The 55,037-nt window shown below is 37.2% G+C and carries 54 protein-coding genes and 4 pseudogenes; 47 read left to right on the top strand and 11 right to left on the bottom strand.

The annotated features are described in order from the left end of the window. Nucleotides 1-979 (top strand): annotated as a pseudogene (locus ED2_RS07020) (glycosyltransferase family protein); the annotation flags it as partial. A 266-nt stretch (nt 980-1,245) separates the two neighbouring features. Here the strand turns inward: ED2_RS07020 and ED2_RS07015 are convergent. Continuing rightward, a complete protein-coding gene (locus tag ED2_RS07015) occupies nt 1,246-2,415 on the bottom strand; it encodes a serine hydrolase domain-containing protein (protein ID WP_016177101.1) in 1,170 nt (389 codons plus the stop codon). Nucleotides 2,416-2,614: 199 nt separating this feature from the next. Here ED2_RS07015 and mltG point away from each other — a divergent pair, with 199 nt between their 5' ends. The 8 genes from mltG to ED2_RS06975 all read left to right on the top strand — a co-directional run bounded on the left by mltG (nt 2,615) and on the right by ED2_RS06975 (nt 9,415). Continuing rightward, a complete protein-coding gene (gene mltG, locus ED2_RS07010) occupies nt 2,615-3,787 on the top strand; it encodes an endolytic transglycosylase MltG (protein ID WP_016177102.1) in 1,173 nt (390 codons plus the stop codon). 138 nt (nt 3,788-3,925) lie between these two features. Continuing rightward, nucleotides 3,926-4,405: a transcription elongation factor GreA gene (gene greA, locus ED2_RS07005; RefSeq protein ID WP_005876368.1), complete on the top strand. Its 480-nt coding sequence runs from the start codon at nt 3,926-3,928 to the stop codon at nt 4,403-4,405. 282 nt (nt 4,406-4,687) lie between these two features. Continuing rightward, complete coding sequence (gene liaF / locus ED2_RS07000) at nt 4,688-5,419, top strand: cell wall-active antibiotics response protein LiaF (RefSeq protein WP_016177103.1); 732 nt, start codon at nt 4,688-4,690, stop codon at nt 5,417-5,419. Beyond that, nucleotides 5,416-6,483: a two-component system sensor histidine kinase LiaS gene (liaS, locus tag ED2_RS06995; protein ID WP_005876364.1), complete on the top strand. Its 1,068-nt coding sequence runs from the start codon at nt 5,416-5,418 to the stop codon at nt 6,481-6,483. Before liaF ends, liaS begins: the two co-directional genes overlap by 4 nt. 6 nt (nt 6,484-6,489) lie before the next feature. Continuing rightward, nucleotides 6,490-7,122, top strand: a complete 633-nt coding sequence (locus tag ED2_RS06990) for a response regulator transcription factor (RefSeq protein WP_005876362.1) — start codon at nt 6,490-6,492, stop codon at nt 7,120-7,122. A 245-nt stretch (nt 7,123-7,367) separates the two neighbouring features. Further along, nucleotides 7,368-8,033: a potassium channel family protein gene (locus tag ED2_RS06985; protein WP_005876360.1), complete on the top strand. Its 666-nt coding sequence runs from the start codon at nt 7,368-7,370 to the stop codon at nt 8,031-8,033. Nucleotides 8,034-8,045: 12 nt separating this feature from the next. Further along, a complete protein-coding gene (locus ED2_RS06980; protein ID WP_005876357.1) occupies nt 8,046-8,339 on the top strand; it encodes a HesB/YadR/YfhF family protein in 294 nt (97 codons plus the stop codon). Nucleotides 8,340-8,467: 128 nt separating this feature from the next. Beyond that, nucleotides 8,468-9,415 (top strand): phosphoglycerate dehydrogenase, encoded by a 948-nt coding sequence (locus ED2_RS06975; RefSeq protein WP_005876355.1) that lies wholly within the window; start codon nt 8,468-8,470, stop codon nt 9,413-9,415. Between the two features lie 62 nt (nt 9,416-9,477). Here the strand turns inward: ED2_RS06975 and ED2_RS16370 are convergent. Further along, a pseudogene (locus tag ED2_RS16370) lies at nt 9,478-9,597 on the bottom strand (DUF3788 family protein); the annotation flags it as partial. 147 nt (nt 9,598-9,744) lie between these two features. Further along, nucleotides 9,745-10,548, bottom strand: a complete 804-nt coding sequence (locus ED2_RS06970; protein ID WP_016177104.1) for a DUF1189 domain-containing protein — start codon at nt 10,546-10,548, stop codon at nt 9,745-9,747. A 271-nt stretch (nt 10,549-10,819) separates the two neighbouring features. On the opposite strand from ED2_RS06970, the gene ED2_RS06965 reads away from it, so the two are divergent. The 4 genes from ED2_RS06965 (at nt 10,820) to ED2_RS06950 (ending at nt 12,559) form a co-directional block, all read left to right on the top strand. Beyond that, nucleotides 10,820-11,011, top strand: a complete 192-nt coding sequence (locus tag ED2_RS06965; protein ID WP_025479872.1) for a hypothetical protein — start codon at nt 10,820-10,822, stop codon at nt 11,009-11,011. A gap of 45 nt (nt 11,012-11,056) precedes the next feature. Further along, on the top strand, nt 11,057-11,527 hold the full coding sequence (locus ED2_RS06960) for a GtrA family protein (RefSeq protein ID WP_016177105.1): 471 nt from the start codon (nt 11,057-11,059) through the stop codon (nt 11,525-11,527). A gap of 91 nt (nt 11,528-11,618) precedes the next feature. Further along, nucleotides 11,619-12,227 (top strand): superoxide dismutase, encoded by a 609-nt coding sequence (locus ED2_RS06955; RefSeq protein ID WP_005876347.1) that lies wholly within the window; start codon nt 11,619-11,621, stop codon nt 12,225-12,227. A gap of 131 nt (nt 12,228-12,358) precedes the next feature. Then, a complete protein-coding gene (locus tag ED2_RS06950; protein WP_002292860.1) occupies nt 12,359-12,559 on the top strand; it encodes a cold-shock protein in 201 nt (66 codons plus the stop codon). A 175-nt stretch (nt 12,560-12,734) separates the two neighbouring features. Here ED2_RS06950 and ED2_RS06945 read toward each other — a convergent pair whose 3' ends face one another. Beyond that, the gene (locus tag ED2_RS06945; RefSeq protein WP_005876344.1) at nt 12,735-14,078 is read right to left on the bottom strand and encodes a helix-turn-helix domain-containing protein; all 1,344 of its coding nucleotides are present in this window, start codon (nt 14,076-14,078) and stop codon (nt 12,735-12,737) included. Between the two features lie 653 nt (nt 14,079-14,731). Here ED2_RS06945 and ED2_RS06940 point away from each other — a divergent pair. The 6 genes from ED2_RS06940 to ED2_RS06915 all read left to right on the top strand — a co-directional run bounded on the left by ED2_RS06940 (nt 14,732) and on the right by ED2_RS06915 (nt 21,268). Further along, nucleotides 14,732-16,672 carry an adhesive domain-containing protein gene (locus tag ED2_RS06940; protein WP_058138065.1) on the top strand — a complete coding sequence of 647 codons (1,941 nt, stop codon included), beginning with the start codon at nt 14,732-14,734 and terminating at the stop codon, nt 16,670-16,672. A gap of 85 nt (nt 16,673-16,757) precedes the next feature. Beyond that, nucleotides 16,758-18,440 carry a hypothetical protein gene (locus ED2_RS06935; protein ID WP_016177108.1) on the top strand — a complete coding sequence of 561 codons (1,683 nt, stop codon included), beginning with the start codon at nt 16,758-16,760 and terminating at the stop codon, nt 18,438-18,440. A gap of 6 nt (nt 18,441-18,446) precedes the next feature. Beyond that, on the top strand, nt 18,447-18,686 hold the full coding sequence (locus tag ED2_RS06930; RefSeq protein WP_005876339.1) for a hypothetical protein: 240 nt from the start codon (nt 18,447-18,449) through the stop codon (nt 18,684-18,686). Between the two features lie 15 nt (nt 18,687-18,701). Next, nucleotides 18,702-19,022 carry a hypothetical protein gene (locus tag ED2_RS16025; protein WP_016177109.1) on the top strand — a complete coding sequence of 107 codons (321 nt, stop codon included), beginning with the start codon at nt 18,702-18,704 and terminating at the stop codon, nt 19,020-19,022. Between the two features lie 55 nt (nt 19,023-19,077). Continuing rightward, nucleotides 19,078-19,749, top strand: coding sequence for a glutamate ligase domain-containing protein (locus tag ED2_RS16020; RefSeq protein WP_016177110.1), 672 nt, complete (start codon nt 19,078-19,080; stop codon nt 19,747-19,749). A gap of 307 nt (nt 19,750-20,056) precedes the next feature. After that, nucleotides 20,057-21,268 carry an LCP family glycopolymer transferase gene (locus tag ED2_RS06915; protein ID WP_005876337.1) on the top strand — a complete coding sequence of 404 codons (1,212 nt, stop codon included), beginning with the start codon at nt 20,057-20,059 and terminating at the stop codon, nt 21,266-21,268. A gap of 66 nt (nt 21,269-21,334) precedes the next feature. Here the strand turns inward: ED2_RS06915 and ED2_RS06910 are convergent, their stop codons facing one another. Next, nucleotides 21,335-21,805 carry a TspO/MBR family protein gene (locus ED2_RS06910; protein WP_016177111.1) on the bottom strand — a complete coding sequence of 157 codons (471 nt, stop codon included), beginning with the start codon at nt 21,803-21,805 and terminating at the stop codon, nt 21,335-21,337. A gap of 528 nt (nt 21,806-22,333) precedes the next feature. Here ED2_RS06910 and ED2_RS06905 point away from each other — a divergent pair. The 3 genes from ED2_RS06905 to ED2_RS06895 all read left to right on the top strand — a co-directional run bounded on the left by ED2_RS06905 (nt 22,334) and on the right by ED2_RS06895 (nt 25,917). Continuing rightward, on the top strand, nt 22,334-24,151 hold the full coding sequence (locus ED2_RS06905; RefSeq protein WP_005876333.1) for a fibronectin type III domain-containing protein: 1,818 nt from the start codon (nt 22,334-22,336) through the stop codon (nt 24,149-24,151). Between the two features lie 78 nt (nt 24,152-24,229). After that, nucleotides 24,230-24,808 carry a lytic polysaccharide monooxygenase gene (locus ED2_RS06900; RefSeq protein ID WP_005876331.1) on the top strand — a complete coding sequence of 193 codons (579 nt, stop codon included), beginning with the start codon at nt 24,230-24,232 and terminating at the stop codon, nt 24,806-24,808. Nucleotides 24,809-25,227: 419 nt separating this feature from the next. Then, nucleotides 25,228-25,917 (top strand): YcjF family protein, encoded by a 690-nt coding sequence (locus ED2_RS06895; protein ID WP_005876329.1) that lies wholly within the window; start codon nt 25,228-25,230, stop codon nt 25,915-25,917. A 43-nt stretch (nt 25,918-25,960) separates the two neighbouring features. On the opposite strand, the pseudogene ED2_RS16365 reads toward ED2_RS06895, so the two are convergent. Then, nucleotides 25,961-26,071, bottom strand: a pseudogene (locus ED2_RS16365) (DUF3788 family protein); the annotation flags it as partial. 25 nt (nt 26,072-26,096) lie between these two features. Beyond that, nucleotides 26,097-27,473 carry a 23S rRNA (uracil(1939)-C(5))-methyltransferase RlmD gene (gene rlmD, locus ED2_RS06890; RefSeq protein ID WP_016177112.1) on the bottom strand — a complete coding sequence of 459 codons (1,377 nt, stop codon included), beginning with the start codon at nt 27,471-27,473 and terminating at the stop codon, nt 26,097-26,099. A gap of 108 nt (nt 27,474-27,581) precedes the next feature. Between rlmD and recX the strand changes: the two genes are divergently transcribed. From recX to ntdP, 3 genes are all read left to right on the top strand, one after another. Further along, nucleotides 27,582-28,379, top strand: coding sequence for a recombination regulator RecX (recX, locus tag ED2_RS06885; RefSeq protein WP_005876326.1), 798 nt, complete (start codon nt 27,582-27,584; stop codon nt 28,377-28,379). After that, nucleotides 28,372-29,556 (top strand): A/G-specific adenine glycosylase, encoded by a 1,185-nt coding sequence (gene mutY / locus ED2_RS06880; protein WP_005876324.1) that lies wholly within the window; start codon nt 28,372-28,374, stop codon nt 29,554-29,556. The genes recX and mutY overlap by 8 nt, the downstream gene beginning before the upstream one ends. Nucleotides 29,557-29,649: 93 nt before the next feature. Continuing rightward, nucleotides 29,650-30,183, top strand: coding sequence for a nucleoside tri-diphosphate phosphatase (gene ntdP, locus ED2_RS06875; RefSeq protein ID WP_005876322.1), 534 nt, complete (start codon nt 29,650-29,652; stop codon nt 30,181-30,183). 72 nt (nt 30,184-30,255) lie between these two features. Here the strand turns inward: ntdP and ED2_RS06870 are convergent, their stop codons facing one another. After that, entirely contained in the window at nt 30,256-30,690 is a 435-nt protein-coding gene (locus ED2_RS06870; RefSeq protein ID WP_005876320.1) for a GNAT family N-acetyltransferase, read from the bottom strand. Nucleotides 30,691-30,833: 143 nt separating this feature from the next. On the opposite strand from ED2_RS06870, the gene ED2_RS06865 reads away from it, so the two are divergent. From ED2_RS06865 to ED2_RS06850, 4 genes are all read left to right on the top strand, one after another. Beyond that, nucleotides 30,834-31,952, top strand: a complete 1,119-nt coding sequence (locus ED2_RS06865; RefSeq protein ID WP_025481369.1) for an AI-2E family transporter — start codon at nt 30,834-30,836, stop codon at nt 31,950-31,952. 160 nt (nt 31,953-32,112) lie between these two features. Next, entirely contained in the window at nt 32,113-33,489 is a 1,377-nt protein-coding gene (locus tag ED2_RS06860; protein WP_005876315.1) for a hemolysin family protein, read from the top strand. A 259-nt stretch (nt 33,490-33,748) separates the two neighbouring features. Further along, a complete protein-coding gene (locus ED2_RS06855; protein ID WP_005876313.1) occupies nt 33,749-35,329 on the top strand; it encodes a peptide chain release factor 3 in 1,581 nt (526 codons plus the stop codon). Nucleotides 35,330-35,458: 129 nt separating this feature from the next. Further along, nucleotides 35,459-35,647 (top strand): hypothetical protein, encoded by a 189-nt coding sequence (locus tag ED2_RS06850; RefSeq protein WP_005876311.1) that lies wholly within the window; start codon nt 35,459-35,461, stop codon nt 35,645-35,647. 99 nt (nt 35,648-35,746) lie between these two features. On the opposite strand, the gene ED2_RS06845 is transcribed toward ED2_RS06850, so the two are convergent. Beyond that, nucleotides 35,747-36,067, bottom strand: a complete 321-nt coding sequence (locus tag ED2_RS06845) for a DUF1827 family protein (protein WP_005876308.1) — start codon at nt 36,065-36,067, stop codon at nt 35,747-35,749. A 163-nt stretch (nt 36,068-36,230) separates the two neighbouring features. After that, nucleotides 36,231-38,459 (bottom strand): ATP-dependent Clp protease ATP-binding subunit, encoded by a 2,229-nt coding sequence (locus ED2_RS06840; protein WP_005876305.1) that lies wholly within the window; start codon nt 38,457-38,459, stop codon nt 36,231-36,233. Nucleotides 38,460-38,975: 516 nt separating this feature from the next. On the opposite strand from ED2_RS06840, the gene ED2_RS06835 reads away from it, so the two are divergent. The 7 genes and pseudogenes from ED2_RS06835 to ED2_RS06810 all read left to right on the top strand — a co-directional run bounded on the left by ED2_RS06835 (nt 38,976) and on the right by ED2_RS06810 (nt 44,918). After that, nucleotides 38,976-39,242 carry a phosphocarrier protein HPr gene (locus ED2_RS06835; protein ID WP_002287602.1) on the top strand — a complete coding sequence of 89 codons (267 nt, stop codon included), beginning with the start codon at nt 38,976-38,978 and terminating at the stop codon, nt 39,240-39,242. Then, nucleotides 39,242-40,969, top strand: a complete 1,728-nt coding sequence (gene ptsP, locus ED2_RS06830) for a phosphoenolpyruvate--protein phosphotransferase (RefSeq protein WP_005876303.1) — start codon at nt 39,242-39,244, stop codon at nt 40,967-40,969. The genes ED2_RS06835 and ptsP overlap by 1 nt, the downstream gene beginning before the upstream one ends. Nucleotides 40,970-40,979: 10 nt before the next feature. Beyond that, a pseudogene (locus ED2_RS16360) lies at nt 40,980-41,106 on the top strand (DUF3788 family protein); the annotation flags it as partial. A 248-nt stretch (nt 41,107-41,354) separates the two neighbouring features. Next, nucleotides 41,355-42,359, top strand: a complete 1,005-nt coding sequence (locus ED2_RS06825; RefSeq protein WP_016177114.1) for an LTA glycolipid anchor biosynthesis glycosyltransferase, IagA/BgsA family — start codon at nt 41,355-41,357, stop codon at nt 42,357-42,359. A 44-nt stretch (nt 42,360-42,403) separates the two neighbouring features. After that, on the top strand, nt 42,404-43,627 hold the full coding sequence (locus tag ED2_RS06820; protein ID WP_016177115.1) for a glycosyltransferase family 4 protein: 1,224 nt from the start codon (nt 42,404-42,406) through the stop codon (nt 43,625-43,627). 87 nt (nt 43,628-43,714) lie between these two features. Further along, entirely contained in the window at nt 43,715-44,602 is an 888-nt protein-coding gene (locus ED2_RS06815; RefSeq protein ID WP_060789730.1) for an NAD(P)-dependent oxidoreductase, read from the top strand. Nucleotides 44,603-44,687: 85 nt separating this feature from the next. After that, on the top strand, nt 44,688-44,918 hold the full coding sequence (locus ED2_RS06810; protein ID WP_005876296.1) for a YkuJ family protein: 231 nt from the start codon (nt 44,688-44,690) through the stop codon (nt 44,916-44,918). A gap of 168 nt (nt 44,919-45,086) precedes the next feature. Here ED2_RS06810 and ED2_RS06805 read toward each other — a convergent pair whose 3' ends face one another. After that, the gene (locus ED2_RS06805; RefSeq protein WP_016177117.1) at nt 45,087-46,019 is read right to left on the bottom strand and encodes a GIY-YIG nuclease family protein; all 933 of its coding nucleotides are present in this window, start codon (nt 46,017-46,019) and stop codon (nt 45,087-45,089) included. Between the two features lie 299 nt (nt 46,020-46,318). Here ED2_RS06805 and fabT point away from each other — a divergent pair, with 299 nt between their 5' ends. From fabT to ED2_RS06750, 11 genes are all read left to right on the top strand, one after another. Then, on the top strand, nt 46,319-46,759 hold the full coding sequence (gene fabT, locus ED2_RS06800; protein ID WP_005876292.1) for a fatty acid biosynthesis transcriptional regulator FabT: 441 nt from the start codon (nt 46,319-46,321) through the stop codon (nt 46,757-46,759). A gap of 9 nt (nt 46,760-46,768) precedes the next feature. Then, nucleotides 46,769-47,731 (top strand): beta-ketoacyl-ACP synthase III, encoded by a 963-nt coding sequence (locus ED2_RS06795; protein ID WP_005876290.1) that lies wholly within the window; start codon nt 46,769-46,771, stop codon nt 47,729-47,731. Nucleotides 47,732-47,779: 48 nt separating this feature from the next. After that, nucleotides 47,780-48,004, top strand: coding sequence for an acyl carrier protein (locus ED2_RS06790; RefSeq protein WP_005876288.1), 225 nt, complete (start codon nt 47,780-47,782; stop codon nt 48,002-48,004). A 106-nt stretch (nt 48,005-48,110) separates the two neighbouring features. After that, nucleotides 48,111-49,046, top strand: coding sequence for an ACP S-malonyltransferase (gene fabD / locus ED2_RS06785; RefSeq protein WP_016177118.1), 936 nt, complete (start codon nt 48,111-48,113; stop codon nt 49,044-49,046). Continuing rightward, entirely contained in the window at nt 49,037-49,774 is a 738-nt protein-coding gene (gene fabG / locus ED2_RS06780) for a 3-oxoacyl-[acyl-carrier-protein] reductase (protein WP_005876283.1), read from the top strand. Before fabD ends, fabG begins: the two co-directional genes overlap by 10 nt. A 19-nt stretch (nt 49,775-49,793) precedes the next feature. After that, nucleotides 49,794-51,029: a beta-ketoacyl-ACP synthase II gene (gene fabF / locus ED2_RS06775; protein ID WP_005876281.1), complete on the top strand. Its 1,236-nt coding sequence runs from the start codon at nt 49,794-49,796 to the stop codon at nt 51,027-51,029. Between the two features lie 2 nt (nt 51,030-51,031). Beyond that, nucleotides 51,032-51,514, top strand: a complete 483-nt coding sequence (gene accB, locus ED2_RS06770; RefSeq protein ID WP_025479869.1) for an acetyl-CoA carboxylase biotin carboxyl carrier protein — start codon at nt 51,032-51,034, stop codon at nt 51,512-51,514. Nucleotides 51,515-51,537: 23 nt separating this feature from the next. Beyond that, a complete protein-coding gene (gene fabZ, locus ED2_RS06765; RefSeq protein ID WP_005876277.1) occupies nt 51,538-51,957 on the top strand; it encodes a 3-hydroxyacyl-ACP dehydratase FabZ in 420 nt (139 codons plus the stop codon). Nucleotides 51,958-51,964: 7 nt separating this feature from the next. Beyond that, a complete protein-coding gene (locus tag ED2_RS06760) occupies nt 51,965-53,344 on the top strand; it encodes an acetyl-CoA carboxylase biotin carboxylase subunit (RefSeq protein ID WP_005876275.1) in 1,380 nt (459 codons plus the stop codon). After that, the gene (accD, locus tag ED2_RS06755) at nt 53,345-54,214 is read left to right on the top strand and encodes an acetyl-CoA carboxylase, carboxyltransferase subunit beta (RefSeq protein WP_005876272.1); all 870 of its coding nucleotides are present in this window, start codon (nt 53,345-53,347) and stop codon (nt 54,212-54,214) included. After that, nucleotides 54,207-54,992, top strand: a complete 786-nt coding sequence (locus ED2_RS06750) for an acetyl-CoA carboxylase carboxyl transferase subunit alpha (RefSeq protein ID WP_005876270.1) — start codon at nt 54,207-54,209, stop codon at nt 54,990-54,992. The genes accD and ED2_RS06750 overlap by 8 nt, the downstream gene beginning before the upstream one ends. The last annotated feature ends 45 nt before the right edge of the window (nt 54,993-55,037 follow it).

The following is a 55,037-nucleotide window of genomic DNA, read 5'->3' as shown; positions in this document are numbered from 1 at the left end:
CGTTATTAAATTAATAAAAGCTGCTATAGTTACTTTACTTCTTTCACTAGCGTTTATAGGTCCTATGATTGAGCAGACATTGTATCAAGATCTGAATAGACCTTATGTGGATATATTACAAAAAAGAGCAATTTATCTGGGTAAAGAGTTTTTGATTGGAAGTATAGATTCAGAATTACTATCATTTGGTATTGGCTTAACTTTGCTTATTTGTTTAATTATACTAACATTTAACTTTAAAAAATTAGGAATCTTATCTAAAATCACTTATATAATGGGTATAATATCTATTCTACTGTGTACAAAAATATTTCCATGGTTTGCCTTACAAAATACTCCTTTAAATATTATTCAAGCTCCTTGGCGTTTTATGATATTTTCAACATTGTTCATATCTTTTTCAGTATCTCTATTTATTTCTCCACAGTTGGAAAAATTTTCTTATACAAGGAGAAGAAATTTTATACTATTATTAATATTAGCTATTTCAATTTTAAATTATTCATCAGTAGTTAACATGGTGAAAGAAATGAATTTTCAAGGAACTTATTCTAATGAACAAATGGAAAATAAACTTGAAGAATTTGAGAATTTTGATTATGTACCTATAGGCTATAAAAAAGATCAATTGCTTTTGAAAAACCATCAAGTTACAGAAGATGGTCAAGTTATTTATAGTAGCTTTTCTCCAAATAAAGATGAAATTACATTTACGTTTAAATCTTCAAAAGGCAAAACAATAGTTTTACCTGTATTCGGGTATAAAGGATTAACGGTTACTGTTAATTCAAAAAATGCTACAGTACTAAAACAAGGAGGTCCTTTTGTTACAGTAAAAAGTGAAAGTGGAATAAATAAAGTAACAATCAGGTATTCATACACATTTTTTTCTAAAATCTCATTATTTATTTCTATAATCACGCTAATTGTTCTTCTTTTTTATTGCATAAAATTAAAAATAAGAACAAGCCATGAATGATTTGCTAGCACATATTTTAGCAATCTAAAGATACTATTTTAGATTTAATAGGCCCTTTGTCAAATAATGTTGGTAAAGAGAAATCTTAGAATAATTTGGACAGAACAGAAAGAAGAACACCTCTTTCTGTTCTGTTTATTTGGAATTAAAGTCTGTAGCAAAAATTGATTTTTAGATTTGTCCCACACTCTTTCCTACGTTTAGTCGAGTACTTTTTTTAAGCAAATGCTATTCAAAGAAGTAGTATTTGCTATCTTTTCATCATATCAGCTATTTGCCAACTTAGTAGTTCCTTCCATCAGGTCATAGATTTGGTTTCTTAGATCAGCAGTAGGCAGTTTGATAGTTTTGTCAGCTTTTACATTGCTTTCCATGATGATAGCATTCTGTGAATCTTTGCTAAATATAGCAGATGTATCAAAAGAGTCGATATTTCCTTGCGACAGGATATAATTATCTCCGCTATATACCCCACCACTATATGGATGTCCATTCGCATTTTCACGCCATAATGAGAAGAGTATATCTTTGGAAACTAGTTTTCCAGATAAAACTTGTGTAAACAGCGCATTTAAATCATAGACGGACATACTAATATTACCAGTCCCTAATTCGTTATGGATCTCTGTTTCAGATTCTGTCAGTGGTTTAAAGTAATCATCCTCTTTAGACATTTGATAGGATAGTGCATGATTGGATGAATTTTTGACTTGGTCATAAAATTTTGTATGCTGTAATCCTAAAGGTTCGATGATATCATCGGTCAATAATTTTTCATACGGTTGATTTGTTAATTTGATCAAAATTCCAGTCAATATGGTAAAGTTCAATGAATCATAATGAGAGGTCTGATAATCTGTAAATTTTAAGTGCTGAATCGCAAATTGAACGACTTCTTCATCATTCATCGGTATGGTTGGAGAAGCAGTTCGGTGCAAGCCTGAGCGCATATACAGCAAGTCACGGATGGTAATCTGCTGGCTGCCAGCAATTTGTGGATAGAATTGAGCCAGCTTAGTATCTAAAGAAAGGTGCCCACGCTCGACTTGTTTTAAAATCAAAAGAGTAGTCAATGCTTTTTGAACCGAACCAATCTGATAATAAAGAGAAGGATCATTTGGTTGTTGCGTGAGTTTATTCGCATAGCCATAGCCCTTTTCCATGATGACGCGATTATTTTTCTTTACGTAAATCGAACCAATATAATCATTGTTTCTTAATAGTTGATCGATTTTTTCAACGAGCTGTTGTTCATTGGTAGTCAGTATCAACTTTTTTTGAGCCGATTGAGCATGTGCAATCGTCTGAGAGTGTTCATTATTGTAGAATTGCCATCCAAGAACAGTTCCTGTAGAGAATGCGCTAAGGCTAAACAACACGACAGCGAGCATTAAAAATGAATGTTTTCTTTTTTTAACATGTTTTCCTTTTTTCATAATAGTTTAGTCTCCTTTCTTTTTTACAGAAAGAATAAAGCTAAAATAGCTTGTATCTTGATAACATTTATTTTAATCTTATAGTAATGGATTTACTACTTACATTTTTGATAGAATATTTAAATAAAATCATTCACGCCAATTCAAATATCATGTATAATGAATAAAGTTACGAACTTGATAGTAAGGAGGAGTTGTTTTGTCAGAAAACAAACAACGTCCAGTGGAGAAAAAAAAGAATCTTTCTTCTGATACTACTGAAGTGATTACTCAGAGAAAGAATTTACGTAAAAAAGAGGATAAGATCGTAAGCAAGATCATTATGGTGATTGTGCTTACATTATTGATCGTTGGAGGCGTTCTTGGCTTTACAGTGTACCGTTATGTCGACAGCGGATTAAAGCCGTTGGATGCATCAGATGACCAATTGGTGCAAGTAGAGATCCCAAGTGGCTCTTCAAATAAGCAAATCGGTGAAATCTTAGAGAAGGATAATATCATTAAGAGCGGTATCGTATTTAACTATTATACGAAATTCAAAAATATGACTGGATTCCAAGCTGGATATTACCAAATGGCACCTAATATGACTTTAGATGAAATTGGTAAAGAATTACAAGAAGGTGGTACTTCTGAACCGACAGAAGTAGCGGATGGGAAGGTAGTTGTTCCAGAAGGGTATGATATCAATCAAATTGCTTCTCGAGTAGCTAAAGTAACTGGGAAAAACGAACAAGAATTTTTAGATTTGATGAAAGATGATACGTTCTTCAAAGAGTTACAGCAAAAATTCCCTGATTTATTGGCAAGTGCTAGTACGGCTGAAAATGTCAAATATCGTTTAGAAGGCTATTTGTTCCCAGCTACCTATGACTATTACAAAAAGATGTCACTTAAAGACCTAGTGATCCAAATGGTCAATAAAACAAATACAGTGTTACAACCTTATTTTTCAACAATCAAACAGCAAAATCATACGGTACAAGAAGTATTGACTTTGGCATCATTGGTTGAAAAAGAAGGGGTCAAAGAAAGCGATCGTAAAAATATTGCTCAAGTATTTTATAATCGGATTGCTGCAAACATGCCTTTACAGTCTGATATTTCTGTGTTGTATGCATTAGGTGAACACAAAGAATTGGTGACATATGAGGATACTGCGGTGGATTCCCCTTATAATCTATATACCAATACGGGATATGGACCTGGGCCTTTCGATAACCCTAGTGAAGCTTCGATTAAAGCTGTTTTGGAACCGACAAAAAATGATTACTATTATTTTGTAGCGGATATCAAAACTGGGGATGTCTACTTTGCAAAAACTTATGAAGAACATTTGGAATTAGTTGATAAATATGTCAATAATTCGTAAAATAGGAGATATCACTAGGGATTCATTTTAATAAAAAAACATTTACATTTTAGGAAAAGCGTGGTAATCTTTTTTGGATTATATCCTCAAAAGATTACCTTTTGCGGTATTCCAAAAGATAAGAAGGAGACGTTATACATGGTTGAGAAAGTTTACCCTATGACTCTAGAAGGCAAAGCCAAACTAGAAGAAGAATTAGAAGAATTAAAAACAGTTAAACGCGGTGAGATCATTGAACGTATCAAGATTGCCCGCAGCTTTGGTGATCTATCTGAAAACTCAGAATACGAATCTGCGAAAGATGAACAAGCATTTGTCGAAGGACGAATCACAACAATCGAAACAATGATCCGTTTTGCACAAATCATTGATAATGACGGTGTAGATGCGGACGAAGTATCGATTGGTAAAACAGTTACTTTTATTGAATTGCCTGATGGTGATGAAGAAGAGTATACGATTGTAGGAAGTGCAGAAGCAGATCCATTTTCTGGGAAAATCTCTAATGATTCTCCAATTGCTCAAGCATTGATCGGTAAGTTGGTTAATGACGAAGTGACCATCGCAACTCCTGGTGGCGATATGTTGGTTAAAATCACTAAAGTAGAACAAGCATAAATCAACTGGTTGTTTGAGTAAAAAAGAGGCAGAAAAAGTTCCTCAAGAAATAAGAGGAAATCCACAAAAACAATTTTATTGATTTTTGAGAATTTCGTTTTATTTTTCGAAGCGGTTGCTTTCGTTTCCGCTGTGTATTCGAATTGCTAGGGTGGGATAAAAGTGATTTTACTTTTGTCTTACCCTTTTTTTGCAGCAATGATTTACATCTTAAGCCCTATGGTATCTTTGACAAAAACTAGGTATGATGGAATGAGAATGACTATGAAAGGGGGAAAAAAGATGAATAGTTCTTGGCGTTTTTTTATCATTGTCGAAACGCTGCTATTGCTTTTTGCTATTTGGCAAATCGTCAATAATGTCGCCTTACTTCTTTTGGTACTTTTTGGTATCTTAAATATATATGTAGCATTAAAAAAGCATCCACGATCTGGATTTCAAAATTTTCAATTAGTTATGGGAGGATTGATCATCTTCTTTAGCTTAGTGAATAGTCCGGCGTTATGGATGATGGCTGTGTTTGCTGTTTTGTTCATCGGGCTAAAAGGTGTAGAGATATCAGGTATCGACTTTACTAAAAATGCATTCTGGCGTAAAAAACAGATGGTCATGGTCCAAACAGATCAGTTAAAATCTCATAACAATGAGCGAAAGAAGCAGCAATTATTTGGTAATCAAAGAATTGGAAATGATGTGTATGAGTGGGATGACATCAATATTACACTGATATCTGGAGATACGATCATCGATTTGGGAAATACTTTATTACCCAAGGATGACAATATTGTGATCGTCCGAAAGGGTATCGGTAGAACACGTATCTTAGTTCCTGTAGGTATCGCAGTGAGTTTAGAACATGCTACTTTAGCTGGAAACGTTTTATTTGAAGAAGAACATTTTTCATTGAAAAATGAATCCATCAAAATCTATAGTAACGATTATGATGAAAATCCGCGACGTTTAAAGATCATCACGAATTCACTTTTGGGAGATGTTGAGGTGATACGAGTATGATCAGCAAATTGTCGAAACCAATGTTTGCTGTTTATTCAGCAATAGTTTCTTTCTTGATCATCTTATTCTCTTTATTTACTTATTTTTATGCGAGTAACCAAACAGATTGGTGGCGAGAGTTATTAAGTGCTAGGCTCTTGTATATTCCTTTGATCTTTCACTTATTTGCCATTGCTTTAGGTGTAGGACTTCTCGTTTTTTTGATCGTATCGGTTATTCAAAAAGCGAGATATGGAAAAATCGAGGAAAAATTACGGACTCTATCGGCTGGTAATTATGAATCGCCTATTTTGAATCAGCCAATACCAAGACCAGTCGATGATATCTATTTACATGACATTGATCAGGAGATCACTAAAATCAAAGAGAAAATGATCGAAGTGTCAAGTGAACTCCAAATTATGACAAGCAGACCGCAATATGTGGATGGACAAACGAGAGAAGAAATCTTAGAATTAGAGAGACATCGATTAGCTCGAGAATTGCATGATTCTGTTTCTCAACAACTTTTTGCGGCAATGATGATGATGTCTGCACTAACTGAACAAGCAGAAAAAACAGACACATCTGAAAAATTTCGTAAACAACTGCAAATGGTAGCGGATATCATCAATGCCTCACAATCAGAAATGCGTGCGTTGTTGCTCCATCTTCGTCCAGTGAACCTTGAAGAAAAGAGTTTGAAACAAGGAATCGAGCAACTGTTGAAAGAATTGCAAAATAAAATCCAGATTTCCTTGAAATGGGACATTGAAGACGTAAAATTGACAAGTTCTATCGAGGATCATTTGTTCCGTATCGTACAAGAGTTATTGTCTAATACGCTACGACATGCGAAGGCGAACGAATTAGAAGTTTATTTGCATAAGATTAATAATAATCTATTGTTGCGGGTGATCGATGATGGAGCAGGATTCAATATGAATGAATCTAAAACTGGCAGTTATGGATTAAATAATATCAGAGAACGGGTTGCAGGTATCGGTGGAACAGTGAAGATCATTAGTTTTAAAGGTCAAGGTACTATCATTGAAATCAAAGTTCCTTTAATGAAGGAGGGGTAAGAAAAGATGATCAAAGTTTTACTTGTAGATGATCACGAAATGGTTCGTTTAGGCGTTTCTTCTTATTTATCGATCCAAGACGACATCGAAGTGATTGGCGAAGCAGAAAACGGGCGTGAAGGCTACGAAAAAGCAATGGAATTACGACCTGATGTGATCTTGATGGATCTTGTCATGGAAGAAATGGACGGCATCAAATCAACTAAAGCTATTTTAAAGGATTGGCCACAAGCAAAGATCATTATCGTAACCAGTTTTATTGATGATGAAAAGGTTTATCCCGCAATCGAGGCAGGTGCGGCAGGCTACTTATTGAAGACATCAACGGCTCATGAAATAGCAGATGCGATCCGAGCAACACAGCGTGGAGAACGTGTGTTGGAACCTGAAGTAACAAACAAAATGATGGAGAAAATGAGTAGACGAAATGAGCCAGTCCTTCATGAAGATTTAACGAATCGGGAAAATGAAATCTTGATGTTGATCTCTGAAGGGAAAAGTAATCAGGAAATTGCAGATGAATTATTTATCACCCTTAAAACTGTTAAAACCCATGTTTCGAATATCTTGGCAAAATTAGAAGTCGAAGACCGAACGCAAGCTGCAATCTATGCGTTCAAACATGGATTAGTGAAATAACAGAAATTTTATTCGTTTTAATGGGATTTTCTAAAAGAATCAAATTTTTATAAAAAATGCTATAGAACTTACACAGTGAATCAAGAAGAAAAAATCTCGAAATCAATTTTTTATATTTTGAGCTTTTTTCTTCTTGATTTTTTCTATAAGAAACTAATTTTGAAAGATAGAAATGTCTTAGTCACTTGCTTTCGTTTTTAGAAAGCCTTTGCTATACTTAGATAAAAAGATAAGGGAGGAAACCAGTGAAACAAAACTTTGCAATTGTAGGTCTCGGTCGTTTTGGTGGTAGTATCTGCCGGACGTTAGTCGAAGCGGGTCAAGAAGTATTAGCCATCGACAGCAGTGAAGATCGAGTAAATGAATATATGAATATTGCTACGCACGCCGTAGTAGCAAATGCGCAAGATGAAATGACGTTACGTTCTTTAGGAATCAGAAACTTTGATCATGTGATCATAGCGATCGGTGAGGATATCCAAGCAAGTATTTTGGTTACATTAATGGTAAAAGAAATGGGTGTGCCTAATATTTTGGCAAAAGCACAAAATGAGTATCATGCTCGTGTTCTGGAAAAAATAGGTGCGGATCGCGTTGTCCATCCTGAGCGTGATATGGGGATTCGAATTGCTCATAACTTAGTATCGAAGAATATACTTGATTATTTAGAGTTGTCCGATCAGTTTTCGCTTGCGGAAATTCGAGTATCTAATCCTAAATTTTTCAATAAAACGTTAGCGGAATTAAATTTTAGACAGCGTTATGATTTAACTGTAGTTGCAATCCGACGTTCAGATCGAACAGTCGTAGTCTCACCTGCTGCTGATGAATATGTGTTGGAAAATGATAATTTGTTAGTGATCGGTGAGACGGAAGATGTAGATATTTTGGATGACAAAATGAATCAATAAGGGGATGCTTAAATGGAATTGACAGTGACAGAAAATGCACGTAAGTGGTTTGAATCAGAAGTAGCGTTACCTAAAGATTATGGTATACGTTTCTTTGGGAAGGTTTATGGGAAAACAGAAGTGCATGAAGGCTTTTCCATTGGTATGTCTGTAGAGTTGCCAGAACATCCTGTAAAAAAAGAAGTGATCGATGGGATCCTATTTTTTATTGACGAAGCCGATGAATGGTTTTTTAAAGGATATGATCTAGAAGTAGATTATGATGAAACTTTAGATGAACCAGTGTATCATTTCAAAGAACAATAAAGAGAAAAGGAGTATTTTCGGCGAGCAATCGGTCGAAAGACTCCTTTTCTCTAGTTCTAAAGAAAACAGATTGTTTCATACTTTATTGTACTTAAGCTAAACTAAAGAAAAGAAGGGTGGTTAACGATATGGGAGAAAAAATTATTTACTTAGATCGAGAATTTAGAGAAGAATTTATAGATAAGATCAAATCGATTGCTCCAAACTATACGATCAAAACTGATTTGACAGAAGAAGAGCTTCCTGATGTGGAAATCAGTCTGGGTTGGAATCGAAACTACCAAGAGAAATTGCTTGCTTCTGATCATCTAAAATGGGTTCAGTCGATTTCTGCTGGTGTGGATACTTTACCATTAGATAAATTTGCTGAGAAAGAGATATTGGTATCTAATGGTAGTGGTATCCATAGCGAATCGATTGCAGAACATATCATGGGAATCATCCTTGGTTATTCAAGAGGGCTATTTCAGGCGCAACGGGCACAAGTCGCAAAAAAATGGTTAGGATCGAACGTGCACTATCAGCCTTTAGAAAATCAAAAGGTACTGATTATTGGTACGGGGAAAATTGGGAAAATGGTTGCAAAAAAAGCAACTGGATTTGATATGGAGTGTTACGGTATCAATACTTCTGGACATCCTGTAGATGGTTTTAAACAAACCTATCCATTGGAAGAGTTGTCTGAAATAGTTTCTGAAATGACTATCGTTGTAAATATTCTACCTTTGACGGAAGAGACAAAAGGATTATTTAATGGAGAGTTATTTAAAAAGTTCAATCGACAGGCAGTATTGATCAATGTAGGACGAGGTGCGTCCTTAAAAACGGATGAGTTGGTGGTTGCTCTAAATGAAGGGAGATTAGCATTTGCTGCTCTGGATGTCTTTGAGGAAGAACCTTTACCTTACGATAGTCCGTTGTGGGAAATGGACAATGTCTTACTTACTTCACATATTGCAGGATTGACGCCTGATTTCCAAAATAAATTGATGAAGATCTTTTTAGATAACCTACAAAGCTACATGACAAATCACGAGTTGAAGGTTAATCAGGTTGAACTAAACAAAGGATATTGAGAAAAATCTAGGTTTAGAAAAAAATGTGGGATAAATCTGAAAATCATTTTTGCTACAGACTGTCGAATAAACGGCGGGAGCAGAAGCAACTCCTTCGGAAATAAGCCGAAATTCACAAAAATTTGAAAAGCAATTTTCGTTCATTTCTTCTTATTTCTCGAAGTTAAACACTTCTGTCCCAGTCTCTCTCAAATAAACGGCGTCTAAAAGTCAGATTTTTCGGGAATTTCCAAAAAAAAAGCGTGGGACAAAAGTAAGAAACACTTTTGTTCCAGCTTCTTTTTTCTCCACTTTCTCAAACCTAAACGACTTTAGTCTCGACCTCTTTTTTACATCATTTGAATCTTGGGCCAACCTTTGACGGCTTGGGCAAAAATAAATAATCCGGCAATCGCGATAAATGCACTTGTATCAAATGATGGCAAGAAGATCATTAGGATCGTAGCCAACAAGGTAGGAAGTGAAATCGCATAGATCATTGTTTTCAAACAATCAAGAAACGTTGCTCTTGTTAAACGAAGTCGTGCATAGATGTATGCAGCAAAATTAGCAAAAAATAATGTGATGATCAGGTTCAAGAAGCTCGGATAGATTGAAATCAAGAAAGTCACGGCTTTTATCCAAAATGGAATCGATGCTTCACTTAAGGTATCGCGTAATTGTTTCCCTGTTAGATTTTTTATAGCATCATTCGTGTATTCAAGTTCGAATTGATTACTGCTTAGTAAAGCAGTTGTTGTTCCCGTATTTGGGAAAGCGACCACAAGCTCATTTTCAAGCATGCCGACACTTAGAAAGTTACCCATCAAGTCAGAAGTGACATCTTTTTCTGAGCGTCTACCTTCTGGGTCAAATGTGAATATGATCGAATTGGTTTGGTAAATGAACCCTTCTTTATCTTTTGTGTCGATTTTGCCATCTTTGATCGTAAAATCTGGAATTCTAGTTGCGATTTTCTGCCCATCCGCTTTGATATTATTCAAGACTTGAAAAATCTGAAAGGAGATAGGCAACGCCATAATGATACTGAGCACCAATAAATAGAGGATCGATTTACCGAATGGTGTATTTCTGGCATTTTTAAGCTCTTTGAATTGTGTGAAAGAGCTAATGATTAATTGTTTAGTTGTCATAACTACTCCTTTAATAATAGTGTCGTCATTAGCAATTCTAGCGAAGTCAGAAAGGAAATACAAGGGGCATATAGGAAAACACAAAATTGATGGGTCATTTTTAGCAAACATGATATGCTGATAGAGTAAAGGTTGATGTAGGAAAAGATGAAAGACCACTAGCGCTCAACTAAAATTTTTTGGGTTGTTTTATCAAATGGTGTGATTACTTTAGTAGAATTTATTGGTGTGGTTTTTTCAGGTAGATTATCATTGATTTCTGATGCTTTCCATGATTTTTGAGATACGTCAGCAAGTATGCTATCTTACTATAACTCAAAAAATAGCTTCAAAACAAAGAAATCCTAAAAAATATCTGGCTATCCAAGATCCAAAAAAAATGCATGTAACGATTCAAGCGGAAACGAATGCAAAAGATAAGAAACGATTGATTTTAAGAAATGAAGATGAAATATCTTTCTAAATAAGGTATGATGAAGCAGAAATGAATAGTAAGGTAGGTTGACCAATGAATCTTTATCATCAAGCAAAACATTTTTTAGAACGAAAAGGGTATTGGGAGATTTTTATTTACCTCTTTTTTGGTGGTTTGGCAACAGTTGTTAACTTTGTCAGTTTCTATATTGCACTACAACTGTTTGAGTTAAGTATGCCTGTTTCTAATACGATCTCTTGGATTTGTTCCGTTTTATTTGCATTTGTCACAAATAAAATCTGGGTGTTCCATTCAAAATCTCCAAGCTTTCTTCATTTAATCATCGAGTTTGGAAAATTTATTTTTTATCGAGTAGTATCGTATGGAATGGATATGGGTGCCATGCTACTCATGATCCAAGTGATGCATGTCAATGATTATGTGGCAAAAATCATTACACAGGTCATCGTAGTATTAGCAAATTATATTTTCAGTAAATTATTTATCTTTAAAGAGACAGAAATTATTGAAAAAGAACTTCCTGAAATTCAGAACAAGAAATAGCTATAAGCATAATTTTTGTAGAAATCCCTTCTCTTTGTTACTCTTTGTAGTGTAAAGACTATGAACAAACACATTGAGGAGGAATTTTTTTATGACTTACACATTACCAGATCTACCTTATGCATTTGATGCACTGGAACCATATATCGATGAAGAAACGATGCACTTGCATCATGACAAACACCATAATACTTATGTTACAAATTTAAACGCAGCTATTGAAAAGTATCCAGAATTAGGCGAAAAATCAGTGGAAGAATTGCTTTCTGATATGGACGCGATTCCTACTGATATTAAGACAGCGGTACAAAACAATGGTGGTGGACATGCAAACCATTCATTTTTCTGGAAAATCATGGCACCTAATGCAGGTGGCGAACCAACAGGCGAAATCAAAGAAGCGATTGATGAAGCTTTTGGTGATTTCGCAACATTCAAAGAAGAGTTCAAGAAAGCGGCTGCCGGACGCTTTGGATCAGGTTGGGCATGGTTAGTATTGGAAGATGGTAAATTGGCAATCACTTCTACAGCAAACCAAGATTCTCCATTGATGACAGGCCAAACACCTATCTTAGGATTAGATGTGTGGGAACATGCATATTACTTGAAATATAAAAATGTACGCCCTGACTATATTGCTGCTTTTTGGAATGTTGTCAACTGGGATGAAGTAAACAAACAATTTGCAGCTGCAAAATAAATGATAGCTGTTTTGTATACTCCAAAATCGAATTGAAAAATAAATTTAGCAAAGCTTGCGAGCGTTTTCTAAATTGGGTATAATAGGCTTGCAAGGTATCTTGCAAGAACTTTTTTGGAGGCTATACATTTATGGAACATGGAACAGTAAAATGGTTCAACAATGAAAAAGGATTTGGGTTTATTACAGTAGATGGCGGAGACGATGTATTTGTACATTTTTCAGCAATCCAAGGTGACGGCTTCAAGAGCTTAGAAGAAGGTCAAGAAGTTGAATTTACGATTGTTGAAGGCGCTCGTGGTCCACAAGCTGCTGAAGTGACTAAATTATAATAATTTGTTGAAGAAAAGCCCGCGGTTGCGGACTGATCAAAGCAATAAAAAGAAGATGGTTCAACCATCTTCTTTTTTGATTTTTTAAAGTAAAAAATCATTGATTATGTCAGGGGTACCATTGCAATAGTGACTTTTTTTTTACAAAATTTGAAAAAATAGTTTTTGGAAGAACTCAACCATTTACTATTTTTTGGATCTTTTGACTTAATAGATAGATCTGCTCGCTAGACATTTCAGTAGAAATCGTCAAAGAGGGGATGAACTCTTCATAATTCACTGTTTTTAACGGAATTTCTGTTGTGCGGATGATCAAGTCGGGCTTGTATAAGAAATCATTTGTAAAGAGAACATTTAAATAGATACGTAATTGTTCTTGTAGCATTTCCATATAAGTCAATTCAATACTTAATGGAAAATCACTTTCAAATTTGATTTTTATTTCTTTATCAAAATAAGTAGGAGAAGCTACAATCATAAACGCTTCTGCTAAATTGCATGGATGGACCCAGTCCAATCGCTGATTATTCTTTTTAAAGCGTTGCGAAAGACGAATGATTTCACGATTGAATGCGGGATAATTTTTTTCAATAAAGGTTGAGATATCATGCTTGATAATCGAAAAATCGGGAAATAGATAACCAGTCATTCCATTGGCAAACAAGGTACTGTTCAAGAGCATCTTTTTGCTGTTGATTTGTGAAGATTTAAACCCAATGGAATAAAGATAACTATAAAAAGTATTTTGAAACTGTTTGATAGGTGTATCCCATTTTAAATGGACTTTGACGGCTTTATCCAAAAAATGATTTCTAAGATAAAAGGAGGTACGTGTTTGTAACCAGAGAAATAAAAATTTGATTTCAGTGGTAGCAAGATTTAATCTTCGAAAGGAAATAGTCAATTCAGACGTAAGTCCATCAAATGCTGACCATAATTCATCAGTAAATGCGGGTAATTTCGCTTTTTGTATTCGCTTTTCTTGATCAACTCTTATTTTAGTGACTGCCACGATAAAACACCATTCCATCATTTTTATTTTATTCGGTCTTTGGTTGATCAATTGGAAGGATTTTTCGATGATCAAAAAAACTTGATGAAAATCGACTCCCTTAAAGGGCCATTCTACCCCACGATAGGTTTGCCATAAGATTAAATAAATGAGGTAGCGAATCTGTGTTTCTTCTCCTTTAATAAAAATGTGACCTTTTGCGGTTTTTATTTGAATACGATATTTTTCCAATAGCTGATTGATCCGAGTGATGTGCCTTCTTAAAAAAGACTCACTAATATTCCTTGATTTTGAAAATTCTGTAAGATCAACTTGAGATTGAAGGCAAAGTGTCTGCACTAATTGAAAGACAGAAGATTGATTTAAAATAGCTAAAATCAATTTCTGGTAGTCGATACTGTTCCCAGAATAACTATAATTTCTGGTCTCCTTATTGAAGTGCCCCTTCGAAAGTTCTTGGATATGCTCACAATGATTCAATATGGAACGCTTATCGGAGTGAGTCAACGCAGAGAGTTCCTCCAAATTCCAGCTTTTTTTTTGATATATATATATTTTCTAAAATCGTTAATTGTGTTTGAGTATTTTTGTCTAAAATAGAAAAAAATTTCATTTATCTATCCTCCGTTTATTACAAATAGCGATAATATGTGTGTACATATATTGTCAATATTTGTATTTTTTTTACACAAAAAATGATAAAAATATCTTTATTTTAAGGAGATTTAGCCTAAATATTGATTGAAATTTATTTGAATAGAGGTTATTTTTTATATTTGCTTCAAAATGATAACCCTTTCATAAAAGAACAGAGATTTTATGAATTTATGCTAATTTTATAATAATGGGAACATTACACTTAATAAAAGAAGCAAACTGATATAAAAAATATAACATACATATAAAAAAGTAGTAAAAATAGACTCTCGAAAAGACAAGTTATTTAAATAAATGCTGAAACTTAATAATAGATTTCTAATTTATCAGTTGTTAAACTCCGAGTAACTTAAGTTAACGGATCATTTTCTTTCAAAAAGATATCTTTTTGGGTCAAAAAATCTATTGAGGAGTGTTGCACAGAGGGGAATCGTAGCTTCAATTATTGGCTTAGTGGGGGATGGAACAGATAAAAGAGGGCTAAGCACCCAGGGGGTTACAAAATGAAAAAAGATTATAAGAAGAGTATGGATCAAAAAGCACGGGCGAAGCGTCGCTCAAAAAAATACTTACTAGTAGGAACATCTATTGCTGCGGGTCTCATGTTGGGAACGGCCCCGATCACGATTGCAACACCATTATTTACGATAGGTTCGCAACAGGTATATGCTGATTTGGTTAGCGGACAGCTTTTTAATAATCTTGGTACGACGAATACAAGCGGAACGAGCGTTGGGGCACCTTACGTGGTAGATGGCTCAACTAGAAATGTTGATTTTGTAATTTCGGCTAATAATGGATTAGACGTGAGTCTGCTTACTGGAACTAGACGTGCTGTTTTAGCTATTCCTGAAGAGATGCAAGGTCTAGTTGCGATAAATGGTAGCGGTACCTTTAGTACGGATATCTTGTTGCCAGGAGATGAATTAGCTCCATTACTAACAGTTGTAAATGGAGCGGTTTCAGCATTGGTAGGTTCTGTAGAAAATATCGTCAATCTCAATCCATTAGCTTCAGTGAATTTGAGTGAAGTGTATGAACAATTAGCATTATTAGAAAATTTGAGTACGCTGAGTTCGGCAGAAGTTGCTCTTGCTTTGCAACAAACAGAAAATGGCGATTATATTTATGGGGAACTTGATGGTACGTTAGAAATTGTTATTCGAGAAGGACTTAGTGAGATTTTGACAGGGATCAATAATGCTGTCCAAGAGCTTAAAGCAACATCGAATTCACCATTTGGAGGAGATTTAGCAGCAGCGACGATCAACGGGGCTTTAGGCTTAACGATTAAACCTGCCTTTAATTTGGCCTTTGCAGGCGCACTAGGTTTGGTTGATACAGGTTCTTCTTTAATTGGTACTTTTGCTGATGCAAGTGTTTTAGGGGAAACGACAGTAACGATACCTACGACAATCACAGATCCGAATGCTACTGATTTAACTGCTGCCGGTGTTGATCTGTCCGTACCTTATGAAGCTGGATTTGTTGGGAATATTGTGAAATCAGATGTGCTAGCCATTGATATAGCATCAAATTATGATGGCTATTCACCTGTCTATTATTCAGTAAGGGCAGTAACAGCACCATATAATGTTTCAGTAACAGGTAATTCCACTGAGGGATACGAGGTCACTGGGATGGCAGATCCAAACGCAATCGTCCGAATCTATGATGATACTGGAAATTTGATTGCAGAAGGTCAAGCAGATGAAACTGGTAGCTTTACAATTTCAATTTCTCAAGAGGATGTTGCGCCATTAGATGAGATTCAATTGATTGCATATGATAATAATGATAATCCAAGTCTACCAACAGTTGCCGTAATTCCAGATGATGAAGAAGCCGATGCTGATGCCGACGCCGACGCCGATGCAGATGCTGACGCGGATGCAGATGCTGATGCCGATGCTGATGCAGATGCTGATGCAGATGCCGATGCTGATGCGGATGCTGACGCTGATGCAGATGCAGATGCTGATGCCGACGCTGATGCCGATGCCGATGCCGATGCCGATGCTGATGCGGATGCCGATGCTGATGCGGATGCTGACGCTGATGCGGATGCTGACGCTGATGCCGATGCGGATGCCGATGCGGATGCTTATGCTGATGCCGATTCTGACGCTGATGCCGATGCGGATACGGATTCTGACGCTGATGCGGATGCCGACTCTGATGATAGTCAAGATACGACCATCATTACTGTGGTAACAAATAATTTTGGTGGGTCAGGACCAACAGCAACACCAAAACTACCAGTACAATATAGTAGTTCAGGGGTTTCTAAACCTTCATCTATGACTAGCGGAAGTAGTACACCAAAAATGTATCCTAAGACATCAGATACGATTGGTTCATCTGCTTCTTGGTTAGGCGGACTAGTATCGCTGATCTCAGGTTTAGGGATTTGGAAAATGAAAAAAAGTAAGAAAAAACAATAACTAAAAAAGGCTATGGCTATAGATGATACTATTTCCTATAGTGATTCGATGCCATAGCCTTTTTATTATTAATAGAGGTGGGAATATGCTTGTTCAGATGAATACACATACGAATCTATCAATGATCAAAAAGATACTTGAAACGGTAGATAAAACTATTCCAACAAAATTACTGATTGTTTCTGTCGGAGACTTTAAAGAGCGGGGACAAATCTACGAATTTTATGGAAATAATCTAAAAGTAATCTGGAATAATTTATTGACAGCTTATAGAATCAATCAATTTGAAAAGACACCGTATTTAAGATTGGACATAGTTACAAACGAAGAGTCAGCAGATTATCACCAAGTAAATGAACGATTGAAAAAAATCAAACGAAACAATTATGTCGATTTCAACTTGCGGATTGACGGTCTAAGAAAGAGAAGTTTCCTCAAAGAAGAATTAGTGGCAAATGCCATTATTAAACCTAGTAAAACACATAAAGTTGGTAAAAATCTTCCTGACTTGCATATCGACCCGCAAAATTATCGAGGATATATCAAACGTAAATACGGTCGAGAAGAGACGGATCTCAGTTATTTGGAACGTTCGAAGTTCTACTTTTTTGAAACGACATCTTTCTACTTAGAGCAAGGAAATATTTATCCGCTGAAAAACTATGGGAATGGGAATCGGGTCCGAGAGGTAACTTATGACAATCTTGAAGAAACAACGAGATTGGTGATTGAACAAGGAAGTATGTATCTAAAAAAACAATTAACAAAATCTGGACAATTCATTTACGGATACTATCCTTGCTACAATCAACTGCTAAAAGGATACAATTCTGTCCGTCATTTTTCTTCTCTATATGCTTTAGCAGAAGCAGCAGAATATTCCTATGACCCCAATATGCTTCAAAACATCAAAAATGGCTTGCTCTGGGGTATCGATAATCTAACCTCTGAAGTTGACGGTTACTTGCTAATCAAAGATTATTTGAATAAAGAAATCGAGTATAAATTAGGCGCACAAGCAACGGCTATCTTAGCAATTGCTAAATATATCGAAGTGACAGGCGACCAGCAACTCTATAAATATTTAAGTCGATTGATCGAGACAGTATCAAAAAAATTTATTACTTTAAATAGTAAGACCATTCATGTACTTGATGCCGATTTGAATTTAAAAGAGGAGTTTCGGATCATCTACTATGATGGTGAAATCCTATTTTCTTTACTCCGAGCTTATGGGATTTTCCATGATTTCGCGATTTTTGAAATTTGTGAAGGGCTGATGGAACGATTTGTCACAGATGGTTATCAAAAATACCATGATCATTGGCTGAGCTATGCAACAAATGAAATGATAAACTATCAAGAAAAAGACACATATTATGAATTTGGTATCAAAAATGCAATGGTAAATATCGATTTTATTGATAAGCGGGACACTGCGTATCCAACGATGCTTGAATTACTAGTGGCAGCTTCCAAAATGATGAAAAAATTGGAAACAAGTGAATCAAGAGAAAGACTGTTTAAAACAGAAGAGGAGTTTATAGCTATACAAGACCGAATCAACACAGTCATGGAGAAACGTGTATTACATGAAATCACAACAGGAGTGATGTTTCCTGAGTTTGCCCAGTTTTTCAAAAAACCAGAAATGATCAACTATGGCTTTTTTGCCCGTCATGATCGCTTTCGGATGAGAATCGATGATGCGGAACATTTTTTATCTGGATTGATCAATTATTTGATTAATTATAAAGAGAAGGAGTGAATAAAAATGGTTGGGTATATTCGTTTTGCAGCATTAGCGTTGATAGGTTTTTCATATGTGGGATTCCGATTAAAAAAGAAAAAAGATCATCAGAAGAATCAGATGGAGACTGATTTAAGTCAATATGAAAAAAATGAAGATGGACTCTATCCATGGGAAGTCGATCAAGACAATTCCCCAGAAAGAATTGAAAAGACAGCTACAAGATATGTCAATCAAGCAAGACCTCGACGTGGCAGATGGTAAAGGTGGGATGAGGACATGTGGACAATTCAGAATATTTTAAATGGAATAGATGGAAAGTTTTTTAAGATATATGATCATTTAGATCAACCAGTCACAGATTTTGAATATTTTTCAGGACATTTAAAACGCAATCAAGATTATTCAACAACCGCGTTTGTTTCTATTTCGTCAGAAAGAAGAAATTATGTTAATCGTAAAAGTATAGCCTGGAGAGATGGAAATGACCAAATCAAAGGGCGGGAGAATGAGTTTGCTTTACTCATAACAGAAACACCGATTGAGGATCCTTTGGTTAAGACACCACAATTTATTGTAGAAGACAGCTGCTGCACGTAAGCATACAAGTGAAATCTTTACCTACTCGACAACGGACCCCACTAGAGATGTTTTTGTGATCAGTACTACGCAAAAAAGAGACTATTGCAATTTAAATATCTCATTTTTCGGCAAAAAAATTTCTTTAAATCTATCGGTTGCTTCATTAGGAATGGTCTCGAATACATTAGCCACCTTGTTGACTATTTGGAAAATCAAAGGAGATATCCATCCTTACCTCGCGGCTTTTGAAACATTTAAACCGCTGACGAAAATATTAGAGAAAACCTGTTATAGATCTGATAGTGGTCCCAATTTTACATTTATTGATGATACACATAATGCATCTTTACCGGCAATGAAAAATACAATTGCTTATTTCAATGAAATCAGCCCTTTTTACCAAGGAACGAAATTATTGATCCTTGGTCAAATTGCAGATTTAGGGGAGGCGTCTAAAGAAGTCCATGAATCCTTAAAAGGACAGATGGAACAATCTACAGCAGATTATATTTTTGGCTATGGTGAACAGTTCAAGGAAATTTTCAGTGCAGAGCATCAACAATACGAAAATTTTCAATGGTTTGCTAGTTTATCTGAGATGAGTCAGCGAATTGAAACATTACTAAATGAAGATAGTTTACTCTTTGCAAAAGGATCTGTTACTGGAAGTGATTTTCAACAAATCGATAAATATATCCGAAAGATCGCAAATAAACGGAATTTGAAGAGTGAAGTCAGTGTTTAATAGGTTAAAAAAGAAGAGACAATGTCCAGGTTAAAGACAACGTTTCTTTTTTTTGACTGAAAAAAAGTATAAATATAATCTATCTATTTTAACCGAAATATGTAAAAGCGCTTTGAAAGACTAGAATTGCTACTTTTCTCTAAACAAATGCTATGGTATGATAGTTTAAGAATTTTGAAAAAATACATATAAATCAGTTATCCTTGTAATTATTATTTAAAGTTTTATTATGATTAACTAAGTGAATTGCTGAATTATTAGTTATGTGAGAAAATATTTTAACGAAAATGTGAGACAGAGGTGTATTATGAAGCGGTGGCAAAAAGTTATTTTAGCTTTTTTAGGCGTTCTTGTTATTCTGATTGGCGGGATCTCAGCTTATGGAATCAAGTTCATGGGAGAAGCAAGTAAAACAGTAGATCAAATATCTAAAAAATCAAGTCGAGTATCAACTAAGCGTGATAATAAAGTCAATATCGATGATAAGGAACCTTTTTCTGTGCTACTTTTAGGGCTAGATACAGGTGGACTTGGTCGGACAGAACAAGGTCGTTCGGATACGATGATGGTGGTTACCGTCAATCCACAACAAAAAAAATCAACGATCATCAGTCTAGATCGCGATATTTATACGAATATCGTTGGTTATGGCACCGTGGATAAGTTAAATCATGCCTATGCGTTTGGTGGCGTTGATATGGCAATGAATTCGATCGAGCAATTATTAGATATTCCCATCGATCATTATGTAACGATCAATCTAGACGGTATGGAAGATTTGATCAATGCGGTTGGGGGAATCGAAGTAAACAACAAAATCGACTTCACTCTAGATGGAGTACATGTACCGGTTGGTAAACAAACATTAGATGGAGAAAAAGGACTAGCGTATTCTCGGATGCGTCATGAAGATCCTAAAGGGGATGTTGGTCGACAAGCACGACAACGTGAAGTAGTTACCAAGATCGTGAACAAAGTGCTAAGTTTAGAAGGCGTAAGCAATTATCGTAAAATATTAAAAGCTGTTGAAAAAAATGTCACTACCGATTTAGACTGGGATGACATGTTGGATGTAGCCACAAATTATACCTCTGCTTTTGAAACGATCAAACAAGATCAATTGCAAGGAAAAGATGCAATGATCGATAATATTTATTATCAGATACTAGGTCAAAATGATCTGTTAGCTATCCAAAATGAATTGAAAAAACAGTTAGAGATCAAGACAAGTGATACATTGCCAAACTTAAAGAATGATAACGCGTCTTACATGTTCTATGATGACTCAGATGGTTCGGATGGAGAAAACACGGATGCTGGAACTACCAACAGCAGTTCAAGCTATTATTCTCAAGACACGAGTCAGTATGACAATCAATACAATAATGATACGACCCAAAATGGGTACCAAGATAATGGCCAGAATTACGATCAAAACTATGATCAGAACTACGATCAGAACTATAATCAAAATTATGACCAGAACTACGATCAAAATTACGACCAAAATGGCTATTAAAAAAAGAAGCACTCGCGTTTGTTCAACTCCCGCGAGTGTTTCTTTTTATGCAAAAAATGAAGGCTATCAATTCAAAAAGTAGATAGAATAATTCAATAAGGTAGCAAATAGCACCCATAAATAGTATGGAACAAGTAGCCACATCACTAAACGAAAATGTAGCCATAAATGATAGAGTAAGATCGTTAAGACAATGACTAGGATAGTAATATCAACAGCGGCAATAAAATTACTTTGCAAATTAAAGAATAAAGCAGACCAAAGAAAGTTACAGATAAATTGGATAACGAATAGTGTAAGAAGTTTACGCTTTAATTTTCTCTCATCCATTTGCGTTATAAAGTATAGTGCCATACCCATTAAGATATAGAGTACTGTCCACATCGGTCCGAAGATCCAACTTGGTGGCGCGAACGGAGGCAAGTCTAATGAATAATAGTAACTTCCAGGATTGCCACTAAGTAGCCCTGATATAAATCCTAGGATAACGATTCCCACTGTACATAACCAAAAACGAAAATCTTTTAATATAACCATTTTATTATCTCCCTTCTATGATTTAAGTTTACCATGAACATTTCAGACATACTCAAATTTACTCTGAGGATCCAAAAGGTAAAAGTAATCATTCGGTTAGCTATTATTTTAGTTGAAGGCTAGATAGAAGTATTTGACGTTTTGAAAATCAGCCATTTAGTCCTATTTAGAATGAGTGTAGGACAAAAGTAAGAAACACTTTTGTCTCATTCTTTAAAAACGAATAAACGGTGGGAGCAGAAGCAACGCCTTCGGAAATAAGCCGAAATTCACAAAAATTTGAAAAGCAATTTCCGTTAAATTCTTCTTATTTCTCGGAGTTAAACACTTCTGTCCCAGCCTCATTTGTACTACTCTTTCTTAGTTTTAAACTGATTTTTAGCAACAATCATGCTAAAGTTAGAATTTGACTTTAATAAATTAAATAACGTTAATATTGTTTTATTTGTTATTTTCTAAATGTTATCATTTATATGTAATCGTTTACATAAATATTTTTAATAACAAAAATATGATAGGAGTGGGGAAATGGAGAAAAAGTTTAAAAGATTATTTGTAGGAGCGGCGCTTTGTAGTTTGCTGATTGCACCGTTATTGTTAGATGCAGAGGAAACATTGGCAACAGAACAAAGTAGTAAACAACAAGCAGATTTTGGGGTTGGTCAAGGTATTCAGTGGGGAGATCAAGTGGTCGCTCCTTTTGTGGACATGACTGCTTATAGCTCAAAAGAAGATCTTTCAAGCAACGGTGCGCTAGATCTTGCAGCAGTTGCAAAGAAGACAGGGCAAAAATTCTTTAATTTAGGATTCATGCAGGCAAAAGGAGTTAAAAATGACAGAATTGACTGGGCTTGGGGTGGCTTTAGTGGACTAAGCGAGAGTGACAATGATCAATGGCAATATGAAGGAATCAAAAAATCAATTCGTGAATTGAGAGGAATCGGTGGTGATGTGGCGATTTCTTTTGGTGGATTGAATTCTGGTGCTTTTTGGGAAACGACACAAGATATTTCTATTTTAGCTAATTCATACACCGAAATCATCCAAGGCTATGGCCTTACTCGAGTCGATTTCGATGTGGAAGCGGCAGCAATGGGCTATCAAGAAAATTTAGCAAATGCAAAAGCAATCAGACAAGTCCAAGAAAAAACGGGTGTAGAAGTGACATTGACTTTACCAGTTATGGATACTGGGCTGATTTCGACAGGATTGTCTGTACTACAAGCCTATTTAGAGGCAGGAGTAGAGCTAACTACAGTTAATTTGATGACGATGTGTTATGGCAGTGTCGTTCCTGACTACGCACAAGGTTCTTTAGATGCAGTAGACAATACGATGGTTCAATTGAAGGATTATTACAAGCGTTTCACCAACACGACGTTAACAGATGAACAAGCATATGCAAGACTAGGCACAACGCCTTCGATTGGATTTGAAAGCAAAGCACATCCGTATTTTACAACAGCAATGCTCAATAAGGTTATCCAACATGCAAAAGAAAAGAAAATCGGTATGGTTTCTTACTGGTCAATGAACCGAGATGCAATGGTGGATGGTGGGCAAGGTAAAGTCAAAAATCAATATGAATTTTTAACGGTCGCTCAACAATTTGGCAAAGATACTCCATCACCAGAAGATTTTGAAAAACCATCTACACCAACTGATTTACATGGAGTGGCTTCCTCTGATTCGATCTCATTGTCATGGACTGCATCCACAGACAACGTTCAAGTATCTCATTATAATATTTACGAAGAAAATCGTTTGGCGGGAACAAGTAAAGTACCGAATTTCCTTCATAAAGGACTAAAACCAGCTACGACTTATTCTTATACGGTAGAAGCAGTGGACACAGCGGGGAATAAGTCAGAACGTTCTGCTATTTTGTCGCTTAAAACTAATGATGAAACGGAAGGCCAGCTACCAGTACCTTCTGTGCCACTTCAATTGACAGCTAAAAATATTCTACAGAATAAATTAACGTTAACATGGGTGAAAAATACACCGAATGAACAAGTGATGCACTATGCTATTTATCGTGACGGCATTCGTATAGGTGTCAGTGAAACGAATGAATTTGAAGATACTAATTTAGATGCTAGTACAACTTACACTTATCAAGTCAAAGCAATCAACCAATCTGGATCATCTGATTTCAGTCAAGCAATCACTGTTAAAACATTGGATGAAGATAGCCAAGGAAATACTTGGACAACTAATCAAGCCTACAGTATTGGAAGTATCGTAACTTATGGTGGATCTAGTTATCGCTGCTTACAAGCACATACATCAATTGCTGGTTGGACACCAGATATCGTACCAGCTTTATGGGAAAAAATCAGTTAAAAATCATAAAAGCATAATGTTTGTCATTAATAAGGAAAGCGATTACAATGAACCCATCAACTAATAGGAGGTTCATTCATGAAGAAGCTTAATGTCTTATTGTTTGTCGGTGTAGTCATGTTAGGATTGTTTGGATTCGGTACTTCTGGGTTTGCACATGGATATGTCACTTCCCCTGGAAGCCGTGCTTATTTTGGTACGGCAGCAGCGGGTAATTTGAATCAAAATGTTGGGCGTGCACAGTGGGAGCCACAAAGTATCGAAGCACCTAAAAATACATTTATTGATGGAAAATTAGCAAGTGCTGGAGTCACTGGGTTTGAACCATTGGATGAGCAAACGGCAACAAGATGGCATAAAAGTGTGATCAATCCTGGTAATTTGACTATTTCATGGAACCTAACTGCGCAACATCGAACAAGCACATGGGATTACTATATAACAAAAACAGGTTGGAATCCTAATACACCATTGAAAATCAGCGATTTTGAATTGATTGCGCAAATTGATGATAAAGCAACTGTACCACCTAAAATCGTCAATCAAACAATCACTGTTCCGCAAGATCGCAAAGGCTACCATGTGATTTTAGCTGTGTGGAATATCAGTGATACCACCAATGCTTTTTATCAAGCAATTGATGTAAATATCCAATAATAAGTAAATATCAATTAGGTTGGATAGCAGTGCTACCCCTAAATGAATAGGTCAAAATGCACGTAACTTCAAATTTTTGCGAGTCTTCATTTATTTTTCATGGAGTTTCTACTGTTCCAATAGTTTATTCAATCCTATAGAGTGAGGGAAAAGTGAGTGTACTTTTCTCTCGCTTTTTTTTGTGAGTCAATGATTTTGGTTCAGTAACAGGTTATTGTATCATGGAACTACACGGACATCAGGAAAATGTCTCGCTTAAAGAAACAAATAGGAAATCACTATGTGTGTATGTTGAAGCTTTGGATGTATCAAAATAGCTAATTGCCCTTTTTGGTCACCTTTGGCATATACAGAGAATGAGTGTTCTTCCCTTCAATCCATAAAGAAGAATGTTTTCAGTAATAAGGAGGAATCAATCGATGAGATTGTTAAATAAAAAAACAAAAGTTAGTAAAGAAAAGAGTAAAGAACAGGAAGTTGAGCCATTACTTTCAGAGAAATTAGACCAAGAAGAATTTGACTCTTTTTTCTCTGAAGTACTTAAAAAAATCCCACAAAAGACATCAAAGGTTATTTTGAATACGTACGAAAAATCAAAAAAAGTGGCCGAAACGATTCTGGAGAAAAATCAAGTGAAATTTGACCATGTGTTCGAAGATTTTTTAAAAGGGGTAGATCCAATCACTCGAAAAAAAAGCCATCGTATCATTCATGCTGCTTCATTGACAGCAGCGATCATCGGATGTTCTCCTATTCCATTTTCAGATGCTTTTTTATTGGTTCCGGTTCAGTTGACAATGATGGCTCGTTTGCATAAGCTATTCGGCCAGCCATGGTCTGAAAGTCTTGGAAAAAGTTTGTCAAAAGAATTAGTGGTGGTTAGCCTAGGCAGAAGTGCGGTGGGAAATCTCGTGAAATTTGTGCCAGCTGTTGGAACAGTTACAGGAGCTGCTATCAACGCGACTGTTGCTAGTGCAATTACAGAATCACTAGGTTGGGTCACTGTGAAAATGTTGAATGATGGAGAGGATATCTTTGAACAAGTCATGTCATTCAAAGGACAGTTCCAAACCTTATTTCGGGCGTTGAAGACTGTCAGCAAAAAATAAACGAACGTGGGACAAATCTAAAAATCAGTTTTGTTACAGACTCTTGAATAAACGGCGGGAGCAGAAGCAACTCCTTCGGAAATAAGCCGAAATTCACAAAAATTTGAAAAATAATTTTCGTTAATTTCTTCTTATTTCTCGGAGTTAAACACTTCTATCTCGATCTTTTTCGATTAAGTCTATTTTTTTGTTAGCTTTACAACAACTTCACAACGGGCAGTTTGAGGGAACATATCAACAGATTGTAGATACTCGACCTGAAATTTTTTGCTTAATTCAACAAGGTCACGTGCCAGTGTTGAGACGTTGCAGGAAATATAGACAAGTTTAGTTGGCGGATAGGCTAAGATTGCTTGGATCAATTGAGGATCAAGTCCAGTTCTTGGCGGATCAACGATGATACCATCTGGCTTAAATCCTTCTTTTAGCCATTTGGGTAATAATTCTTCGGCTGTTCCTACTTCATAGCGTGTATTCTGATAGCCCAAACGTTCTGCGTTTTTTCTGGCATCAGCGATAGCTTGAGGAACTGTATCCATTCCACGGATCTCTTTCGCCTGTTTTGCTACACTTAACCCGATCGTTCCTACTCCACAATAGGCATCAACGATCGTTTCGTTTGGTTGGATAGCTAATGCTTTGATTCCTTCGCCATAGAGAATTTCTGTTTGCTGTGGGTTCAATTGAAAGAAAGCACGAGGAGAAAGATCAAATGTCACTTCGCTGATATGCTCTTCAATTGCCTCTTTCCCCCATAAATGAAGGGTCTCATCACCCATCACTAGGGAAGTTTTATTTGGTTGTACATTTTGCATGATCGAAACAACTTCTGGTAATCTTTGATTGATCTCACGAATGAGTACATTTTTTTGAGGGAATTTCCGACTTCGAGTAATAAAGACCACTTGCAACTCGCCTGTTTTGATTCCGACTCGGACCATGATCGTTCGGAAGATGCCGCTGTTGCTCCTTTCATCATAAATAGGAAGATTATGCTTATTCAAAAGGGTCACTACCGTATTCATTACCTTTTGTGTTCTTGGTTCTTGGACTAAGCAATCAGTCAATGGCACAAGTTCGTGCGAATTTGCTTGGTACAGTCCTGCTTCTATTTTTTGTGTTTTTTTATTTTTTCTTAGCTGAAATTGTGCCTTGTTACGATAGTGCCAAGGATCAGACATTCCAATCGTAGGACGCAGTTGATAGGAACGGTATCCTTCTGGTTTGAATTTTTCAAGAGATTGCAAAAGTAAGTCTTTTTTGAAGTCGAGTTGGGCATGGTAAGCCAAATGCTGTAACTGACAACCACCGCATTCATAATAGACTGGACATGGAGCAACTACCCGATCCTTACTTTCTTTTTTGATTTTAACAAGCTGTCCTTCTGCATAACGAGGTGTAGCCTTTGTGATTTTCACAAGTACTTCTTCTTTGGGAAGGGCGTAAGGAACAAAGATGATCAATCGTTTAAAGTAACCGATACCTTCACCGTTGATGCCTAAACGCTTGATTTTCAAAGGGATGGTCTGGCCATTTTTGACAATAGTTTCTGTCATAAGTATCTTCCTTTTTTCTAATAGTGTGGCTTTATTCTAACATATAAAAAGAAAAGATGGGGATTTTCTATGGTATCATAGGAATATATGTTCGAAGGGAGAGAGTCGATGATAACTGTTACTAGAATCAGCAAGGGCAAGGGTCCTTTTTATCAAGTTGATTTATCTGAAGGAGATGCATTGCGAGTATCGGAAGATATTTTAGTTCGCTATCGCTTATTGAAGGGTCAAGAGTTGACTGATGAAACGCTACAAGAGATAAGAAAGAGTAGCGGATTTGATTTTGGCTTTCAGCAAGCCCTCAATTACTTGAGTTATCAACTGCGTTCTGAAAAAGAAATCAGAACATATTTAAAAGATAAAGAAATCAATCTTGAAGACCGCAATAAAATCGTTGAACGGTTAAAAGAATTGGATTTGATCAATGACTTGGTTTATGGAGAAAGTTTTGTACGGACCAATGTGAGGTTAAGTGATAAAGGGCCCAAGAAATTAGCACAACAATTACAACAAAAGGGTTTGAAGCCAGAGATAATCGAACAGGCGTTGTTTCAATATCCTGATACAGATCAACAAACGATTGCTATGCAAGTAGCGGAAAAACTGTATCATAAAAATCATGGGAAAAGCCACAAGGAACTTATAAGAAAGATCCAACAAAATCTTTTAACAAAGGGATTTACACAAGAAGCCATCCAACAAGCAATAGCAAATCTGCCGCAAGAAGTAGATCAGGAGCAAGAATATGATCTTTTAGTAATACAGGGAGAAAAATTGTGGCGTAAAAATTTACGATTTGAACCGAAAAAAAGAAAAATGAAAATCAAACAAAGTTTATATCAAAAAGGATTTGATCTAGAGATGATCCAACGTTTTATTACGGAAAAGGAAGAAGAATGTGAATAAAGAATGGGAAAAATGGACAAGTGAGCAGAAAAAAGAATTCCAAAGGATTTTTATCGAATGGTACGAAAAAGAAAAGCGTAACCTTCCTTGGCGTTACAACCAAGACCCTTACCGAATTTGGATTTCTGAAATCATGCTTCAACAAACGCGTGTCGATACAGTGATTGATTATTTCTATCGTTTCATGGAGTGGTTTCCCACAATCGAATCGCTAGCAAATGCTCCAGAAGAAAAACTGCTTAAAGCTTGGGAAGGACTTGGCTACTATTCGAGAGTCCGAAACATCCAAACTGCGGCAAAACAAATCATGACTGAATATGGCGGGGAAATGCCTCGCACGCCGGAAGAAATAAGTAAATTGAAGGGGATCGGTCCATACACGACTGGTGCAATTTCGAGTATAGCTTTTGGTTTGCCTGAGCCAGCAATCGACGGAAATGTCATGAGGGTAGTCAGTCGGCTATTTTGTATTGAAGAAGATATTGCAAAAGCATCGAGTAGAAAAACCTTTGATGAAGCAATGCGAAGTATCATTGATGAGAATCATCCAGGTGAGTTCAATCAAGCATTGATGGATCTAGGATCAGCTATTTGTACACCCACCTCACCACTTTGTGAGGAATGTCCTATCCAGGCTTTTTGTCTGGCAAAACAGGAAGGAAAGCAACCGCAGTATCCAGTAAAAACAAAAAAGGAAAAACCAAAAGACATTTATTATATTTGTGCAGCTATCCAGAATGAAGCGGGTGCCTATTATTTTGAAGAAAGGCATACACAAAAATTACTAGCAAAAATGTGGACATTTCCGATGCTGGAAGTGACAAAAGAAACATACCATCTTTTAAAAGAAGAGTGGGCGCAATCATATGAACCTGACTTATTTGCGGAGTCGCTGGTGGCGGAAGAAGAAGGGCATATACTACCCTTTGCTTTTTCTGATGAGCTGATTTGGCAAAAGCGTCATTTGGGAGAAGTAACCCATCTTTTCAGTCATTTGAAATGGCATGTGCTTCTTTTCTATGGTCGTATACCCGCACATTCAGAAAATGTACTAAGTGAAACGAAAAACGCACGCTGGTTAAATCCCAATGGCTTTAATGACGTTGCTTTTCCGAAAGTTCAAGTCAAATTGTTGGAACAACTTGAGAAAAATCGAAACAATAGTAATCCTTTCTAGGCAAAGCACTTTTTTATTGATATAATAATTACGATGTCGGTGTAATGAACACCCAAACACAAAGCATGAGATGCTGCGTAAGGAAGGGTTGCTATGGGAGTCCCAAAAGAAGGCGAGTTTGTAACGATCCAAAGTTATAAACATGACGGCAAATTGCATCGAACGTGGCGTGATACCATGGTATTAAAAACAAGTGAGCATTCAATGATCGGTGTTAATGATCACACTCTTGTAACAGAGTCTGATGGCCGGCGTTGGGTAACTCGAGAACCAGCAATCGTTTATTTTCACAAAAAATACTGGTTCAATGTAATAGCAATGATTCGAGAAAAGGGGGTTTCCTATTATTGTAATCTAGCTTCACCTTTTTTGCTGGACGATGAGGCACTAAAGTATATTGATTATGATTTAGATATCAAAGTTTTTCCTGATGGTGAAAAACGATTACTAGATGTCGATGAATATGAGATGCATAGCCAAATGATGAATTATCCAAATGATATCGACTTTATCCTAAAAGAAAATGTGAAGATCTTGGTTGACTGGATCAATAATGGTGATGGCCCTTTCTCCGAAGGCTATATTGATATTTGGTATAACCGTTACAAGCAATTGTCGCGCAAGTAGAAAGAAAAACAGTAAGGCAAAGATCATGTCTTTGTGCTTACTGTTTTTTTCGTGATTTTTATACTTAGTTGGTCAAAATTCTTTTTTCATATGGACATGCGGCATGCCAGCATCTTCAAAAGGTTCACCATATGCTTGAAAGCCTAATTTTTCATAAAAGGCTTCCGCTGTTGCTTGAGCGCCAAGTAAGATCGTGTTGTAACCTCGCTTTTTTGAAAATACTTCGGCTTCTTCGACCAAAATCTTGCCTAGTCCTTGGTGACGATACTCTGCTAAGATCGCCATGCGTTGTAACTTCATTTTCCCATTCTCCAATGGAAGCAGTCGGACCGTGCCACAAGGTTTTTTTTCATCTGAATAAAGAACGAAATGGACACAATGGGCCTCATCTTTGTCTATTTCTCTTGTTAGAGGGACACCTTGCTCGACGACGAACACTTGATTTCTGATGCGAACCGCATCGAGATAGATAGTACTCAAGGTATCTTTTGTTTGCACTACTTTCATCTTGTAGCCACCTTTCATTTTTTCTAGTATACTTTAAAGAAAAATAATTGAAAAGTAGATAAAAAAATCAAATTTTAGTAAGAATAAAAGAAATTTTTACCAATATGCTATATACTGGTAAAAAAGACGAAAGGGGAAAAACATTGTTTGAAAAATTAAAACAATCAAAACTAATGTTTTGGTCTTGTGAACTACTCATATTAGCTACATTGATTTTCGTTTCTTCAAAAATCAATTTTATTTTTCAACCGATCGGGACATTCTTTTCAACGCTATTCGCACCAGTTTTGACTGCTGGATTTCTGTATTATCTACTAAATCCGATTGTAAAACTGTTGATGAAAGCAAAAATCAAACGTGTCTGGGCAGTGGCGATCGTATTACTTTTATTAGTAGCAGCAATCATCTGGATTTTGCTGAGTGTCATCCCAAGTTTGATCCAGCAAATTTCTTCATTAGCTTCTAACATACCTGATTTTCTCAAACAGGTTGAAAGTTGGTTGATCCAAGTATCTGATTTACCGATCTTCAAGGAAGTAAATATCAATAAATATTTTGAACAACTAGATATTTCCTATGGAACGATCATCCAACAATTTTTAAGCGGAGTATCAACTAGCCTTGGTTCAATCGTTGGAACAATTGCTTCTGCTACGATCGTGATCATTACAGTCCCATTTGTTTTGTTCTATATGCTGAAGGATAGTGAAAAATTAGTACCAAATATCCAACAGTTCTTTCCAGAAAAAAGAAGAGAACAAATCATGGAATTGCTTGGGCAATTAAATAAAACATTAGCGAACTATATCAGTGGACAGGCAATTGAGTGTTTGTTCGTTGGAACATTTACGTTTTTAGGGTACATGATTCTTGGTGTAGATTATGCGTTTCTTTTCGGAGTGATTGCAGGGCTAACAAATTTAATTCCATATTTGGGGCCTTATCTAGGATTAGCTCCCGCATTTCTAGTTACAGTCTTCAACGAGCCAGTTAAAGCATTGCTTTGTTGTGTCGTGGTATTGATCGTGCAGCAATTAGACGGAAATATCATCTATCCAAATGTGATTGGCAAATCATTGAATATCCATCCATTAACGATCATCATTGTTCTACTGGTTGCAGGGAATATTGCTGGCTTAATGGGTATCTTCTTAGGTGTACCGTTTTATGCAATCTGCAAGACGATCATTTCTTATGTTATCAAGATCGTCAAAGAAGATAAACAAAATGAAAACAAGAAAAAAATCGCAACAACTTTGTGACGTAAATTCTGAATGAAGAATGAAAGTAACGGATATAAACATTTGTTTTTATTGTAAAGGAAATGCCTTTGTGATAACATTTTAGCGTGGCTATCTTTTTAGTCACGCTTTTTTTCTATCGTAAACTAAAAATTTTAAATTATAAGGAGAGAATGCGATTATGAATGCTGACCCTGAGAGTCAGTCGCTGTTAGCGCAAATTTTATTACTGATCATTTTGACTTTGATCAATGCTTTTTTAGCTGCTTCCGAGATTGCAGTGGTTTCGATCAATAAAAATCGAATCGAGCAAAAGGCGGAAGAAGGAGATACCAAATCTCAAAAGCTTTTAAAAATATTGCAGAACCCAAATAACTTCCTGTCAACGATCCAAGTAGGGATTACATTAGTCAATATCCTATCTGGTGCATCATTAGCCAATACACTGTCAGAACGATTAGCCCCTGTCTTAGGTGGTGGAGTGGCAGCTAAAAACATTGCCAACATCATTGTATTAGCTATTTTGACCTATGTATCCATTGTATTTGGAGAATTGTATCCAAAACGTATCGCGTTGAACAAGTCAGAAGAGGTAGCGAATTTTACTTCTGGAATGATTCGTACGATCGGTATAGTAGCTAAACCATTCGTTTGGCTTTTATCTGCTTCAACTAGTTTGTTAGCAAGGATCACACCGATGACTTTTGACGACGAAGATTCGAAAATGACCAGAGATGAAATGCGGTATATGCTGGAGACTGAAGGCGTACTGAACAATGAAGAATTAGAAATGTTACAGGGCGTTTTTTCTTTAGATACCAAAGTTGCACGCGAAGTGATGGTTCCTCGAACAGATGCTTTTATGATCGATATCAATGACTCCGTTGAAGATAATGTCAATGAAGTTTTATCAGAAAATTATTCAAGGATTCCTGTATATAATGAAGATAAAGATAAAGTAGTCGGAATCTTGCACACGAAGAATTTATTGAAAGCCGCACATAAATTTGGCTTTGATCATTTAGATCTACAAAAGATCATGCAAGAACCATTGTTTGTCCCAGAAACGATATTTATTGATGATCTTTTATATGAAATGAAAAAAACACAAAATCAAATGGCAATCTTGCTTGACGAATACGGCGGCGTAGTAGGTTTGGCAACATTAGAAGACTTATTAGAAGAAATCGTTGGGGAAATCGATGATGAATCAGATGAAGTCGAAAACCTTTATGAAAAAGTAGATGAACATGAATACCTTATCCAAGGACGCATGTTGATCGATGAATTCAACGAAGCCTTTGATAGTGATTTGCACATGAGCGATGTTGATACTATGGCTGGATACTTGATCACAGCCTTAGGAATGATTCCTGATGAAGGTGAGAAACTGTCCTTTGATGTTGACAACATCACTTTGATCTCTGAAGAAATGGAAGGTTCTAGAATATTGAAGATTCGAGTGCTATTCCATGATCCAGAAGAAATGGAAGCAGAACCTGATGAGGAACGTCGCTATTTCAGAAAAGAATTTGAAGATGACGAACCAAGAAGATAAGCAAGTTATTGTTTGAAGAGTAATATGACTTGTAAGAATAGATGTGTTGCGTAAGAGCAGCATGTCTATTCTTTTTTGAACGTATAGATCAATTTCGCAAGAAATCTTGATGTCATGGCTTTTTCAATCACTTAATCCATGCTATACTGATTTAGTTGTGAAAAGAAGAGGCTGAGACAAAAGTGTTTCTTACTTTTGTCCCACGCTCTAGAGGATCTAGATGAACATTAAATAAAAGATGAAAGAATGGAGTTAAACTATGAACAATCCAGAGTTAAAACAACAAGTGGACAATCGGCGTACTTTTGCCATTATTTCCCATCCGGATGCAGGGAAAACAACGATTACTGAACAATTATTATTATTCGGTGGCGCGATTCGCCAAGCAGGAACAGTCAAAGGAAAAAAGACTGGTAATTTTGCTAAATCTGACTGGATGGAGATCGAGAAGCAACGCGGTATCTCTGTTACGAGTTCAGTGATGCAATTTGATTATCATGGAAAAAGAGTCAACATCCTGGATACACCAGGACACGAGGATTTTTCAGAAGATACGTATCGTACATTGATGGCAGTGGATAGCGCAGTCATGGTCATCGATAGTGCAAAAGGGATCGAAGCTCAGACCAAAAAACTATTCAAAGTTGTTAAAAAACGGGGAATTCCGATTTTTACATTTATCAATAAACTCGATCGTGATGGTCGCGAGCCTTTGGAACTTTTAGAAGAATTAGAAGAGTTGTTAGATATCGAATCTTATCCAATGAATTGGCCAATCGGCATGGGGAAAGGCCTAGAAGGATTATACGATATCCATCACAACCGTATCGAATTTTATCGTCCGGAAAACTATAACGATGAACGGTTGATCGAGTTAGATGAAGATGGCTTACTGCCAGATGGACATCCGCTAACAGAAAATTCATTGTATGAACAAGTACTTGAAGAAGTTGAATTGCTCAAAGAAGCAGGGGACTCATTCAATGAAGAGAAAATTGCTCGCGGGGATCAAACGCCTGTATTCTTTGGCTCAGCGTTAACGAATTTTGGTGTACAGACTTTTCTAGAAACATTCGTGGAATTAGCTCCATCTCCTTATAGTCATAAGACACAAGACGAACAAACTGTTAGCCCCTACGAAGAAGAATTTTCAGGCTTCGTGTTTAAAATCCAAGCAAACATGAATCCAGCACATCGGGACCGCATCGCATTTGTTCGCGTTTGTTCTGGTACATTTGAACGTGGAATGGATGTTTCATTGGAGCGTACAGGTAAAAAATTAAAATTGAGCAACGTGACGCAATTTATGGCTGATTCACGTGAAAATGTCGAAAAAGCTGTAGCAGGGGACATCATCGGAGTTTACGATACAGGGAATTACCAAATAGGGGATACTTTATATGAAGGAAAATTAAAAGTTGCATATGAAGAATTACCGTCCTTTACACCAGAACTTTTCATGAAAGTTACTGCCAAAAATGTGATGAAACAAAAATCTTTCCATAAAGGAATCTATCAATTGGTCCAAGAAGGAGCAATCCAATTATACAAAACGTATTTGACTGAAGAATATATCATTGGTGCAGTGGGACAACTACAATTTGAAGTATTTCAGTACCGAATGTTGAATGAGTACAATGCGGAAGTCATCATGTCACCGATGGGGCATAAAATTGCTCGATGGATCGATCCTGAAGATTTAGATGAACGAATGAGCTCAAGTCGTAATATCTTAGCGCGTGACCGTTTTGATCAACCATTGTTCTTATTTGAGAATCAGTTTGCGGAACGCTGGTTTGCAGATAAATACCCAGATGTAAAACTGAAAAGCTTATTATAAAAGAAAAAACTCTTTTCCGATAAATCGGGAAGGAGTTTTTTCTTAATTTGAGAAAAATAAATAAATCTTTATTCTTTAGGTGAATTACAATTGATTTGCGTACCTATAGAAGAGATGAGGTGAAAGATTATGGAAACAGAGGAACAACGTAAAGACAGGATTGCAAAAAAGAAATTAGAAATGCAACGTCTTTGCCGAATGTTGGATATAGAAGACTGGGATCAAAATGAATGGCTTCTCAGAGAAGTACGCTCAATTGTCCAAAAAGAAAAGAAAGCGAAAAAAGAGGCGGAAAAATCAACAGGGAACAAAGTATGAAGTGTGGCAACTTCGAAAAGCATAATGAAGAAACATCTACATACAAAAACTCCTTGAAAGTCAATCTGACTTTCAAGGAGTTGCTCTATTTAATAGTCTTTACATTGCGAACTCGGTATCCAAGTGATGTTTAGGGATAGAAATCTCCACTAACCCAGCTAATTCGATGACTTTGATTTCTTCTTCATGATACACAGCGTCATGGATTTTTTTCAAGAAATATTTTTTTACTTCTTCAATTTCTTTTGGCTGTACTTTTCGATTTTCATTGATCAGCAAGATTTCATTATGTTCAGGGGCTTCAGTATAGACAATTGTCGTATTTCCTGCAGTATACACTTTTACCATATGAGCATCGGTATTCTCTAATTGATTTAATACTAAACGTGAATGGCTATTCGTTACATTAACAAATTTCATGGCGCTCACCTCATTTATGTAGTTTTTTAGATACAACCTTAGTTAATTATAATTTTTTTTTAATCAAATGAACAGTATTTTGATTTCTATAGAAAAAACAAACGCCTATTCTGTCCCATGATGGGGTAGAATAGGCGTTCTGCTTTGATAAAATCCACCAGAATTATTCTGCTTCAGTTTCTTCTTTGACTAAACGTTCTGGTTTTGATGTGATAACGATTTTACCATCTTTATCTAATTTTGCTTTTAGATCTTGGATAGCTGGATGATCTAAGTAGAATTCGGCAATACCATCTTCAATCTGTTCTTGGATCGTTCGACGAAGAGGGCGAGCACCCATTGAAGGATCATATCCTAAATCGACTAATTTTTCTTTAACATTTGTTGGTACTTCAATGTGTAGTTGTTGGGCTGCCAACATATTGTTTACATCATCTAGCATTAGAGTGACGATCGTCATCAAGTTTTCTTTCGATAATGCATTGAATTCAATGATGCCATCAAAACGGTTCAAGAATTCAGGAGTAAAGTAGTTATTCAATTGATTCAAGACAGAGCGAGTGACACCTTCTCTTGCTGCACCAAAACCAACATTTGCTTCTACTTTTCCAGTACCAGCATTACTTGTCATGATGATGATCGTGTCTTTGAAGCTGACTGTTCGCCCTTGTGCATCCGTTAGTCGGCCATCATCTAGGATCTGTAAGAACATGTGCAACACATCAGGATGTGCTTTTTCCACTTCATCCAAGAGAATCAAGCTGTAAGGATTACGACGAACTTTTTCAGTCAATTGGCCTGCTTCTTCGTATCCAACGTAACCTGGAGGAGAACCAATCAATTTAGACACACTGTGTTTTTCCATGTACTCAGACATATCGAAACGAATCATTGAATCCTCAGAACCGAATAGTTCAAAGGCTAATTGTTTCGCTAACTCAGTTTTACCTACACCAGTTGGGCCTACAAATAGGAACGAACCGATTGGACGATTTTTCTTGTTTAGACCAACGCGATTGCGGCGGATGGCTTTTGCTACTCGATCCACTGCATTATCTTGCCCAATGACATGTGCTTTTAAATCACTTGCAAGATTTTTCAATTGTGTTTGTTCTTTTTCTTTTAATTCGCCGACAGGAATACCTGTACGTTGTTCAACGATTTTTTCCATATCTTTTTCAGTAATGACAGGTGTTTCTTCATCTGTCAATTGGCGTTCTTTCATTTTTTGCAATTTGTTGATTTGGTCACGATAATAAGCTGCTTTTTCGAAATCTTCTTCTTTTGAAGCTTGAGTCTTTTGTTCTTCTGCTTCTTGAAGCTTCTTATCGATCGTTTTAGGATCAACGATTTGGATCGTTAAGTTTTTCTTTGAACCAGTTTCGTCTAATAAGTCAATGGCCTTATCTGGTAAGAATCGGTCTTGGACATAGCGATTCGATAAAATAGCAGCAGCTTCGATTGCTTCATCTGTATATTTGACATGATGATAATCTTCGTAACGTTTTTGCAATCCTTTTAGGATACTGATTGTTTCCTTCACTGTAGGTTCGTCTACTCGGACTGGTTGCATGCGTCGTTCTAATGCTGCATCTTTTTCAATGATCCGGTACTCATTTAAAGTTGTAGCACCGACCATTTGAAGTTCACCACGGGCAAGGGCAGGTTTCAAAATGTTTCCAGCATCCATATTTCCATCTCCGGCAGAACCTGCACCAACGATTTCATGGACTTCATCAATGAACAAGATCACATTCTCTGCTTGCTTGATTTCTTCAATCAATTTTTGCATACGTTCTTCAAATTGACCACGGATACCAGTACCTTGAACTAAGGAAACGACATCTAACCGAATGACTTCTTTATCCATCAATTTTTGTGGAACATCACCGTCGACGATTTTTTGTGCAAGGCCTTCGACTACTGCTGTTTTACCAACACCTGGCTCACCAATCAATACAGGATTGTTTTTGGTCCGACGATTTAGGATCTCAATGACTCGTTTGATCTCATCATCTCTGCCGATCACTGGATCGATGTCTCCTTGACGTGCTTGTTCTGTGATATTGATACCATATTCACCGAGTAAGCCATCTGTATTTCCTTGAGGTGGTTGCCCGCCATTGAAATTGTTGTTTCCACCAAATTGAGTTGGTGGTGTTTGTTCCATATTTCCTTGTTGTTGCATTTGGCGTGACATTGATCGAAATAGATCGTCTAAACTGCCAAAACCAAAAGGATCATTTTGGGCCATACTTGTCAGACCTCCATTTTGTTGATTTTTGATTTTTTGATAACAACTTTGACAATAGTCCAGCTGTGTTCGCTGACCGTTTACTGTTGCATATAAGTGGATCGTTGCTTCATTTTTACCACAATTTTGACAAAGCATAAATGATTCACGTCCTTTCAGTTGATTACATTACTATTTTACAACCTGTTTTTGCTAAGGTAAAAGAATAACCCTCATTATTATAGGTAGTTAAGAAAGGTGAAAAATGTAGTTGACCATTCCTGACCTTTGAATTCTATTATACTAAATTTATTAACCGACGCAAGTATTTAGTTTGATTTGAGAAGGAAAGTGAAGAGTAGTGGATCGATGCTGGTAGAATAAGGAATAGAACACTATTCAACAACCATTTAAAAATCGTTCTGAAAATAACTTCCATGGTTAGAGTGGATGCATAGCCCTTACTGATGTTATGATATCCGCTGTCATTTTTAAAAACCATATGAAATATTTTTATACACTTTTGAGTGAATTTAAATGAAAACTGTTGTATCTGTCGGCAAAAAATGGTAATCTTTACAGATGAAAGGGTACTACTTCTTAGCGTTCCTAATGAATGTTAAAAAAGAAAACCCTCACATAAAAACAACACTCACTTAAAGGAGACCGATTAATATGGAAAAGAAAGAATTTCACGTAGTAGCAGAAACTGGGATCCACGCACGTCCAGCTACATTATTAGTACAAACAGCAAGCAAATTTAACTCTGATGTAAACTTAGAGTATAAAGGTAAATCAGTAAACTTGAAATCTATCATGGGCGTTATGTCTTTAGGTGTTGGCCAAGGTTCTGATGTTACTATCACAGCTGAAGGTGCTGACGAAGCGGATGCAATGGCAGCTATCGTTGAAACAATGAAGAAAGAAGGCTTATCTGAATAATGGTTGAAATGCTAAAAGGGATTGCCGCTAGTGACGGAGTTGCCGTTGCAAAAGCTTACCTGCTAGTTCAACCGGATTTAACATTCAGTAAGACAACAGTAGAAGATACTTCTGCCGAAGAATCTCGTTTAGATGATGCTTTAGCTAAATCTACTGAAGAATTGCAGCAAATTCGTGAAAAAGCAGCGCAAAGCTTAGGTGAAGCAGAGGCGCAAGTATTTGACGCTCATTTGATGGTTCTTTCAGATCCAGAAATGGTTGGTCAAATCAAACAAAATATCAAAGATAACAGTGTAAACGCTGAATCAGCGCTAAAAGAAGTTACTGATATGTATATCGGTATGTTCGAAGCGATGGAAGACAACGCATATATGAAAGAACGTGCGGCAGACATCCGTGATGTTGCGAAACGTATTTTAGCACATCTATTAGGAGTGACATTACCAAATCCCTCAATGATCAACGAAGAAGTGATCGTTGTTGCACATGATTTGACTCCTAGTGATACAGCGCAATTAGACCGCAAATATGTTAAAGCGTTTGTAACTGATATCGGCGGACGTACTTCACATTCTGCCATCATGGCTCGTTCTTTAGAAATTCCAGCAATCGTTGGAACAAAAGAAATCACTGCTAAAGTCAAAGAAGGCGACATTTTGGCTGTCAATGGGATCGAAGGCGATGTAATCGTTCACCCAACTGACGAACAAAAAGCTGAATTTGAAAAAATCGGTGCTGATTACGCTGCTCAAAAAGCAGAATGGGACAAACTAAAAAATGCTGAAACAGTTACAGCTGATGGCAAGCATTTTGAGTTAGCCGCAAACATTGGTACACCAAAAGATCTAGTTGGTGTTCACAACAATGGTGGTGAAGCAGTGGGTCTTTACCGTACAGAATTCTTGTACATGGATTCTCCTGACTTCCCTACTGAAGATGATCAATATGAAGCGTACAAAGCGGTTCTTGAAGGAATGGATGGTAAACCAGTCGTTGTTCGTACAATGGATATTGGTGGCGATAAAGAATTACCTTATCTGCAATTACCTCATGAAATGAACCCGTTCTTAGGCTATCGTGCGCTACGTATCAGCTTGTCTGAATTAGGTGACGAAATGTTCCGTACACAAATGCGCGCATTGTTACGTGCATCTGTTCATGGAAACTTACGCATCATGTTCCCAATGGTAGCGACTCTTAAAGAATTCCGTGCAGCGAAAGCAATCTTTGAAGAAGAAAAACAAAAATTAGTGAGCGAAGGCGTGGAAGTATCTGATACGATCCAAGTCGGCATCATGATTGAAATCCCTGCAGCAGCTGTCTTAGCAGATAAGTTTGCGAAGGAAGTTGACTTCTTCTCAGTAGGTACGAATGACTTGATTCAATACACAATGGCAGCTGACCGCATGAACGAACGTGTATCTTACTTGTATCAACCTTATAACCCTTCAATTTTACGTTTGATCAAAAACGTGATTGATGCAGCACATGCTGAAGGTAAATGGGCTGGTATGTGTGGAGAAATGGCTGGAGATCAAACCGCTGTTCCTTTACTTGTAGGTATGGGATTAGATGAGTTCTCAATGAGTGCGACATCTATCTTAAAAACACGTAGTTTAATGAAACGTTTAGACACAACGAAGATGGCTGAACTTGCTGATCGTGCTTTGAAAGAGTGCGACACAATGGAAGAAGTCGTTGAACTTGTTAACGAATACGTAAAATAAACAAGCTAGCAAAAAGAGGCCGGAACAGAAGTATTCAACTCCGAGAAATAAGAAGCGATTCACGGAAATTGCTTTTCAAATTTTTGTGAATTTCGGCTTATTTTCCAAAGGAGTTGCTTCTGTTCCCGCCGATTATTCATTTTTTAGAGCGTGAGGCAAAAGTATTTCTTACTTTTGCCCCACGCTCTTTTTTCATGACTTTAGAAAATCCAGTGATTATTACAGATAGGCATCAACAAGTCATCTAGATTTTTGTAATAGTAGTCAATAGCTGATTAAAATAAGCAAAAAACGCGTTATTTAGTGAACCTTTTAAAAATAGGGCTTAAGTTTGAGTGACAGTTTCCGTGCTATGTTATACTATATAAGTGAAGGAGGACGTAAATTGAAGGTATTATTATATTTTGAAAGTGAAAAAATGCTGGCAAAATCTGGTATCGGACGTGCACTTGACCATCAAAAACGTGCTCTAAAAGATGTAGGAGTTTCGTATACACTAGATAATAAGGAAGACTATGATATTTTGCACATCAATACATATGGTATCAATAGTCATAACATGGTTAATCAGGCGAGAAGAGATGGGAAAAAAATCGTTTATCATGCACACTCGACGGAAGAAGATTTCCGTAACTCGTTTATTGGCTCAAATCAATTGTCGCCCCTAGTCAAAAAATACTTAGTGGGACTATACAGTAAAGCGGATTACTTGATTACGCCCACTCCTTATTCAAAGCAATTATTGGAAGGCTATGGACTTACTGTACCGATTCAAGCAATTTCAAATGGAATCGATTTAGAAAAATATCGTCCTGATCCAATCAAGGAATTAAAATTCCGTGAACATTTTCAGCTTTCTGAAAATCAAAAAGTGATCATTTGTGTCGGGCTTTTCTTTGCCCGTAAAGGCATCATTGATTTTGTCGATATTGCTAAAAAAATGCCAGAATATACATTCATCTGGTTTGGACATGTGCCCATGTATTCGATTCCTAAAAATATTCGAAAAATTGTCAAAGAGGATCATCCTGACAATGTGATTTTTCCCGGATACATCAGCGGGGAGATTATTGAGGGGGCTTATTCTGGTGCAGATTTATTTTTCTTTTCTTCTTATGAAGAAACTGAAGGAATCGTCGTTTTAGAAGCACTAGCAAGCAAACAAAATGTTCTCGTACGAGACATTCCGGTGTATAATGGTTGGTTAGAAGACAGAAAAAATTGTTATATGGGAAATACGAATGATGAATTTTGCGAGATGATCAAAAGTATCATGGAAGAAGAAGTTCCTAGTTTGGTAGAAGCCGGGTATCAGACAGCCCAAGAGCGCAGTATCGAAAAAATTGGTGAGCAACTTCGAAATGTTTATCTGCAAGTACTTGATGAATAACATTATTCTAAAATAAAAACAGGGTAGTTTGGAGGCGAAAAAACATGAAAATTGGCTTTTTTACCGATACCTATTTTCCGCAGGTAAGCGGAGTTGCGACCTCAATAAAAACCTTAAAAGAAGAGCTAGAAAAAAATGGACATGAGGTATATATTTTTACAACGACTGATCCCAATGCTGATAAATTAGAAAAAGATGTGATCAGGATGCCAAGCGTGCCGTTTGTTTCATTTAAGGATCGTCGTGTAGTAGTGAGAGGAATGTGGTATGCCTATTTGGTAGCTAAAGAATTAGAATTGGAACTGATCCATACACATACAGAGTTTGGTGCTGGAATACTTGGGAAAATGGTCGCCAAGAAATTAAAAATTCCTTTGATCCATACGTACCACACGATGTATGAGGACTACTTGCACTATATCGCAAAAGGTAAAGTGCTTCGCCAGTCCCATGTGAAGTATCTTTCACGATTGTTCGCTAATCACACAACAGGCGTTGTTTGCCCAAGTGAGCGGGTAATCGATACGTTAAGAGGCTATGGTGTCGTTACACCATTACGTGTGATTCCAACGGGGATCGATATTGAAAAATTTAAGCGGGCCGATATCACGAATAAAGACATCGAAAAATTAAGGCAATCCTTGCACATCGAAAAGGATCAACTAATGATCCTCTCGTTGAGTCGGGTTTCCTATGAAAAAAACATTCAAGCGTTAGTTTATGGCTTGCCACAAATAATCAAAGCATATCCTAATGCACGCATGGTGATTGTCGGTAAAGGACCTTATTTGGAAGAACTACAGGAATTGATTGTTACGCTTGATTTGAGTGAATATGTCCAATTTACAGGGGAAGTGGCAAATGATGATGTTGCTTTATATTATAAAGCAGCGGATTTCTTTGTGAGTGCATCAACTTCAGAAACACAAGGACTAACGTATACAGAAGCTATGGCTGCTGGAACGCCTTGCGTTGTGGAAGGAAATGCCTACTTAAATCGCTTGTTTGACCATCCTTCTTTGGGTAGAACCTTTGAAACGGATCAGGATTTCGCACCAGCACTTATTGATTATATTAAAAGCGAAGTACCCCATGATCCACAAGTATTGGAATCAAAATTATATGAGATTTCTTCTACGCACTTTGGTGAAGCGATGATTGAATTTTATGAAGATATGATCGTCTATCATGCAAATGAATTACAAAGAAAAGAAGAAGAAGCGTCAATCGAAAGAATAAAAATAAAATTAAATTCGTTTAAACGATAAAAATCAGGCGTTTACTCTAAAAAAATCCTTGTTTCTGGCGTATACTAGCATAGAGACAAGGATTTTTGATTTTTAGGAGGTAAAGAGATGAAAATTGGATTTATTGGTACCGGAGTAATGGGGAGTGCGATCGTACGTCACCTGCTAGAAGCCGGGCATGAGTTGACTGTCTATAATCGAACAAAAGCAAAAACAGATCAGCTTGTAAAAGAGGGAGCCGTTTGGGCAGATACGCCAAGAGAGGTAGCTGCTACTAGTGAAGTCATCTTTTCGATGGTAGGCTATCCACAAGATGTAGAAGAAATCTACTATGGGGATACTGGCATTTTTGCTACTGATGTGACGAATCGTGTCTTAGTCGATTTGACAACAAGCACACCGACTTTAGCAGAAAAAATTGCAAAAACTGCCAAAGAAAAAGGAGCAGCTGCGCTAGATGCTCCAGTATCTGGTGGAGATCTAGGTGCTAAAAATGCGACATTAACGATCATGGTCGGTGGAGAAAAAGAGATATATGATAAAATTTTGCCACTATTTCAAGTCTTTGGAACGACCTTCACGCTTCACGGATCAGCAGGTAAAGGGCAGCATACTAAAATGGCAAATCAGATCATGATTGCAGGCACAATGACAGGTATCACGGAAATGTTGGTTTATGCGGAAAAAGCCAGTCTTGATCTAGAAAAAGTCATTGAAACACTTGGCGGGGGCAGCGCAGCCAATTGGTCATTAAGTAACTATTCTCCTCGCATCCTGAAAAACGATTATACACCTGGTTTCTTTGTCAAACATTTTATCAAAGATTTAAAAATTGCTTTGGATGAAGCAGAGAAGCTTTCTTTAACGTTGCCAGCGACGGACCAAGCGCTGAAATTATACGAACAGTTAGCTGATCAAGGCTTTGAAAATGATGGGACGCAGGCTTTGATTAAACTTTGGTGGCCTGATGGAAAGATACCAGAAAAAAAATCTTAAAAAACTCGATTTTTTAGAGAAAATCAATGCAAGTCGGCCATGCTTTTGATACAATATAACAGAAATAAGAAAAGGAGGACCTCCGATGGCACATTCACAATTGGTTGCAATCATTAAACGACTGGAGGCTATGGTCGAATCAGCAGATAATGAACTGCAAGTCCGTCGTTTTGAAAAAGAGGGCGCTGAAAAATGTACAGTAACTTATGATAAAGCGACTGAAACATTTGAATTAACTGAAACAGATTCACATCAACAATATGAATTTGACAATATCGATATCGTAGCAATGGAGATTTATGACTTGATTCAATAAGAGTTTGCTTGAGGACAAGGAGTTGGCCTCTGCTTATCTTTTAGAAGAATCAATACAAAGTATTTCTCTTCAAGCACTGATCGGTGTATTGTTTGCTAGATTTCGATCAGAATAGTAAGAGATAAAAAATAGAGAAGATTCCTAACCATTCGTTTTAGGAGTTCTTCTCTATTTTTTTGACTCTAGACTCGTTTCTCTCTGAATTCTTCTATAGTAACTCATCAAGATAAGCACAGGGTCGATTTCGTCTTTTGATAATTGACGCTTTAATGCTAGTGTCTTTTCGCCTTTTTCATAATAAAAGTGAGGAGCCTCATCTGCTTTGGTAATCACTGTATCTGCAAGCTGTCCGTAACAGATCAAGTAGTGTTTTCGCCTAGTGTCATCTATTGCTAGAGGTAAGCTGAAAGATATTTCAGGCGTCCGCAAAAATTTTTTCTGCTCTTTTATCTTTTGGATAAAAGAAGAGGTCAATTCGATCTCGCGTTGGAGCACTGCCGCTTTTTCAAAATTCAACTGTTGGATAAAGTGGTCTTGTCTAAGTTTTTGGTAAGTCAATAGTTTTTTATTTCTTCCTTGAAGCAGTCCTTGGATCTCTTTTTTCTTTTGCAGATAAGAGAGCTGTGCAACCTCTGGAAGTTGGGTCTGCAAAGCTAAACGACTGATTTCGGAAAGCCAAGGCATTTGATAGGTTTCTTCAATGATCCTTAAAATGATTGGCATTTTCTTATATAATCGAAAAGGCCCATAAGTGTGAGCGAGTGGCACATCCGAAAGACTGAAGCCCTCGTCCGAAATATGTAAATAATTATAATTACTGAAATAATTCATTTGTCGGTTGTAAAAGGGGCGGTAATACTGAATCAGTTGGCACTCTAATAATAGAGCATCTAATTCTGTGTCTACCACGACAAAATCAAAATCATCGATATGATGGATCAGACGACGGACTTTTTTTGAATGTTGCTGGTTTTTGTGAAAGTACGTACTTACGCGATTTTTTAATTTTTTCGCTTTTCCAACATAGATAACGGAACCTTCTTTATTTTTCATTAAATAAACACCAGGTAATAGTGGTAGTTGTTTTACTTTTTCTTTCAAGGGCGTATCTCCTTTTTTCCAAAGCTACTATAGCAAATTTCAGTTATAGCGACAACTTTTAAGTTTAAATATAAAGAAATTCATAAAAATACTTTGATAATCAAATCAATTTTATTTTATACATATTTAATAATGATAATCTTAAATGCTGATTTATCAACTTTTTTAAATTAGCAATAGATTAAAAAAATATCATAAAAGAAAAAAAGTGATTTTTAAGGTTGCATTTTGAAAAAAGATAAGATATAGTTTGAACATCAAATGATTTGATAATCAAACTAATTAGTGGATGGTGGAACATGGAACCAGATTTAAAAACAGTAAATGATTATCTTGTTAGTGTGTTCAACGACATCTTGACAATCGAAGAATCTGAGCTGAAAAAATCTCAGTTTAAAGACTTGTCGATCACGGAAATGCATACGATCGAGGCAATTGGGATGTATAAGAAAAAAACGACTTCAGAAGTAGCCAAAGAACTGTCGATTACTGTTGGGACCTTGACCACTGCTATCAATAAGTTAGTAAAAAAAGGCTATGTTGAACGCATCCGAAGTGAAGATGACCGTCGCGTTGTAAAACTTGGGTTGACGAAAAAAGGGAAACTTTTGTATCGTGTCCACCAACATTTCCATCGAGAAATGGTCAAGAATATTTTGGATAGTATGGCTACGGAAGAACAACATGCTTTACTGGCTGCGTTGAAAAACTTGCATGATTTTTTGCGAGATTACAAGTGAGGATTTTTAATGGAACAATTTGGAACGATCACAGCAACCGCTAGTGTCCTTCCCGAAAAAATCATTACCAATGAGGATCTTTCTAAAATGATGGATACATCAGACGAATGGATCGCATCTCGAACGGGTATTAGACAAAGACGTTGTGTCACAGATCAAGAAACTTCTGATTTATGCTATTTGGTAGCAGAAAAATTATTGAAAAAAAGAAATACCGCTGCGAGCGAACTTGATTTTATCATTGTTGCAACGATGTCGCCCGATTATGCGACACCTTCTGTAGCTGTTCAGGTACAAGGGAAGATCGGTGCAATGACAGCTATCGCATTTGATATCAGTGCAGCTTGCTCTGGCTTTGTTTACGCATTGAGTTTGGCGGAAAAGCTGATTCGCTGTGGCTCCAAAAAAGGCCTCGTTATCGGTGGTGAGACATTATCAAAATTGATTGATTGGTCTGACCGCACAACAGCTGTTTTGTTTGGAGATGGTGCAGGTGGTGTGTTGCTTGAAGCTGGAAACGAACAAAAATTATTGGCTGAACATTTGGCCGCTGATGGTACGCGGGGGACTTCACTTACTGCAGGCTATCATCACAATGCTTCGCCAATTTATACAGAAGATTCAGAAGGTTCTTTCTATTTAAAGATGGTGGGAAGAGATATCTTTGATTTTGCTGTCAGAGACGTTGCGAAAAACATTAAAGAAATCATCAAAGATGAGCCAGTTGATTATCTGCTTTTGCATCAAGCGAATCTTAGGATCATTGAAAAGATTGCACGAAAAGTAAAAGTGCCACAAGAAAAATTTCTGACAAATATGGATAAATACGGCAATACCTCTGCTGCAAGTATTCCGATCCTATTGGACGAAGCGGTAACTAGTGGAAGAATCACTTTAGGAAAAAAACAAAAGGTAGTATTTACAGGTTACGGTGGAGGTTTAACTTGGGGAAGCATCCTCATGGAGCTGTAAACTGATAAAACATAAAAAAATGTAAACAATATCGGAGGAATATAGATTATGGTATTCGAAAAAATTCAAGAAATTATTGCTGAAGAATTAGGAAAAGAAACTGAAGAAATCAAATTAACAACAAATATCCAAGAAGACTTAGAAGCAGATAGCTTGGATTTATTCCAAATCATTAACGAAATCGAAGATGAATTTGATGTGAAGATCGAAACAGAAGACGGTATCAAAACAGTTCAAGATTTAGTAACTTATGTTGAAAAACAAACTGCATAATCATTGAGATTAGGTTGGGGGCTGGGACATTTCCTTTTATGGGGATGTCTTGGTCTTTTTTACTAAATAGTTGCATCACTAATCCTAAAACTATTGGAGAAAATAAATGAAAACAGCATTTTTATTTAGCGGACAAGGCGCTCAATATCAAGGGATGGGTCAAGACCTCTACCATGAGCCAATCGTAAAAAAAACATTTGATGAATCAAGCGAGATTTTAAGCTATGACATGGCGGAATTATGCTTTTCAGAAAATGAAAAATTGAATCAAACGATGTACACACAACCGGCAATTCTAACTGTGAGTATCGCTTATCAGCGCTTATTGAAGGAACATGGGATTTTTCCGCAAGCTGCTTTAGGGCTTAGTCTAGGAGAATATTCTGCATTAGTTGCAAGTGAGGCATTGCCATTTTCTGAAGCAGTTGCACTGGTAGCAAAAAGAGGTGCTTATATGACAGAAGCAGCACCTACTGGTAGTGGAAAGATGGTTGCTGTGATGAATGCACCTATCGAAGTCATTGAAGAATGCTGTGAAAAAGCACAAGAACTAGGTATCGTCTCACCAGCAAATTACAATACGCCACAACAAATCGTGATCGGTGGAGAAGCGCAGGCGGTGGATCAAGCAGTTGCTTTACTGCAAGAACAAGGAATCAAACGAATGATCCCGTTGAATGTCAGTGGACCTTTCCATACGGCAATTTTAGCACCTGCATCAGAGAAATTAGCAACAGAGTTAAAGAATGTTGCATTCAATGAACCGAAAATCCCAGTCATTAGCAATACAACAACCGAAGTGATGACAAAGGAACGCATACCGATTTTACTTGAGCAGCAAGTGATGAAGCCGGTTCGTTTCTATGAAAGCATCCATCGTTTGAAAGAGCAGGGAATCGAACAAGTCATTGAAGTTGGACCTGGAAAAGTTCTCAGAGGATTTATGAAAAAAATCGATAAATCGATCCCTGTTCTGCGGGTCGATAATCAAGCAACATTTGAGGAAACAATGACAAGTATCGGAGGTATGTCATGGAGCTAACAGGAAAAAATGTGTTTATCACAGGTAGTACTAGAGGAATCGGCGCAGCAGTAGCTATCGCTTTTGCAAAAAAAGGGGCAAACATTATCCTTAATGGACGAGGAGAGATCCCAGAAGAGAAAATCTCAGAGATCAAAGCGCTAGGAGTAGAGTGTATTGGTGTTTCTGGAGACATCTCAGATTATGAAAAAGCTGGAATGATGATCAACGAAGCAGAGGCTCAATTAGGTTCTGTTGACATATTGATCAATAATGCCGGAATCACGAATGACAAATTAGTGATGCGCATGTCGGCAGAAGATTTCAAAAAATGTTTAGATATTAATTTGACAGGAACATTCAATATGACCCAACACGTTTTAAAGAAAATGATGAAAAAACGCGTTGGTGCGATCATCAACTTATCAAGTGTTTCAGGTTTGATCGGTAATGTCGGTCAAGCAAATTATGCAGCAAGCAAAGCTGGTGTAGTTGGTTTCACAAAGTCGGTTGCTCGAGAAGCAGCGACTAGAGGTATTACTTGTAACGCAATTGCTCCTGGATTTATTGCTACAGATATGACAGAAGTATTATCAGAAAAAGTCAAAGAACAAGTGGAAAAACAAATTCCAATGCAACGTTTTGGACAGGTGGAAGATGTCGCGAATACAGCAATATTCTTGGCACAGAGTCCATACATTACTGGACAAGTCATCAATGTCGATGGCGGATTGGTCATGCACGGATAAACAAGGAGGAAATAAATCAATGAATCGAGTAGTAATCACTGGTTATGGTGTCACTTCACCAATTGGTAATGATGCTGAGAGCTTTTTAGAAAGTTTGCAAAAAGGAACAAACGGGATTGCACCCATTACAAAATTTGACGCCACAGAAACAGGCATCACTTTAGCAGGAGAGGTAAAAGATTTTCCTTATGATAAATATTTTGTAAAAAAAGATAGCAAACGTATGGATATGTTCTCGATTTATGGTATCTATGCAGCCCTAGAAGCGATGGGGATGAGTGGATTAAATAAAGATGAAATCGATCAGGATCGTTTCGGGGTCATTGTTGGATCAGGGATCGGTGGCTTACCAACGATCGAAAACCAAGTTATCCGAATGCACGATAAGGGACCTCAACGAGTATCACCAATGTTTGTGCCGATGTCTATTGCCAACATGGCAGCCGGTAATATTGCTTTGCGTGTAGGCGCAAAAGGTATCTGTACAGCCATCGTAACAGCATGCGCAAGTGGAACCAATGCGATTGGAGAAGCTTTCCGCAACATCAAACATGGATATTCTGATGTCATCTTAGCAGGTGGAACGGAAGCAACGATTTGTGAAATGGGGATTGCTGGATTCGCAGCATTGACTGCTTTGTCTCGTTCGACAGATCCGACTCGTGGTTCTATTCCATTCGATGAAGAGCGAAATGGCTTTGTCATGGGTGAAGGTGCCGGTGTATTAGTTATCGAATCTTTGGAACATGCACAAGCACGTGGAGCTAAGATCTATGGGGAAATCGTCGGTTATGGTTCAAATTGTGATGCATACCATATGACTGCTCCAACACCTGACGGCTCTGGTGCTTCAAAAGCGATGAAATTAGCGATGGCAGAAGCTGGCATCACACCAGAAGAAGTGGGTTATATCAATGCCCACGGTACAAGTACGCCTGCAAATGATCAAGCAGAAGCAAAAGCGATTCAAATTGCTTTGGGTGATAGTTTTAAAGAAACATATGTCAGCAGTACAAAATCAATGACAGGACATCTATTAGGTGCTGCTGGAGGAATTGAAGCGTTAGCAACCTTGATGGCCCTTGAACACCAATTTATTCCACCAAATATCAATGTTCAAAAACAAGATCCAGAAATCGACTTGAATGTTGTGATCAACGAAAGCAAACCTGCAGAACTGACTTATGCGATGAGCAATTCTTTAGGCTTTGGTGGGCATAACGCAGTCTTGTGTATGAAACGCTGGGAGGAATAATGTTGAATATCAATGAAATCAAAGAATTAGTCAGCCAATTTGACGGATCTTCGCTTACAGAATTTGATCTTCGAGAAGGACAATTCGAATTATACATGAATAAAAATGAATCAAGTCGTGGAGTGTCATCTCCTACGTCAACAGTGGAAGTTCCCAACGTTGTGATGGCTGAACCGGTTGTTCCATCTTCAACTAGACCTGAAGTTTCTAAAGAAACTACGCAAACAGCGACTGAATCATTTGATGGTATTGAAGTAAACTCTCCAATTGTTGGGATCGTTTATCTACAACCTGCACCAGATAAACCACAATTCAAATCAGTGGGCGATAAAGTAACAAAAGGTGAAGTGATTTGTATCATTGAAGCGATGAAACTGATGAATGAGATCACTAGTGAAGTGGATGGTCAGATCGTTGAGATCCTTGTAGAGAATGAAGCAATCGTAGAATATGGGCAACCACTCTTCAGAATTCAACCAAACTAAGTAAATCAGGAAAGAGGGACAACATGAACATTCAAGAAATCAAAGAAATTATTCCGCATCGTTATCCGATGTTACTGATTGATCGAGTAGAGGAAATGATTGAAGGAGAGCGGATCGTTGCCAAAAAAAATGTGACGATCAACGAACCATTTTTTCAAGGACATTTTCCGGAAGAACCTGTGATGCCAGGAGTTTTGATCGTAGAAGCGATGGCACAAGCTGGAGCAGTTGCTCTATTGTCTTTAGAACAGTTTAAAGGAAAAACGGCTTACTTTGGCGGCTTAGATAAAGCAAAATTTCGCCGTAAAGTAACACCAGGAGATACATTATACCTTGAAGTTGAAATCACTAAAATCAAATCTTCTGCAGGTATCGGAAAAGGAATCGCAAAAGTGGACGGCAAAAAAGTTGCTGAAGCTGAATTAACCTTTATGATTGGATAGGTGAGTTATGTTTTCAAAAGTTTTGATAGCGAATCGTGGCGAAATTGCCGTACGAATTATCCGTGCTTGTCGTGAGCTTGGGATTCAAACTGTTGCTGTGTACTCACAGGCAGATGCTGATGCGCTTCATACGCAACTTGCAGATGAGGCCATCTGCATAGGACCAGCTAAAGCGACTGATTCATATTTGAATGTGCAAGAAGTCTTAAGTGCTGCCATCGTGACAAAAGCAGAAGCAATCCATCCTGGGTTCGGGTTTTTGTCAGAAAATAGTCGGTTTGCTTCGATGTGTGAAGAATGCAATATTGCGTTTATAGGACCTAAAAGTGCCACGATCGATGCAATGGGAAATAAAATCAATGCGCGCCGTTTAATGCAAGAAGCAAATGTTCCGGTTATTCCCGGTAGTGATGGCGTATTATCAACGGTGGAAGAAGCATTAGAGATTGCAGATAAGATTGGATATCCTGTCATGCTAAAAGCAGCAGCTGGCGGTGGCGGAAAAGGGATCCGAAAAGTTTTATCTAAAGAAGAATTGCCACAGCATTTTTCTTCGGCCCAACAAGAAGCGGCAGCGGCTTTTGGAAATGATGAGATGTATCTAGAAAAAATCATTTATCCGGCAAGACATATCGAAGTACAAATATTAGGGGATCATTATGGGAATGTCCTCCATTTAGGTGAAAGAGATTGTTCTTTGCAACGAAACAATCAAAAAGTGTTAGAAGAGTCTCCATCCGTCGTTATTTCTCAAAGTAAGAGAGACAGTTTAGGAGCAGCTGCAGTACGTGCAGCTAAAGCGGTGAACTACGAAAATGCAGGAACGATTGAATTCTTGATGGATGAATCTGGAGAATTTTATTTCATGGAAATGAATACAAGGATCCAAGTTGAACATCCTGTAACAGAAATGGTCACTAATATTGATCTAGTAAAAAAACAGATCGAGATTGCTTCTGGGTTGCCATTAGAAATCACGCAAGGTGAGGTGGTTTTCTCTGGTCATGCGATTGAATGTCGAATCAATGCTGAAAATCCCGCATTTCATTTTGCGCCTTCTCCTGGTACGATCCACAATCTGTTATTACCAGCAGGAGGAATGGGGCTTCGTGTCGATAGTGCCGTGTATTCCGGTTATACGATCCCACCATATTATGATTCAATGATCGCAAAAGTGATCGTTCATGGTGATACACGCTTTGAAGCACTGATGAAGATGCAACGTGCGCTTAGTGAAATCGTAACAGATGGCGTCATTACAAATGCCGAATTTCAGATGGATCTGATCAGTCATCCAGCGGTCATCGCCGGTGACTACAGCACTGCCTTTTTACAAGAAGAATTTTTACCGAATTGGTCACCCGAAACGGAGATAGGAGACGAGTAGATGGCTTTATTCAAGAAGAAAAAATACATTCGAATCAATCCCAATAGAGAAGAAAAGCCAACGAATGCGCCGTCTATTCCAGACAATATGTGGGCGAAATGTCCAAATTGCAAGCATATCATCTATACAAAAGATATAGGTGAGGAAAAAATCTGTCCTCATTGCGACTATAATTTTCGCATCAGTGCATGGCAAAGACTCGCATTGATCATTGATGAGAAAAGCTTAGAGGAATGGGATACGGAACTGGTTACGAAAGATCCATTAGACTTTCCAGGGTATCAAGAAAAAATCCAGAAAATGCAAGAAAAGACTGGCCTAAATGAGGCGGTACTTACAGGTAAGGCAACGATCAACGGGCTAAGTTTTGCTGTCGGTGTCATGGACTCCAATTTCATCATGGGAAGTATGGGCACAGTGGTCGGTGAAAAAATCACACGGCTATTTGAACGAGCAGAAAAAGAACAGTTACCAGTTGTTTTATTTACAGCTTCAGGGGGAGCCAGAATGCAGGAAGGTATTTTTTCTTTGATGCAGATGGCAAAAATATCTGCAGCAGTGAAACGGCACAGTAACGCTGGCTTGTTTTACTTGACTGTGCTGACTGATCCAACTACTGGTGGTGTAACAGCCAGTTTTGCGATGGAAGGCGACGTCATCATAGCAGAACCACAAAGTTTGATTGGTTTTGCAGGGAGACGTGTGATCGAGCAGACGATCAAACAAGAACTTCCGGATGATTTTCAAAAAGCTGAATTTTTACTGGCACACGGCTTCGTGGATGAAATCGTTCCGAGAAAAGAACTGAAGAAAACGATATATGGGTTGCTTGAATTGCATACGCAGAAAGGTTGGATAAATCATGGATAGAACAGCACATGAAATTGTTCAACTGGCACGCGAAAAAGATCGTTGGACAAGTCTGGATTTTTTTGAAAATATTTTTGAAGGGTTTCGTGAATTCCACGGCGATCGTTTATTTGGGGATGATGAAGCGGTTGTCGGAGGTGTAGCTAAATTAGATGGAAAACCTGTGACAGTGATCGGCATCCAAAAAGGACGAGATCTACAAGAAAACATCCGCAGGAATTTCGGCTCTCCTCATCCTGAAGGGTATCGCAAAGCTTTACGTTTAATGAAACAGGCAGAGAAATTCAAACGACCAGTGATCACATTGATCAATACAGCCGGGGCTTATTGTGGGATCGGTGCGGAAGAACGTGGTGAAGGGGAAGCAATTGCTCGGAATTTACTAGAGATGTCGGATCTAAAAGTACCGATCATTGCTATCATCATTGGTGAAGGAGGTAGCGGCGGTGCGCTAGCGCTTGGACTAGCAGATGAAGTCTGGATGTTGGAACAAACGATCTATGCTGTTTTATCTCCTGAAGGATTTGCTTCTATTCTGTGGAAAGATGGGAGTCGGGCAGCTGAAGCAGCTGAGTTGATGAAAGTCGCTGCTACCGAACTGTTTGATCTAGAGGTGATTGATCGTGTGATTCCTGAAACCTTCAATGGTGAACCATTAAGCAAAGAAAAAGTTAGCCGAATGATGCAAAAAGCATTGATTGAAAAACTAACTGAACTATGCCAAACTTCCGTAGAAAAATTGGTGGAAAGACGTTATCAACGTTTCCGAAAATTTTAACGGATAAATCAATAAGAGTATGTACGTTGCCTTTAGAAAAAAGGG

This window comes from Enterococcus durans NBRC 100479 = LMG 10746, from assembly GCF_001544215.1.
In the GTDB taxonomy this organism is placed as follows: domain Bacteria; phylum Bacillota; class Bacilli; order Lactobacillales; family Enterococcaceae; genus Enterococcus_B; species Enterococcus_B durans.
The sequence above is the reverse complement of the archived record's forward strand: the minus strand, read 5'-3'. Positions and strand labels throughout refer to the sequence as shown.

Excerpts from the sequence above, each read along its gene's own strand:
- fabG (WP_005876283.1), top strand. The coding sequence starts at position 49,037 with ATGGAGCTAACAGGAAAAAATGTGTTTATCACAGGTAGTACTAGAGGA.
- liaS (WP_005876364.1), top strand. The coding sequence starts at position 5,416 with ATGATCAGCAAATTGTCGAAACCAATGTTTGCTGTTTATTCAGCAATA.
- ED2_RS06975 (WP_005876355.1), top strand. The coding sequence starts at position 8,468 with ATGGGAGAAAAAATTATTTACTTAGATCGAGAATTTAGAGAAGAATTT.
- ED2_RS06760 (WP_005876275.1), top strand. The coding sequence starts at position 51,965 with ATGTTTTCAAAAGTTTTGATAGCGAATCGTGGCGAAATTGCCGTACGA.
- ED2_RS06895 (WP_005876329.1), top strand. The coding sequence starts at position 25,228 with ATGAGATTGTTAAATAAAAAAACAAAAGTTAGTAAAGAAAAGAGTAAA.
- fabD (WP_016177118.1), top strand. The coding sequence starts at position 48,111 with ATGAAAACAGCATTTTTATTTAGCGGACAAGGCGCTCAATATCAAGGG.
- ED2_RS06790 (WP_005876288.1), top strand. The coding sequence starts at position 47,780 with ATGGTATTCGAAAAAATTCAAGAAATTATTGCTGAAGAATTAGGAAAA.
- greA (WP_005876368.1), top strand. The coding sequence starts at position 3,926 with ATGGTTGAGAAAGTTTACCCTATGACTCTAGAAGGCAAAGCCAAACTA.
- ED2_RS06905 (WP_005876333.1), top strand. The coding sequence starts at position 22,334 with ATGGAGAAAAAGTTTAAAAGATTATTTGTAGGAGCGGCGCTTTGTAGT.
- ED2_RS06795 (WP_005876290.1), top strand. The coding sequence starts at position 46,769 with ATGGAACAATTTGGAACGATCACAGCAACCGCTAGTGTCCTTCCCGAA.
- ntdP (WP_005876322.1), top strand. The coding sequence starts at position 29,650 with ATGGGAGTCCCAAAAGAAGGCGAGTTTGTAACGATCCAAAGTTATAAA.
- liaF (WP_016177103.1), top strand. The coding sequence starts at position 4,688 with ATGAATAGTTCTTGGCGTTTTTTTATCATTGTCGAAACGCTGCTATTG.
- ED2_RS06960 (WP_016177105.1), top strand. The coding sequence starts at position 11,057 with ATGAATCTTTATCATCAAGCAAAACATTTTTTAGAACGAAAAGGGTAT.
- ED2_RS06850 (WP_005876311.1), top strand. The coding sequence starts at position 35,459 with ATGGAAACAGAGGAACAACGTAAAGACAGGATTGCAAAAAAGAAATTA.
- ptsP (WP_005876303.1), top strand. The coding sequence starts at position 39,242 with ATGGTTGAAATGCTAAAAGGGATTGCCGCTAGTGACGGAGTTGCCGTT.
- ED2_RS06855 (WP_005876313.1), top strand. The coding sequence starts at position 33,749 with ATGAACAATCCAGAGTTAAAACAACAAGTGGACAATCGGCGTACTTTT.
- ED2_RS06935 (WP_016177108.1), top strand. The coding sequence starts at position 16,758 with ATGCTTGTTCAGATGAATACACATACGAATCTATCAATGATCAAAAAG.
- ED2_RS07015 (WP_016177101.1), bottom strand. The coding sequence starts at position 2,415 with ATGAAAAAAGGAAAACATGTTAAAAAAAGAAAACATTCATTTTTAATG.
- ED2_RS06930 (WP_005876339.1), top strand. The coding sequence starts at position 18,447 with ATGGTTGGGTATATTCGTTTTGCAGCATTAGCGTTGATAGGTTTTTCA.
- ED2_RS06965 (WP_025479872.1), top strand. The coding sequence starts at position 10,820 with ATGATTTTTGAGATACGTCAGCAAGTATGCTATCTTACTATAACTCAA.
- ED2_RS06845 (WP_005876308.1), bottom strand. The coding sequence starts at position 36,067 with ATGAAATTTGTTAATGTAACGAATAGCCATTCACGTTTAGTATTAAAT.
- ED2_RS06835 (WP_002287602.1), top strand. The coding sequence starts at position 38,976 with ATGGAAAAGAAAGAATTTCACGTAGTAGCAGAAACTGGGATCCACGCA.
- ED2_RS06915 (WP_005876337.1), top strand. The coding sequence starts at position 20,057 with ATGAAGCGGTGGCAAAAAGTTATTTTAGCTTTTTTAGGCGTTCTTGTT.
- ED2_RS06815 (WP_060789730.1), top strand. The coding sequence starts at position 43,715 with ATGAAAATTGGATTTATTGGTACCGGAGTAATGGGGAGTGCGATCGTA.
- accD (WP_005876272.1), top strand. The coding sequence starts at position 53,345 with ATGGCTTTATTCAAGAAGAAAAAATACATTCGAATCAATCCCAATAGA.
- fabF (WP_005876281.1), top strand. The coding sequence starts at position 49,794 with ATGAATCGAGTAGTAATCACTGGTTATGGTGTCACTTCACCAATTGGT.
- ED2_RS06840 (WP_005876305.1), bottom strand. The coding sequence starts at position 38,459 with ATGCTTTGTCAAAATTGTGGTAAAAATGAAGCAACGATCCACTTATAT.
- ED2_RS06970 (WP_016177104.1), bottom strand. The coding sequence starts at position 10,548 with ATGACAACTAAACAATTAATCATTAGCTCTTTCACACAATTCAAAGAG.
- fabT (WP_005876292.1), top strand. The coding sequence starts at position 46,319 with ATGGAACCAGATTTAAAAACAGTAAATGATTATCTTGTTAGTGTGTTC.
- rlmD (WP_016177112.1), bottom strand. The coding sequence starts at position 27,473 with ATGACAGAAACTATTGTCAAAAATGGCCAGACCATCCCTTTGAAAATC.
- ED2_RS06750 (WP_005876270.1), top strand. The coding sequence starts at position 54,207 with ATGGATAGAACAGCACATGAAATTGTTCAACTGGCACGCGAAAAAGAT.
- ED2_RS06980 (WP_005876357.1), top strand. The coding sequence starts at position 8,046 with ATGGAATTGACAGTGACAGAAAATGCACGTAAGTGGTTTGAATCAGAA.
- ED2_RS16025 (WP_016177109.1), top strand. The coding sequence starts at position 18,702 with ATGTGGACAATTCAGAATATTTTAAATGGAATAGATGGAAAGTTTTTT.
- ED2_RS06940 (WP_058138065.1), top strand. The coding sequence starts at position 14,732 with ATGAAAAAAGATTATAAGAAGAGTATGGATCAAAAAGCACGGGCGAAG.
- ED2_RS06870 (WP_005876320.1), bottom strand. The coding sequence starts at position 30,690 with ATGAAAGTAGTGCAAACAAAAGATACCTTGAGTACTATCTATCTCGAT.
- fabZ (WP_005876277.1), top strand. The coding sequence starts at position 51,538 with ATGAACATTCAAGAAATCAAAGAAATTATTCCGCATCGTTATCCGATG.
- ED2_RS06810 (WP_005876296.1), top strand. The coding sequence starts at position 44,688 with ATGGCACATTCACAATTGGTTGCAATCATTAAACGACTGGAGGCTATG.
- recX (WP_005876326.1), top strand. The coding sequence starts at position 27,582 with ATGATAACTGTTACTAGAATCAGCAAGGGCAAGGGTCCTTTTTATCAA.
- ED2_RS06900 (WP_005876331.1), top strand. The coding sequence starts at position 24,230 with ATGAAGAAGCTTAATGTCTTATTGTTTGTCGGTGTAGTCATGTTAGGA.
- ED2_RS06950 (WP_002292860.1), top strand. The coding sequence starts at position 12,359 with ATGGAACATGGAACAGTAAAATGGTTCAACAATGAAAAAGGATTTGGG.
- ED2_RS06990 (WP_005876362.1), top strand. The coding sequence starts at position 6,490 with ATGATCAAAGTTTTACTTGTAGATGATCACGAAATGGTTCGTTTAGGC.
- ED2_RS06820 (WP_016177115.1), top strand. The coding sequence starts at position 42,404 with ATGAAAATTGGCTTTTTTACCGATACCTATTTTCCGCAGGTAAGCGGA.
- ED2_RS06910 (WP_016177111.1), bottom strand. The coding sequence starts at position 21,805 with ATGGTTATATTAAAAGATTTTCGTTTTTGGTTATGTACAGTGGGAATC.
- ED2_RS06860 (WP_005876315.1), top strand. The coding sequence starts at position 32,113 with ATGAATGCTGACCCTGAGAGTCAGTCGCTGTTAGCGCAAATTTTATTA.
- ED2_RS06955 (WP_005876347.1), top strand. The coding sequence starts at position 11,619 with ATGACTTACACATTACCAGATCTACCTTATGCATTTGATGCACTGGAA.